The sequence below is a fragment of the Ktedonobacter sp. SOSP1-85 genome (assembly GCF_016587415.1).
Taxonomy (GTDB): domain Bacteria; phylum Chloroflexota; class Ktedonobacteria; order Ktedonobacterales; family Ktedonobacteraceae; genus Ktedonobacter.
Genome location: NZ_BNJI01000003.1, coordinates 1895691 through 1951999, shown reverse-complemented (window position 1 = coordinate 1951999; position 56309 = coordinate 1895691). Strand labels below are relative to the sequence as shown.

The window sequence follows — 56309 nt, the reverse complement described above, 5'->3', positions numbered from 1 at the left end:
TTTCCAGAGGCCAGACAGAGAATGAATTGTAGACCAAATCATAGCGCTTTTTCAGTGTTTCCAGATGAAGTATTTCTGCCGCAACACCTTGCGTATCTTGCGTTTTTGGGGACAAAGACAGCATGAGTGCCTGTTGATATTCAATGGCCAGCGGTTGTAACGCCTCATCGCGCGCTTTTACCATCATACGATGAGGAAAGATCAACCAGCCAATTAAGAGTGTAGGAATAAGCAAGATATAAATAGCACCGAGTAAAAATACTTCTGGGAACGTAAGCCCACCCACGTTACGCCCAAGTATCATTGCCGCTAACAGGATTGCCACCCAGAGCATTATGCTCACACACAACCAGAGAAGACGTTCAAGACTACGAAGCCTGCCAGAGCCGTCGGCAAGTGCTGGTTTTATTTGAAGTTTGAAGAGATAGAACAGACGATTCACAAAAATTAATGCTAATACAAGCCGTATCACACTCATGCCTGTCGCAAACATCAAGGGAACATAGATAATAACCACGACAGTTCGTACCATTAATGGTAGCAAGTCATGTCGATCTGGTAATTCGCGAAGAAATAACCTCAGGAGGGCGTAAAGAATGATCACGACTATAATTGTCGCTGTCCACCAGTTATTATCCATCCAGTAGACCACTTGTTGCTTGAAGCGTGCATATGCTTCTCTATCAGCAGGATCTTTACGATACTTCCCAATCACATCATCCGTATAGAGTGTATTAAAGGTTTTTGCAATAGCATTGGGAATACAATCGTAGATAAAAAAAAGGGAGGGGAAAAGGGCGAAAGTCTGAATCAGAATACTAGAAATAGTGCCAGGATTCCACCCTGATGAGAATTTGCTTCCCCATAACAACCACCACACCAGATAGACGATTCCCGGAAGAAGCATTGCGCCAACGCTCATCCAAAGATTTCTCAGATGTAACCTTTCCTTGAGTAGAAACAATAATGGGTCATGGCGATAGAGTTGCCGCGCAGACAAGGTTGTATTCACTATTGATTGCACGCTCTCTTTTTGTGGTTCTACTGCGTTTGCTTCCATGCTATCATTCCTAACACTATTTATTAGCTCTATGAGCTTTTTGTATTATAACGATTAAGAATGCTCGCTGTCTATGGCCCTTGATGGTAGTAAGCACGAAGATTGATCAGGTTTTAGGGTGACGAGTGATCAATCGGCGCGAAGAGTGAGCAGCTCAACTATTGGTATTGTCAAGTTATTGTATGAGGGAGAGCACAATTCTGAGGGAACGCTTGTTAGGAGAACAATGGCAGGTGAGAACTGGGAAAAGATGCCTCATCATGCAACCCTGTTTCCAGCAGTGATGTCATTCCAGGTCCCAAATCGCTCCTTCATGAGAGCACGATAGTCTGAAGCGCAGAGACGATGTCGTTGGGGACGGAAGTGATCCGAGATCGGTCCAAAGGCTGAGAGGAAGCGCTGCGCATGTCCAGGAGATGTGAACCGACGCATGCTTCGTTCTCGTTGCCGCGTCGGTTGATGGGAGTTTTCCGCTCGGTTGTTCAACCCTTTGTGTTTGCGGTGCTCAACGCTTGGTAGAATCTCTTTCTTAGCAGCCCCATAGCTAGCGAGCTTGTCGGTGATGATCACTCGCGGCGCGTATTCAAGCCCCTTGAGCAACTTGCGAAAGAACTTCTTCGCTGCCTGTTTGTCACGTCGACTTTGTACGAGGATATCGAGAACAGTGCCGTGCTGGTCGACGGCTCTCCACAGGTAGCTTCGCTTTCCATTGATGGTCAAAAATACTTCATCCAGATGCCACTTGTCTCCCGGTCTTGTGCGTCGACGTTTCAACTCATTGGCATACGTTTGGCCAAATGTGAGGCACCACTGGCGAATGGTTTCATAGGTAAGCACGATGCCACGCTCAGCCATCAGTTCTTCCACGTCACGCGCAACTGAGGGGGAAGCGAAAGTACAACCAGACAGCATAACCGATAATTTCCGGCGGGAAGCGGAAGCCTTTGTAGGGAGACGCGGAGACATTCTTTTTCATGGCGCCATTGTATCACACTGTTCAGTTTTCTATGAAGGAGTCTCTCCAAGTTGACAATACCTACGCAACGTACCTGTATTGAGCAAAGATAGTAGGAAACTCGTCCGTCTCTCGATCTATTGGATCTGCTTTTCATTGCTTCCGCTACTTACACACTTCCACTAAGTCCTATTAGTAGAAGCCCAACCTATGGTATACTTCTACTAAAGAGACCCATGAGTCACATTTTCCATGAAGTAATGCGTGGAGGCTTTATGATGCTGAAGAGAGCAGGCCAAGAATACGGGCCCGTATTGCTGCTTGTGTGCGATTGGTCACTCCGAGTTTGCTGAGAATATTACTCACATGGTGTCTGGCCGTATCATTTGAGATCGCCAGCGTTTCTGCAATCATCTGATTAGAGGCACCTTGCGCAACCAGTCTCAGCACTTCGTATTCCCGCGCGCTCAAAAGGTCGAGCAACGGCGAACTTACATCTGACTGCTCCTTCTTTGCTTGCCTCATCTGTGCTTCATGTGCATCGTCGAAGGCGGTCAGGAGCGTCTCCAGATAGGAGATCGAGTCTCCCTGGTGCCCTTGTTTTCTCAGTCGGCCTAACAGATCTGCCATCTGGACCCCCTCGTCCACAAAACAACGGATGTAGCCTTCGGGAGCTGCCAGATTGACTGCCTGGGCAAGCGTGGCAAGAGCCTCCTGGCTCTGTAGACGCATCTGGTAAGCCTGGGCTTGTAACAACCACATTTCCAAAACATGGGCCCACCGCCCCGTCGCCTTCGCCCGCACGATCAACGGGGCCAGCAAAGCCAGCGCCCTGTCAGGTTGGGACTCGGCAAGCGCTATTCTGGCAAGCGAAACGCCCTGCCGTTCTCGTGCCAACGGGGACACCAGAGGTTCTTCCCGTTCCAGATTCTTAGCCCATTGCCTGGCTCGTTCCAAATCTCTACACGCAAGCCAGAAACGAACCTGATCCACATTACTGTAGAGCGCATAGCAATACGGCGCCGGCATCCTTTTCCAGGAGTCTTCCAGCAATTGATTTGCCCTGGCGGCTTCTTCTAAATCTCCTCGTGAGAGTGCGAGCTTCAACAAAATAGTGTATCCCAGCGGCAACAGAGCGGTGATTTCAGCCTGTTCCCCAAATTGGATTGCTTGCTCAACGAGATGCTGAGCTTCCTTGAGCCTGTTCCATTCACGCAGGATATCTGCCTGACGGGCATATGTCCAACAGACAGTAACTGGCAAATGCCCATCTGGAGTTTGTGCCCGTTGAATGGTATGCTCGGTAAACTGCCAGGCGTCATGCAATCTTCCAGCCATAGTAATATCCCAGCTTGCCCTTGTCAGACAGATGTTTGCAAGAGCAGTATCTCCTTCAGCTGCCGCGGCTGTATTTCCTGCTTGCAGCGACTGAATAGCAAGTTCGAAGTGCCCCAGAGATAAAGCGGCCAGGGATTGAGCGAAAGTAACCTGGACATGAGCCGCTTGTTGCTGCTCAACAAGATGGGTGAGAGCCTCGTTACAATAAGCCCGCGTGGCTCCTGCATCACCATCATAGAAACCTACGACCACAGCCTGCAAGGTAGCAATCTCGCCCAGAAGGTGAGTCGAGGCCTCTGGCTTTTGTGCTGGCGTAATTCCCGTAGCATTTTCCTCCCTTGCATGGAGAACCGCCCACGCCATCCTGGCATCGCGCAGCCAATCTTTCGTGATACGAGAAGGAGTGTTCCAAAATAAAGCATTAGCATATGCCAAACACAAACGCGGTCGCGTACGAACAACATCAGGAGGCAGGTGTTCGATCCAGAATGGGGCATTTAGCCGACTCCAGATGCTCTGGCTCGGAATGCGCTCGATAAGCTCTGTTACCCTGGACCACTCTTGAATATAGATAGCATGCTGGATGGCCTCGTTCTCATAAAGATGGCTGTCGTACCACTGACTGGCCCGTAGGTTCAGTATGGAAACATTGTCTGGGGAGATTTGCTGTAGACGATGGCGTAACGCCTCGGCAAACAGGGGATGGTACGTATACCACTGATGCTCTTCATCGAGCGGGCTGAGAAACAGATTGGCGTGTTCCATTTCCTCCAGGATGGATTGACTGTCCTGTTGCTCTAACACCGCATTACACAGGGCAGGAAATAGGCGATCCAGAATTGAGGTTTGCAACAGGAAATTTTGCACTCTGCTTGACTGCTGTTGAACCACTTCATCCAACAGGTATTCAAGGATAGCACGCTGGCTTCCATGGAGCTCATGGAGCAGATCTCTTGGGTTCGATCGTCCCCGCAAGGCAAGTGCTGCCAACTGCAATCCCGCGCACCAGCCCTGTGTGCGGGATTGCACCTCTTGCATATCCTGCTCGGAAAAGCGAAAGTCCACTGCCTTGCGGAGAAAGATCGTTGTCTCCTCCTGCGTATACCGTAGCTGTTCGGTCCGTAATTCCTGGATCTGCACACGTGCCCGCAACCGGGCAAGCGAGAATGGGAGATTTGCGCGTGTGGAGAGAACCAGGCACAGGGTAGGCGGAAGGTGCTCAATGAGAAACGAGATGAGAGCATGGATGGTTGGTTCGGTAATCTTGTCATAGTTGTCTAGAACCAGCACCATACGTTCGCTACACTGGGCCAGGTTATTGATCAAGGCCGTGAGCATTGCTTGCCATGCTGGTTGGGACTCTTTTTGCAAGAACGTCAAAGGGAGGGCAGAGATCCCCGACTTACAACGTTCTAGAGCAGCCAGGACATATATCCAGAACTGGGATGGTACGTTGTCGCATGTATCGAGAGAGATCCAGGCCGCGTGCGGATCATTGGGTCTGAACATACGAACCCAGCCCGAAAGTAGGGTCGTCTTACCAAAACCAGCAGCAGCGGAGACAAGAATGGCCTGACTTTGAAGTCCAGCATCAAGCAAAGCAGTGAGACGGGGACGGGCAAAATAGGTGCTTGGGAGTGTAGGAACAAAAAATTTGGCTGTCAGCAATTGGTCGAGCGGTCCCTGGGTGGGAAACCTACTCGAGCTGTCTCCGTAGTTTGCACTATCCATGGTCGCCCCTCCTTCCTGACTTTGATTTTTTGCACTGCCCACTTTTACTGCTGGGAAAGAAACCACTCTTCAGAGTATTGTCCCTAAAGTTCGTTCAGGTGTCAAGATCTTGCTGACGTATTCACCCACATCCCTCCAGAAGCCAGGATAATCAAACGCATGGTAGGATGGTCGACACCACTTTTGTGTGGATTCCCTACTGGCATGCCTGCCGTTGGAAACACCCTTTTTGGCCCATGATTTTTTCGCCTCCTCGCGGTACACTGACCGAGGTCATAACAAAGCAAGCCAGGATAAAAACGGCCTTGCGGTCAATGTGCTTTTCTCACAACGTACAGAAAGCTTATTTCGGATGCATACAATTCTTCCCCATACAAAATGGCAGGCACCCACGCTCACGTATCCACCTACGCCTCGTGTTCGCCCGCTACATCGCCTGGCTCTCTTTCGATGATCGCAGAAAGGAGAGAAAACAGTGATAGACAAGGAACAACGCATGCAAGCGATCGCCATTACCGCTTTTGGCGGCCCTGATCAACTCAAGCTTGTGGATCTGCCTGTGCCACCCTGTGGCCCAGAGCAAGTCCTCATCAACGTCCAGGCAGCCGGCGTCGGGATGTGGGATGTGAAAACGCGGCAAGGAAGCATAGTATTAGAAGGGCAACAGTTTCCGCTCGTGCTTGGTTGGGAATCAGCAGGGATCATTGCAAAGGTGGGAGAGGCAGTCACGGGATGGGATGTGGGAACCCACGTGATCTGCGCGACCTACCAGGTCGGCATTGGTCATTATGCTTCTGCCGTGGCTGTCCCTGCGAATCTCATCGCTCCAATGCCTTCCTCGCTCGATGCCCTGCACGCATCTGCCCTTCCCGTCAACGGGCTGACCGCTTTCCAGGCAATTTTCGAACTGCTGAAGATCCAACCGGGAGAAACGCTCTTGATTACCGGTGCGGCGGGAGGAACCGGCACGCTTGCTGTCCAACTGGCTGCGCGCCTTGGAGCACACGTCATGGTCACAGCAAGGAACGAGCACCACCCGTACCTTCAGCAACTGGGAGCAAGCGAACTCATTGACTATACGCAAACGGACTTCGCGGAGGCTGTCCACGCGGCTCATCCTGAGGGCATCGATGCGGTCCTGGACTGTGTTGGGGGAGAGACAGCGGCAAGAAGTATGCAGGTGGTACGCGAGAGGGGACGGCTCGTCAGCATTGTCGACCTTGAGCAGGTGACACCCACCCGTCATATTGACACGCACGTACTCTACTTCCGCCCTGATAGACGACAATTGGCCGAACTGACGAAGCTGGTGGACCATGGTCAGTTGACGGTTCACCTTGATCAGGTGTTTCCCCTCGAAATGGCAAAGTTAGCTCATGAGCGACTGGAGACGCGGCACCATCAAGGAAAAATCGTGCTCGATGTATCAAGATGAAGACCCTCTCTGGTCAAATCCTAAAAAACCATGAGAAGGTAGTGTCCACACGACCGAAACCCTAACCGTATGTTTAGTAATGGAGGATTTTCCCATGAGAGTTTTTGTTACTGGCGCGACCGGTGTTATCGGCTCCGCCGTCGTCCCCGAACTGATCGAGGCGGGCCATCAGGTCCTCGGCCTGGCGCGCTCAGATGCAGCCGCGGCCTCGCTTGTTGCCGCCGGCGCACAGGTGCATCGTGGTTCCCTCGATGATCTTGACAGCCTGCGCAGCGCAGCGGCGGCGTCTGACGGCGTCATCCACCTCGCGTTTATCCACGACTTCGTCGCGGACTACGAGGGGATCTTCTCGGACTACGAGGGCGCTGTGCGCACGGATCTGCACGCCGTCCAGACAATCGGAGCAGCGCTCGAAGGCTCCGGCAAGCCGTTCGTGATCACCTCGGGAACAGTGATGCTCACATTCTTTCTCCCACAGGGGCGTCTCGGGACGGAAAAGGACGTGGCCGACGCCGGGTCGGTCGCGCCCCGGCTCGCATCGGAGAACGTGGCGCTCGCTCTCTCCCAGCGCGGCGTGCGCTCATCGATCGTGCGACTGTCTCCCTCGGTTCACGACACAAAAAGAGGCGGCTTCACGGAGATCCTGATCGCTATCGCCCGTGAGAAGGGCGTCTCCGGCTACGTCGGCGATGGTTCTAACCGCTGGCCCACTGTGCACCGGCTCGATGCCGCTCGCCTGTTCCGTCTGGCGCTGGAGAAGGCCCCAGCGGGATCGGTGCTGCACGGAGTCGCGGAAGAGGGCGTGCCGACCCGCACCATCGCCGAGGCGATCGGTCGGCATCTCGATCTCCCGGTGGTCTCCATCTCTCCAGAGGACGCGGGCAAGCACTTTCGCTGGCTCGGACCCTTCTCCTCAATAGACAACCCGACGTCGAGTGCGCTGACCCGCGAGCTGCTGGGGTGGCAGCCAGTACACCCCACGCTGATCCAGGATCTCGAAGATGGACACTTCTTCTAGAATAGGATCTATTGGACCGATAAGAAGATGACTCGCATGCCGATGTTGTTTGAGAGAAAATGTCCTTTGAAAGGAACGTTGAGCTTTCTCGCATATGCTCTCAAATCGAGATAGGGATAACCAAGGAGACGAAGAATGAACACAATCCACAATATAGGGGTGGCAGCGCAGATTGGTCGCGGCAATGATAGCTACAGTGATGGGGTGGAGGTCTCAGGTAATGTTCGCTGGTTGTATGTGTCCGGAACGCCCGGCATCAAGCCTGATGGGACCATACCAGAGACGATTGAGGAGCAGACCGACCAGGCCTGGAAGAATATTCTGGCAACCCTGGAATCCGCTGACATGGGGATAGCCGATATCGTGAAGGTCAACCAGTATCTGATTCACGCGGAGGATAAATCGGCCTATATTCAAGTTCGAGGCCGTTACCTGGGTGGGTTTCGTCCAGCAGGCATGTTTTCTGTGGTTACCGAATTGATTTACCCGGAAATTCTCGTTGAAGTTGAGGTCATTGCGGCAAAAGCGTAAGAAAGCCAGAGCCAACAGAGAGCCATAAAAAAATACAAGTGTGGAGATGAACGCTGAGGCTGCATATGTACGTTTTAAAGGAGACATGTAAGAGATGAAAGCTATTCGCCTATATAGTCAGAGCGGACCCGATCAATTTGTGTTCGAAGATGCACCGAAACCTCAGCCAGGAGTAGGAGAAGTCCTGATTCGTGTCCATGCGACAAGTGTGATGTGGCAGGAACCGATCTGGTCGGAAACCTGGCAAACACCGGCTGGTATCGAACGTCAGCATCCCATACCAGGTCATGATGTTTCTGGCGAGGTCGTTGAAGTGGGGCCCGGCGTCGCTGGTATAGCCGCAGGAGAGGCTATCTATGCGCTCACCGAATCCTGGAGGGATGGCGCGGCTGCTGAGTACACGATCGCACGCGCGACTGATGTGGCGCCCAAGCCACGAACCCTTGGGCACATCCAGGCAGCCGGAGTCCCCCTGGTTGGACTGACAGCATGGCAAGCGCTTTTTGAGCACGCAGGGCTTACCAGTGGGCAATCGCTTCTCATTCATGGTGCCGCTGGTGGCGTAGGAAGCATGGCGGTTCAAATGGCAAAGTGGGCTGGTGCCACGGTGATCGCGACAGCCTCTGCACGCAATCATGCATTCCTACGCACGTTGGGAGCCGATGAGATCATTGATTATACCACCACGCGTTTCGAGGATGTGGTGCGTGATGTTGATATAGTGCTTGATACCATAGGTGGTGAGACAGTAGATCGCTCCTGGCGCGTTCTAAGGAAGGGCGGACTGCTCCTGAGTGTGTTTAGCCCCCTATCCCAGGAGCAGGCTGCCGCCTTTGGTGTGCGTGAGCTCTTTTTTATCGTCAAGCCCAATCGAGAACAGCTCATACACATCGGGGACCTGATAGATACAGGCCAGCTCCGACCAATCATCGAGCGGGTCTTTCCTCTCTCAGAGGCATCCCAGGCGTTTGAGCAGGCCCTACAAGGGCACACGCGCGGAAAAATCATTTTGCGCGTAGAGGGCGAGGAAAAGAGCAGTTAAAACGTCTCTCGTCCTGCTCAAGCCACAGTGATACATGAGAATACCATTGAGGAACAAATCGAGCAGGTACAAGCAGCGAAGTAAAACGTGATGAAGGAGAAAATATTGAGAACCATTGACCATCAAGAGTTGAAACAGAAAATGGACCACGATGAATCCTTTCGTCTGGTAATGGCTCTGAATGAGTGGCAGTACCAGATGAAACATATTCCTGGTTCCCTGTACTTCTCCACCATCCAGGGCGCGCTGGCCGAGCTTCGCAAAGAAGACGAGATTGTCGTCTACTGTTCCGACCGAACCTGTATTGCCAGTGCCGCTCTCGGTAAAGTGCTTGAGAACCAGGGCTATACCCAGGTGCTGCACTTTGCCGGTGGGCTGGCCGAGTGGGAACAGGCAGGCTATCCATTAGAAGGCAGGGATGCCAAGGCCTGATTGTGTTAGCATCAGTAGGCCTGTCAGTGGGTTGTGTCGCAAGAAAGTAACTGATCTGTTAAAGTCGGGAGAAAAGTGGAAAAGGAACGCATCATGGCAGAGCAGCACCCGTTCAAATGGCGTCATTTTCAATCCGACATTATTCTCTTGTGCGTCAGGTGGTATTTGCGGTATTCGCTCAGCTACCGCGATCTCGAAGAAATGATGCTGGAGCGTGGTTCGCACGTCGATCACACCACAATTTACCACTGGGTCCAGCGGTATGCGCCTTCGCTTGAACGGCGTTGCCGTCCTCATGTGAAGCCCACAACCGACTCCTGGCGCGTTGACGAGACCTACATCAAGGTCAAAAAAGAGTGGGTGTACTTGTACTGGGCCGTTGATTCTCAGGGCCAAACCCTCGATTTCTTCTTCAGTCTGACAAGGGACGCACAAGCCGCCAGACAGTTCTTGCTCAAAACCCTTGCAGCGTCTCATACGAGCACGCCACGAGTCATCAATGTGGACAAAAACGCAGCGTATCCCAAAGCGTTTGCAGAACTCAAAGCGGAGGGATACCTCCCTGAAAACTGCGCATTACGGCAAGTCAAATACCTCAACAATCTTGTCGAGCAAGATCACCGCTTCCTCAAACGGTTGACGAAGCTAGGCATGGGCTTTTTCTCCTTCGAGACAGCCCGACGAACATTACAGGGGTACGAGGTGATGAACATGCTACGCAAAGGACAACTGCGAGGCGTGGCAAAAGGGGATGTGAGAGGGCAGGTGGCATTGGTTGCCAAGTTGTTCGGAGTGGTTGCTTAAACTGAACAAGGAGAGTTGCTCCATAACCTCACCTTGTCTTCTTGAAATTTCTTGCAACACAACCTGTCCAGGAGATGTGAACCGACGCATGCTTCGTTCTCGTTGCCGCGTCGGTTGATGGGAGTTTTCCGCTCGGTTGTTCAACCCTTTGTGTTTGCGGTGCTCAACGCTTGGTAGAATCTCTTTCTTAGCAGCCCCATAGCTAGCGAGCTTGTCGGTGATGATCACTCGCGGCGCGTATTCAAGCCCCTTGAGCAACTTGCGAAAGAACTTCTTCGCTGCCTGTTTGTCACGTCGACTTTGTACGAGGATATCGAGAACAGTGCCGTGCTGGTCGACGGCTCTCCACAGGTAGCTTCGCTTTCCATTGATGGTCAAAAATACTTCATCCAGATGCCACTTGTCTCCCGGTCTTGTGCGTCGACGTTTCAACTCATTGGCATACGTTTGGCCAAATGTGAGGCACCACTGGCGAATGGTTTCATAGGTAAGCACGATGCCACGCTCGGCCATCAGTTCTTCCACGTCACGCGCAACTGAGGGGGAAGCGAAAGTACAACCAGACAGCATAACCGATAATTTCCGGCGGGAAGCGGAAGCCTTTGTAGGGAGACGCGGAGACATTCTTTTTCATGGCGCCATTGTATCACACTGTTCAGTTTTCTATGAAGGAGTCTCTCCAAGTTGACAATACCTGCGCAGCGCTTCCTCTCAGCCTTTGGACCGATCTCGGATCACTTCCGTCCCCAACGACATCGTCTCTGCGCTTCAGACTATCGTGCTCTCATGAAGGAGCGATTTGGGACCTGGAATGACATCACTGCTGGAAACAGGGTTGCATGATGAGGCATCTTTTCCCAGTTCTCACCTGCCATTGTTCTCCTAACAAGCGTTCCCTCAGAATTGTGCTCTCCCTCATACAATAACTTGACAATACCGGATCAAGTGCCAGGAACTGTCGGCGGTCTCTTTTCCCCGTCCCGACAGCCTGGCAAGCACCAAAGCAATGATGAGCTACCTGGCTTCTTCTCCCGATCCTGCTGTGAAAGTCGGCAAGCGCGTGGGGGCATGGATCTATGAACTCTTCATCACAACACTGGATGCCGATGGCTTGCTGGTCGAGGATGTGGTGGACCTGTATCACGGGCGTGGTGCGTTTGAAACCATTTTTGCTGAGGAGGATCTGGAAGATGATCCCGACCGCTGGTGTTCGTACACGGAATGCGGACAGGAACTCTGGCAGATCGTGTGCCAATGGGCGTGGAATATCCGGCTGTCGCTCGGACACAGCATGCAGGGAGGGGAACTGCGCGAGATGGAGTGGTCTCCAGCAAAAGAACGTCCCCCACGGGTTTCCTCGTCTGATCAGCCTTCAGAGATCTACGGTCCCTGGCAATTAGCCAGAGACCGTGGTCGGAGCCAGATCCCGGCACGGGCTTTTACCCTGCATGATGAGGTCTCGCTTCGCTGTCCCACCGGAGCGCCCCTCTGGTTGAGTGAGATGCGTCAAGAGAATGCGTTCACCCAACGGGCTACATATGTGGCTCAGTTAGATGATTGTCGGCCTTGTCCCTTGCGTGAGCAGTGCCTGGCGCGAGGAGCCAAAGGAGACCGGGCGCGTCGCGTCAGTGCTGTTCGTCACTTGCTCCCAGCACCTTCCTCAGTGGAACCTCAAACAGGTATCCTGGCTGCAACCCGTTGGGTCGACGTCGCCGGTCGTGCACTTCGACGAACGTGGATGGGTCACTGGCGCAGTCAATACGTCGAGGTCCTTCCGCTCGTCGAAGTCCAGCAGCCCCTCTCTCCGCCACCTCGCCCACCTCGGGCGGTTCGCTCGTATGACCGGTGGAATTGGTCTGATCGGCTTGCACGCAACGCTTGGTTCGGTCCACCGCACGTGCGTGTCACCGTGGCTGGCGTTCCTGCTCTCCTTACCAGAGGCTATTGAGGAGGAACAAGCTTCAGCAGAACAACCAACCGCGCTCTCTTTTCCCTCTGAGTGACTCAGCAGGGCGAAGAAGTTCTGTGCCTTTTTCCTTTTCTCACCATACACTCTTTTCTCTCTGTACTGCTTGGTTGCTTACACCTCGTTGCGTATCTCGTGGGAGTTCCCACCGGATATCGTTGCCACCCCAGTTGTACTCAAGCACCTGGGGAGCGTCGGCTCGCGTCACTCTTGTTTCGGAAACCTGCGGCGTGGGCGCTCCCACCGTGGTGAGCTTCACCGTGGTTCCAACCGTACCCAGGCTCCCATCGGCTTCAAAAGGAGCCCATTCGCGCAGATGCGCCAGGTCGGTAAGCGCCTGCCAGACTTTTTCCGGCGAGTGGCGCAGATCTCTAACGAGAATGAGCGTCCACTTCTCTCCGTCCTTTCGTACCTGCGCCCCGCTGCCCGGACCCGGTGTGTACTGCTCGCGATCGGTCACCTTCTTCTCCTTATCTTCCTTTTCGTTGGTGTTGATTAATCCATGTGGTTGAGGTGGCGTTCGAGAGCATCTACGTGAGCGGACCAGAACCGGCGGAACGGAGCCAGCCAGGCATCCACCTCCTGAAGCGGTTCTGGCTTCAGCCGGTAGAGACGGCGCTGTGCGTCCACCGTGGATTCCACAAAACCAGCCTCGCGCAGCACTCGCAGGTGCTTTGACACGATCATTGCGGGAAATGAGCAATAAATTTCCTCGCTCGCACGGATCGCAGCCACTATACTTTGAAAAAGGCCTGTTGCATTTCTCACTTCTGAAAGAAAGGGTTTCATGAACAAGCTTGTAGCGCTTGCCCTGTGTGGGGCCATCCTTCCCGGTGGCTTGGGCTTCTGGGCCAGTGGCAATCATCCTGCGGCAGCCACCGCTTCCCTTTCGGCCGCTCATGCCACGCGCATCACATGTGTCCCAAGTGGAGTGGTCCCAACTGCTGCCCGACAGGCAGCCCAGCCACCTACCAGACTGAGCAGGTACATCCTTCCTCTCTATTGGCGCCCATGATGCCAACACGTCACTCCGTCACCGCCACACTCGCCGAGATGGAATCTGGGCTCCAACATCTTTGTCATGCTGCGTCTGGTCTGCCACTTCCCCTGTACCCTCAGCCTCGATTGGCTCAGCCCGACCGGACACCCAAAACGTGGCTTTGGCGAATCCCTGTCAAGAGCGCTGTGATTTTTTGCATGCGTGCACGTCTCTTGCAAGAGACGATGGTTTTTAGCAAAGGAAGCGTAAGGTGCGACATGGCAGATTCGGAACAACTTGCACGGCTCAAGCGCAGCGTGCTCGAATGGAATACCTGGTGGTCTCCTGACATCGCTATCGACTTGCGTGACGCTTGCCTTCTTGCAGACTCGCTGAGGGGAGTCATTCTCTATCAAGCCGATCTCAGGGGCGCGATTCTCAGGGGAGCCGATCTCAAAGGAGCCGATCTCGATGAAGCCAATCTCCACAATGCTGAACTTGTGCTAGCCCTTCTCAATGGAGCCGATCTCCAAGATGCCGATCTGACAAACGCTGATCTACGGGGCGCTGATCTACGGGGCGCCCGGTTGAGTCATGCCAATCTCACGAAAGCTGATCTGCGGGGCGCGAATCTGACGTTGGTTGATTTCAAGAGAGCTTGTCTCCGTGACGCCATTCTCACGGGGGCTGATCTCACGAACGCTCATCTTGAAGGCGTTGATCTCACGGGGGCCAATCTCGATGGCGCTGATCTCATTCACGCGTATCTGAGCAACGTGGATCTCACGGGGGCCATGGGGATTTCTTGTTCTCCTCCTCCATCTTCCTCCTCCCTGATCTCCTCACACACCCATTGGCGCAGCCTTGTCATGAAGGCTGAAGAGCATCTCTTGCTTGGGGTCGCGACTCTCTCGCAGGTGTGCGAGGGGTTGGCAGTCCTTGAGACGCAGTGGCGTCAATACCGCCCGTATCCATCAGCAAACAGCGCCCTCGCCTCCTCCCACTTCCATAACGGGGAACATCCAGTGGTGGGCAACCAGGCTGAAGCGACGGCTGTTTGCGCACACGTCCAGGCGTGCGCACTCTTCCACGCCAAAGCCAGAGATTGTCGCGATCACCCTTATCTTTAGCAATACCAGCCCTCAGGGGTCCACCTCCAGGCGCATCGGCGATCCTCTCACCCTCAAAAACATGCTCGTGCTCTTGAACTCTCCGAAGAACTGGGTGAACCTGGTGCGCGTCATGTTCGAAAAACGCAGCGGCCAGCACCTGCTCATCCACGTCGTTCAAAGCGAGCACCCTCCTGCCTCTTGCAATGTCATCCTGGGGTATGCAGGGCTCACTTCCCCAGGGATGATGACGCCTCACTAACGCCCCCCTCACAGAGGCACACCATCCCCCCAGACGCCTAGATGCTGACTGGCTTTCTTGGGGGAACTCGCTCCACTCCTGCCTGAAGTGGACTCTCAAGCCAACTCCCCTCACGCAGCTCCCCCAGGCATTCCTCTCTCGGCCACGCTTTCACCTTCACTCCCTCGCGCCAGGACTCCTCACCCACCCCAAGCCACCCTCGAGAATATGCACGACTATAGGAAGATGGAGGCACATCAATCCGCACGCCCCTACCATATTGCTGGTGAAACAACAGCGCTGCCAGCACCATCACCTGCACCCGGCCAGGCAACGGAAGCACCTACCGCTCCGGGCTCTCATATCAGGACTCGGTTGTTTATTTCATCGGCCCTTTGTCAATTCCAAGATGAACAAAAATCTTTATTAACTAATCAATTAATTATTCTTAAAAAAAACGCTGAATGGCAAAGAAGACTTGAAGGCAGGTGTAGCCTGGAAGGAGAAGACGGAAGACAAGCCCAACAGGAGAAGCATCATGGCCCGACGAACCTCGCGTCCCGAAGCGACGCAGAAGATCACCTTGACCCCGCTGAAGGTGCAGTGTGAGCACTGCGGCCAGCCGCTGTCGGTGGCCAATCACGGCCATCGCACCGTGACCACGCTCTCGGGGATGTGGAAATTGACCCTGGTGATCCGGCAGTGTGTCCAGCCGGGTTGTCCCCGCTTCCATCAGATCCACCGACCAGAAGAAGAAGGGCGCTGGGCGCTGCCCCATGGCGAATTTGGCTTGGATGTGATTGCCTTGATTGGCCAGTGGCGTTTTCGGGAGCATCGCAGTGTGCCGGAAATGCATCAGGCTCTGCTGGCCCGTGGGGTCAGCATTGCGCTGCGCAGCGTGACGCATCTGATGCATCGCTATGAAGAACTGGTGGCCTTGCGTGTCGCAGACCAGGAACGGATCAAGGTCCGGCTTCAGAAGCAGGGCCACGTCGTCCTGGCGATCGACGGTTTGCAGCCGGATGTGGGGCACGAGGCGCTGTGGGTGGTGCGCGACTGTCTTTCCGAAGAAATCCTGCTGGCCCGTCCGTTGCTCAGTAGTACGCAGGGGGATCTGACAGCCTTGCTCACCGAAGTCAAGCGCCTGCTCTCGCCATGGAAGGTGCCGGTCACAGGCATCATCTCCGATGGCGAGGAGACGATTGGCAGTGCGGTAGCCTTTGTCTTTCCCAACGTGCCTCACCAGTTGTGTCAGTTTCACTATCTGAAGGATGCGACGAAACCTCTCTACGAGGCCGATCGGAACGCCAAGACGGAGTTAAAAAAGCAGCTACGCGGCGTACGGCCCATTGAACACGCGTTGGAAGAGCATCCCACGCCAGAAAACGAGGCGATCCGGGGCTATTGTCTGGCGGTTCGTGCGTCGTTGACTGACGATGGACGCTCGCTTCTGGACGCGCTGGGTCTGCGCTTGTACGAGCGTATCACCCAGATCAGCGACTCGATTGGGCGGGTGCAAGGAAAAAAAGGTTACCCCCTGCTTTAAACCAATTACAGCGGCTCCTGACCAAAGGGCTTTCTGCAACGGCATCCCTATGGCCACCGTTGCAGAAAGCCTCTTCCCTGGTGCGCCAGGCGGCCCAGATCCTGGCCAACGAGCCGCAGCATACCGGGGCACAGATGCGCAAACGCTATCTGGCATTTGTGCAGCAGATGCAAAGGCAGCAAGCTAATCTGGGGCCGCTCGAGGGCGCCCTCGCACATTTCTGTCAGATTACCCACAATTTCTCCCCTGGCCTTTTATAATGCTACGACGTCAAAGGCTTGCCCTGTACCAACAATGACCTGGAGCAGTGCTTTGGGACAGCACGTGTCCATGAACGGCGCGCCACTGGCCGACGGGGAGCGATTCCGGGGGTGGTGGTCCGGGGGTCGGTACGCGTCGTGGCTGCCGTCACCAGCAAGCAGCACCTCTTTTCGGCTGAGGAACTCCGACCCTGGGATTATCTCAGGTGGCGCGAGCTGCGTGCGCAGTTACAGCAGCGGGAGGAATGCCGTCGGCTGCAGTTTCGCTTCCGTAAAGCTCCGGAGCGGTATCTCGCTGCTCTAGAAGCTCAACTTCTCATGTAAAGTTTGCCATTCAGCCGAAAAAAAGAAGCCTTCCTCCTCAACAAAACAGGTTGCAAAGAAAGATTGACAAAGCACTAGTGGGTCAGCTTGCAATTGAATACCCTCGAATCACTGCAGCGCTCGATCCGGCCAGACGGCGTGTCCGCGCGCGTTCGCGCCGTCGCCGCCGCTTGCCATTCCAGACAAAGGGCGTCGGCTTCACGTTCCAACCGGCCACGGTTTGCTCCAACCAGTCGATGACTTGTTGGGGGTTCTTGGGATGTTGCCCAGCCAAAGCGCGCGGCACAATGATGCGTTGTACCGACTCTGCCATATTGAGCCACGAGCCACCAACGGGAGTGTAGAGCGGCATCACCCCATGATGAAACAACCATACCACAAGGTCGGGAGTCAGGTGCCCAGCCAGATTGTCCCACACGAGCACGATGCGTAAGGGAGGAAGACCCTCATCGTTCTCGTGTGGCCACAACCACGTTTTCCACTGTGCATAGTGCGCCCGCTCTGCTTCCGGCGGCAAGGTCTCTGCTGGCTGCTTTTTCTCCAATTCGTCCAACACCTCCGAGAGTTGCTCTTTCAGCCAGGGATGCAAAACGGCATTGGGAGCGGAGAGCACCCCTTTCGCCCGGAGCTGGCCTGTGGCAGGGCGCGCAGAGGGTCAGCAGTTTAGCGGTGCCCCCACGCTCGTACTCGTGGGGATGCAAGAGGGGATGGCCCTCTGGTTGCCACGAGGAGCCCGGCTGTGGGATGGCCTGATACGGTCCAGCTTCATCTTCATTGAGTTGCACGATCCCGGCAGCTTCCGCGTGCTCGCATGCCAACTCGATCAGTCTTTTTTTTCCAGGGTTTGCTCGTCATAGGTCGTCACCGTGCCGCCTTTGCGTTTGCGCAGCGCGTAGCCGGTGCGGCACCAGGTGCGTGTTCGCTGATAGCTGTAGCCTGACCCATGCAGCACCTGACGAATGGTTTCGTTGGCGATGTGAGGCAGATCCGAGGCTTGCAGTGCCTTGCGCAGTAAGGAGAGTGACCAGGTAGCAGTCTGATCGGCCTGCCGATCAGGGGTCCTCTGTACTTCTTGCAGAATACGCGCCTGCTGCGCGCTCGTGTAGGTCGGCTTGCGCCCACGACCAGCAGCAATCGAAAGCGCTGCCAAACCGTGCTCATTGAAGCGCTCGACCAACTCGCGCACACTGCGTGCCTCTCTAAAGCCTGCCACCAATGCTGCCTGCGGAAAAGACTGCGAGGCCGCTACTGCCAGCAGCGCTTTGGCTCGCCGCGCCACGTCTATCCGTTCACTGCTGGCCTTGACGATGCGCTGCAACTCTCGCTCTTCTTGTTTGCTGAAAGCACGCAGGGGATGTTTTTGGAAGTGAGCCATTGACGTGTTCCTTCTTTCTCCCCCTATTCTACCACCTCCGCTTCCCTCCTGGTGCTCAATTGCAAGCTGACCCACTAGTGGGTCAGCTTCCTTTTTTGCAACACAACCCTTTTATGACGCGACGGTCGGCTCCTGCATACCTTCCTGCATAGAGGCCCTGGACATATTGGGGGTATTGTGGGCAAAGCCGATATTGCCACGGTGATCGACCATGATCAGGCCACCGGTTCCACTGGCCCTGGCGCCCAGCACTTTGATCGCAGCCTCGGCTGCCTCCTGAGCATTCATACCACCAGCTACAAAATCACTGGCACGTTTGGCGATGAGCAGACGGATGAAATCCTCACCATAGCCGGTACAGGAGACAGCGGCATCTTCGTCGGCGTAGTAGCCGCAACCGACCAGCGGTGAATCGCCGACGCGTCCGGGATATTTGTTGAAGATGCCACCAGTTGAGGTGGCGGCGGCTAAATGCCCCTGGCTGTCGATGGCGACCGCGCCGACCGTGCCATGCTTCTCCCCTTCCTGGAGCTTGCCCTCGTCGAGCGCCTTACGTGCCGCTTTCCAGCGTTCGTGCTGGTCTTCGGTGAGCAAGTCTTTTAGCTCACACAGAGAGATGCCCCTTTCCTGCGCAAATTGTTGTGCCCCTTTGCCGACCAGCAATACATGCGGGCTTTCCAGCACCTGGCGCGCCAGCGAAATGGGATTTTTGATCAGCTCGACGCCCGCGATTGACCCAACCTGCAAGGTGCGCCCTTCCATCATGCCGGCGTCCATTTCGATCTTGCCGTCCAGGGAGAGGTAGGAACCGGTGCCCGCGTCGTAGAGCGGGTTATCTTCCAGAGATCTCACAGCGGCTTCGACGGCTGCGAGCGCGGTCCCGCCGCTCTGTAGCACGTTCCAGCCAATGGTGGAGGCTTCTTTGCAGCCCTTGCACGCGCCCTCTATTCTTTCGGGAGCAATGGTTCCCGCTCCTCCGTGAACAATGATAGCGATAGGCATAAATAATGTATGTACTCCTGGTATTTGATATGGTTGGGTCCATTGTATCATGCAACCTGACGGTATTGCTAAACGAGACGCGCCGCCCGCATGAAGCCGGCCACCCCTTGCGGGTGGCCGGCTTCATGCGGAACATGAGTGAGATGTATCACCAGAATTTGCCAATGTTCATAGTTCGACTTTGTACAGTCTCCTCCGCAAAGTTGATGATTTAGGGATGAGTGGTCAGGAAGGGAATTCTTGACGGTTTTGACCATTTCTGATCGTGGTTTGAAACCTCTTCTCATACTATGTATCTTCATCACGTTGTCAACAAACGAGCTCTTTTCACCAAATTGTCGGGAGACTCAGCATCCCTTGAGTCGGTTTGTACATACTCTATGCTGATCTCCTCGGATACGCACTGCGTCAGGTCTTTTATTTATTCGTCTAGAGAACCAGTCAAGAAATCATGCAGCCTCCTGAAGCTCAGGAGAGAGATGCACTCACTTGAGCGGGAAAGCAGGCAGTGCTTGGGCTAAGCCACTCATCAGCACCCGTGTCACCTGGCTCGCCAACTCTTCTGGGGGCGAAACCACCTTCTGCTCGTCCCATTGGTGGAAACATTGGAAGCCGGTCCCAAAAATTGCCCAACTCGTGACCATAGCAACGGTTTCCAGATCGATCTGCTGATCCAATCCAGAACCGGCAACTGATTTGAATCCTTGCCAGAGCAGTTCAAAGAGGGCTTCTTGCAGGGTGGTCACCACCAGAGGGATCAGCGACCGCTCAGCTGATCTGGTCGACTGGTGTAACTGCGTGAACCATTCAACGACGCGCTGAATGAGCAAGCGGAAGGTGCTTAGGCTCCAGGGACCTGAGCTGAGCACTGGATTCGCGACGCACTGCTGAAATTGCTCACGCAGCCAGCCTTCCAGGATTGCAGACTTGTCCTCAAAATGGCTATAAAAGGTGCCTCGATTGACCCTCGCCCTGTCAGTAATATCCTGCACCGTCATCGCGTGAAAGCCCTTTTCTGAGTAGAGGTCAGAAAAGGCTTGCAGCAAGAGGTGCCGCGTGCGCAGCACGCGTGGGTCTTCTCTCTCGTTGATCTTCCTCTGCTCCATATGTTCCTTTCGCCGCTCAGTATGTTTTCAACAGTTTGCTTCATGTGTGGTCTAACCGACAGAAACGCCTCTTTGTCCAGTATCTGGATGGGATCATCCAGTAGCATTGTATCCAACAGGAGGTTGTTCAACAACTATTCCCAACTTTCTGTGTTGACAGACTTCAGGAAGCGCCATCTGGACCAGAGAGATGAGTACGTGATTAGGATGGTTTCAGGAAAAAACCCGATGGACAGAAACGCTTTCGCCTTATTAAGGGGTGTTTTCACCCAACGTTGAGATTGGAGAAGAAGTGATGTTTCAATTTAACGCTCCCCTGGTTCAACTAGAATTGGCCCGGGAAATTACCTCAGGGGTCATCGTGCTTCCTGACCCGCACATCAACCTGGTTCCTAATATTGGGATCGTGATTGGCACGGATGCTGTGCTGGTCGTTGATTGCGGCCTGGGGAGAGAAAATGGCAAACGAGTGTTCCAGAAAGCAGTAGAGGTGGCCAGAGGAAAGACTCTCTTGCTCACCACTACCCACTTTCACCCGGAGCATGCCTTCGGTGCTCAAGCCTTCAAAGGTCATGCCACCATCATTGCCAATACCACTCAGGGAGAGGAACTGCGAGAAAAAGGAGCTTTCTACCTGAACCTCTTTCGCGATATGGACCCCGTTGTCAAAGACCTGCTCGAAGATGTGGAGCTGGTTATGCCAGGTGAAACCTATCAGGGGGAAAAAGTCATCGACCTGGGTGGCAAGCGTGTGGTGCTGCGTGAACTGGCTGGCCATACTCGTGGCGATCAGATCGTCTTCCTCCCGCACGAGCGTGTGCTCTTCACAGGCGACCTCGTGGAAAACCGCCTGTTTCCGATTTTCCCCGATCAGGATGCTCATGGGACGCAATGGATAGCGGCGCTTGCGCGGATGATCGATCTATCTCCGGCAACGGTAGTTCCAGGGCACGGTGAGGTGGCAACGGTCGAACTGTTGCGAGAGTTTCAAGACCTCCTAATCTTTGTGCGCGAGGAGGTGAATCGGCGCGTCAAAGAGGAGCAGGCGCTTGAACTCATTGACCAGGAAGGTGCTCGGATCATCAAAGAGCGTTACCTGGAGTGGGAGAACGACATGTGGATTCCTTTTGCGATCCGAAACATCTACGCGGAACTAACAGGAACACCCCTGGCATTGCCTGCTCTCAGAAAGAGCAGAGAGCAGTGACTCAATGCCAGAGGAGTCGAGCAGCCAAAGATCCACACGTGATCTCGCTGGGAACCCCTCTGCGGGGCAGGATGCGCGAGCGTGTGGGGGAGAGAGAGGCGCAGGACTCCTCCAGCCTGCGCCTTTTTCTTTTAAGGAACTCATCACCACGATAGGAAACTGGTGCCACCAACCAGTTCTATCGCCGCCTGCGTCGCTCTACCACCTTCCTTTCGTACATCGCCAGCGAGATCCTCATCTTCGTGGGGACCTCGCTCTTTTTCGATCTGTTTAGCGCTGTTGGATAGCCATGCGAGAGACAGACGCGAAGTGTGCCTGTCAAGCTTGGAGAACACACATGCAACCATGTTTTGGCAACTACCAGTGGAACTTTCTGCACAAGAAGAGCAGATTGTCGCACGGATACGACGCGCGAAACTCTTTGTGCTCCTGCGCCCTCTGCTCACCCTAGCGGGCAAAAGGAATCGAGCCATCCAGTTTACGATTGGCAATCCGCTCCTCGCCACCCAAATGAGCGGCTCCAGCCAGAAGTTGCTTTGTACGCTCCACTGCGGTTTGTCGTGTACGAAGATGAAGCACATAACACATTCGTGGACCTATGACAACTTTGCCTCATTGCTCGCTCAGTACCAGCGGATTGTAAATGTTGCATCTGTTGCTTCTGTTTTAACTTTATCGACAGGAACTCCATACGGACCAAGTAAAGCAGGTGTCGTTCAATTAACACATCAGTTAGCAAATGAATGGGCAACACAAGAAGTTACGGTGAATGCTATTAGTCCCTGGTTTTTCAAAACATCTCTTAATGCCAAAATGCTAGAGAATGAAGAGTTCCGTACCCTTCTTGAGAGAAGGACACCGATTACGAATGAAAAAGAGCCCGAACGGCAAACCGTCCCGGAAAGTGAACATCGCGATCTGCCCCAAACGGTGGAAACGGCGAAAGAACAGGTGCAAACCAGCACATCACCCAAATGCACGTTTTCTCGAATGGTGGTTCCATCGATCTCAAACAATTTACGGACAGTGGCGTCACCGTGGTGGAATGTCCTGGCTGTTCGAGAACGCGTTCGCTCTCCCCAGTCAAGGGCATCCTCCGATTCCCACCGCACGAGCCCCGCAAAATCCGGACCGAGGTGAAGGGCAAGCGTTGGTCTACAACAGGAAAAACGAATTGGGACGTGGCTGGCAGGAAATGATGATTGATGCGGATGTTAAGCAAGTGGAGAAAGGGGGGTTCAATGCGCGAAGGCGGTGCGTGATCATTTGGGAAGACACGCGAAACGCGGCGTGTGGAATGATGAAAAGAGCCAAGGGTGACAGCGATGCATGCGTGCAGCGCACTCGCCAGTTGAGGCTTGCACGCATGCATGTTGAGATGGCTGGGGCCGGTTCCATCAGCCATTCCCTGCTGCTCGCTTGCTCAGTGCTAAAGAGCAGCCCAGACCCGACTAACCACCTTTTCCGGCTTGAGCACAATGACCACGCGAGAAGCCCGCTGGGTGGCCTGGGTCCAGGATGCCGCTGAGAATTGCTGACGTTGATCTGCTGGGATATATTTCTCCACAATCGCGTTCCAAAGCTCAGGATAACGCTCAAGTCCAACAATCTCAGCGCGTCCGTAGGTCACCACATAGGTATGTGTGACTGGATCATTGACAATCACCGAGATGTTGGGATCACGCACGATATTGGCATATTTGACGCTCGCTTTTTGGGTGCTAAAGAGGAACGATTCACCATCCCATACAAACCAGACGGGATTGAGTTGAGAGCCTTTCCCCACCCGGTTCGTTGAAATGATGGCATCATGAGGTTGTGCGAGAAATGCTTGTAATGCATCTCGATCCATGTTGAATGCGCCTCCTTTTTTGCTAGTTTGACCAGGAAGAGCTGCTGCACCCGAACCTCACCCGGCTCATGGAGAGGTTTGTCAGCGCACAACAGCGTTGTGTAAGCAACGTTTTCGTGTATACTACACAATTGGAAGGATAAGGCACGCCCACGCGTTCGCGCAATCAGCAAAGAGCGCGGATCGTTGCATAGACAACAGGAAGGGGAACGTGTTGGTTTTCTGGGGGCGTGCACGATTGAACGATTGCGAGGAAAAAGATGTCCAGAGTTGGAAATTCCAGCGACCCACGAGTGCAGCGGACCCGCCAGTTGCTGCTAAAGGCGTTCATGGCCCTGGTCCAGGAAAAGCGCAATATCCACTCCATTTCCATCCAGGAGATCGCCATGCGCGCCACCGTCAACCGGGCCACGTTTTATGCACACTTTGAAGACAAATATGCGCTTATGGCGGACTGGTCACGCGAGAAGTTTCAACGGGCCCTCACGAACAAACTCCCTCCCTCTTCCAGCTTGCAGAAGGAGACCTTGCACCTCCTGATCTTGGCCGTATTCGACTTTATGGCGCTCTCGCGTCGGTATTACAGGCCATCCAATAGGCAGTTTGAGCTACTTTATGAGATGACGATTCAGCAGGAACTCTATGATCTCCTTTTGCGCTGGCTCCAGCAGATTCCATCAGAGATTCCCTTGCCAGAGGAGACCATCGAAACCACGGCACAGGCTCTCAGTTGGGCGATCTTCGGTCCCGCAACGCGATGGAGCGGTGGAGACCAAAGCATCTCGAAAGAGGTCATGGCCCATCATGTGTTGGCCATCGTCGTTGCTGGCTTGTCTCCTGTCGTCACAGTGACATAACGGAATGCGTCGCACCAATGGCAGAGCCTATCCAGACGACAAGGATGCGGCAACTACCAACAGTATTCGGGGTATTTACAACTTTTTCTGATGATATCCCAGATGTGAAGCAGTTTGCTCAAGTAAATTGGTTGAAGTCGCTCACATTGGAGGGCAAGTGCTTATGTCGAAGGGCTAAACCTGCTCATATCGGAGGACATTTACCAGTAGGCCCCCTCCTGGGCCTACCTCATTCTTCCTTGTTCTGATTTGGCGTGCTAGAACGCTGGTTTCTCTCCTGATGGCTCGTTTGCTTGCGGTTCGTGGCTTTGACGCCATTGAGGTGAGTCCGCGCTGAAAGCCACATGCGATCTCTCGGAAAATTCACCGAGAGCGAGGTAGGGAGCCGTTCGCGGTGCTGGACGGAGTATCGAGATGATCAACCCCAGCATGAGCTTGAACTGTGTGGCGAAGCTGAGCCTGGCTCCCTCTGTGGTGGCAACATAGCGTCTCGCGATGGTCTCAAAATCCTCCGCCTCTCTCCCCGTGATGCGGCGAACCACATCCGTCGGCGCATTAACGGCAAACGCATTCTTCTGGTAATCGATCACGTATTGCGAATACGCGGCAAGGTTGTAAAGAGACAAGCGGTCTCTCATGATCTTCGACAGCATCCGCATCGGAGCATTGCGGTACGTGACCTCCCGCCCAAGTACCTTGCCGAGGATGGCCGCGATGTCTTGCGGAGACAACAGCTTTGGACCAGTAGGGCGATACATCTTTCCCGCGTGTCCTTCTGGCCTCGCGAGAATCTCAGCCACCACACGGGCCATATCTTCGTTGGAAGGAGGCGCGTTGAGGCCTGTGCCATAAGGCAAGGACAACAACCCAAATTGAGCGGCGAACGGTAAGACTTGCATCTCGTTGTCCGCGAAAAATCCGGGGTTGATGTAGGTCACGGCGGTTCCCGGTAACATTGCAAACAACCTGTCAGCTAGCCAGACCTCGCGTGTGTGGACGGAAGGGTGATTGGGATTGGACAGCCACTGGCTCATGGCGACGACGGTTTCCAATTGTTGCTCAGCCGCGACCACCGTAAAGATGGCTGCCGCTTTGAGATACCCTGCCTCATTGGGCACACAGAAGTAGGCCCGCCTAGCACCGGCCATCGCTGTTCTCATATCGTTGATGTCCGTGAGCGAGCCGACGATGATATCCGCGCCTTTCGCCTTGAGGCGTTCGCTTCGCTGATCGGCTCGATGCACAAAGGCGGTGACGGGAAAGCCTTCGTCCAGGAGTTGAAGCGCACCGGGCATGCCAGTTCTTCCGGCGGCTGTCAGAACAAGGATTCTTGGTTTACTCATGAGATGGAGTTCCTGTTTGATACGTGGAGAGATGCCACAGAACTCTGTGAGATGCGCCCAAAGGTGACTTGAATGACCAAATGTGCTTCTTACTCATTGCTCTCAGGTGACGCGAGGGGAGCCGGTGGCACGACGACCTCGACCAGCCCTGTCGTCACATCATAGACGAGTCCAGAAACAAGCCAGGTACCAGGCAGGGCAGGGTTCGCCTTGAGCGCAGCCACATCGACCGCCACCGCTGCGTGAGGATCAGTAATCGCTTTGGCCGTCACACCTTCTTTGCCAATGCCAAAGTAGCTCGCCAGCATGTCAGGGTCTCCTTCGAGGCGAGCAATCCCGCATTGGGTATGCTGAAGAACGATAAGGTGAAACTCGCCCGCAGGATTGCCTTTTTCACTCTGGGCTACCCTACCCAGCATCCCCATGGTCTGCAACGTCGCTGGAGTGATTCGCCCACCAACATTGCGTATCACGACCGCCTCTCCGAGACCCAGGCCCAGCAGAAGAGCCGGATCGACGCGCGGATCAACACAGCCAATAATCATGGCCCTCAAGGTCGGCATCAGGGGTAAATCCTTCAGGAAACGATGGGAAGCGAAGTCCTGGTTACGTTCTATCAATGCGTCAAAAGTTGTCATATCGTTTCTCCTTTACCAATACATTTCATGAATGGCAGTTATGTTGCGTAGTTATCTAGACATGCGCTTAACGAGATGTCAGTATACCTTGTAGGAGCGGCATGAAGCTTCATGCAATTGACAGAATGAGCATACCGTTTGACGTAACGGCAAAGTCAAGCCCCACGTTCCAATACATCGATCAGCGGCAGCAACTCAGGTGAGAAGGGCAGGATGATCGAACCTGGTCACTGGCAGTTGAATCTCGATCACTGCTTCGTCCTGTTCCTCCGACTGTGGCAGTTGGAGAAGGATATCTCGCCCCGCTCCGCTGATCTGCCACCCATGGTGTTCCATCCAAGTCGCCAGTGCTCCATAACTCCTGTGGCTGTCACTGACCCGCCCGACGTGTGCAAGTGTTGCCATTGTCTCAATTGCTGGCAATGTACGCATAGTGAGCAGACATTCCTCAGAGAGTTCAACCGACTGTGGACCTTTCTGGGTGAGCAGGTAGCCGACTTCGACATCGAGTGCTTCGGGATCATACATGGGGGAATGGATGATGATGGTGATATGACCAAGGCTGTTGCGTCCCACCATTGCCGGAACAGCGGTGGCGATTCTGCGAACGAGATGCTGTATCGCGTCCATGCCGGGCAGCACGCAGCGATACCCAAGAAAGGGCGAGGCTTCCACCGCTTTCAGGATCACGTCAGGCTCCTGCATCTGCCCATGGGTGTCGATCTGCTGCAACCTGCTCTCCACGACGCGCAATCGCTCCATCTCTTGCTGAACCGATTGCTCGATCTGGGCTTTGCGTAAGGTCAGCATCCCTCGAATTTCATCGACAGAGGTCTCCTGATCCAAGAGCCGAGCAATGTGTTCCAATGATAAGCCGAGTTCTTTCAGAACCAGAATGCGATTGAGCCGAGGCAGTTGCCGTGCGCTGTAGTAGCGATATCCCGTTTCCGGGTCGATAGACTGGGGACTCAGCAGACCAATCTCATCGTAGTACCGCAGCAGACGACCTGAGACCCGGGCGATTTGGGAGAATTCGCCGATACGAAACATATCAATTCCTCCTTGGAGAGTTCTCTACAGAGAGTGTACAGTTTGACGCTACGGCAATGTCAAGAGAGTTTGCCCTGCATCTCGCGCATCTCGCGCTTCACAGTATGAGAAAGATCGTTCTCCTTTGAGCAATTTCAGTTGCTCTTTGACATGGGCACGGCTGAGCCTTCCGTAGAACGCACCGTGGTTTGAAGAGCACTTCGCTTCCTTCCTTTCCTCTTTCTTTAGCTCAGATAAGGCTAAAGCGTCTGGCAAATCACATCATGTTTACCGTCAATGTGCTGTTACCAATCTGGAACGGTCTCCAAACCCAATGGCACTTTAACGACAACCACCTGAGCCACTACGACCAGTCGTGACATCACTTGGTCGGTGAAGTCTACCGGGGCTTTGTGACGGTGTACGACATTCCCGAGGGACACCCCAAGAAAGCCCAGACCTTTATGTTGCAATCCGCTACCGACAACGCCGTCGTGGTGTTTGAAACCCGCGATGTGAACAGCGACGGTATACCCGATGTGACCGTTGGCACCGAAGGCAGCCCCATCGGTGTCACCCTGTACGGCACGAAAGACGACCGTTTCAGCAAGCAACCGCCGGAGGTGATGAAATGACCACCTTGCAACTACCGTTCAATCTGGAGCCCCCTGACGTACGCGCCGGTTTTCAGGCTGGACAGAGCGCGATCTACCGCGACACGCGGCCAATCACGGATATGGAGTTAGTAACCTTTATACGCGATTTTATGGCTGACGAGTCACAACGCCTGGCGTATAACGTCGGCTTTCTGTTCGGACTCTATATCCAAAAATAGGCAACGACCAACGTTTTTCCGTACTGCCGTCAGCATGGCTCTATCGTCTCTAAGCCGCTGGATGATGCCATTTGGAGGGGCTTCACAAGCCAATCGCTATACATGTGTTTGTGAAACACTTAACAGGGGAGTTGGCCTCCTGTACTATTCCACAAAATCTGATTGTAAAATGTGGGTAAAAGACAGGCGTTCACGCCTGGGGGAGAAGCGCCGCCTCTCCCTACAAATAGGCATAGCCGTCTTTTTGGTGTAACGGCGTACAATAGCGGGCGTGAATGCCCTCGACCATGCCGAACGGACGACCCGTGAGCTTGAAGTACCCATCGCTTTTGATGGCAACCCGCCCTACATACACCCCGACTTTCTTCCCTCTCGTGACACGGGCGCGGACCGGGTCTCCGGTGCAAAAGCCCTGCACCCGGCTCGGCCCCTTGGCTCGTCCGACCTGGAACCCCTGCTCATCGACGTTCACCATGCCCTGGCCTGCCGACCCCTCGCCTCGATGTTCCAGGGGCGCACGTGCTGGATCCGCAGGCATTCGGGCGTGGAGCGTCCGCAGCAGGCCGCATCGATCCAGTGCCTCTTCGGGAGATTCCGGCTTGTCCTGTTCCACTTGGTGAGCCCGCCAGAGCCGGTTTCCAGCGGCATCCCCAGCCTCTTGAGACTCTCGTAGAGCGCCCACCTCGTACTGTTCACCGCGGCGGCGTCCCTCAGGGGCGCTTTGCGCTGTGCCTGCACCCGCGCAAGCACCTCCGGCCGATCGGCCAGGAACGCTTCGAGCGTTTGATCGGCTTTGCATTGGTTACATGGATGGCAGACGATCACCAGGTTGGCGATCCGGTCGTTTCCCCCTCGACTCTGGGGCACCACGTGATCGATCCCGAGCGCGACGCCAGTAGCCTGGCAGTAGGCGCACCGATATTCCCATTTGGCCAAGCCCGGTACAGGTTCACCTGTGGGGTCGCTGACATAAAACCTTTCGCCTGGGATGGGCGTGCTATGACTAACTGTAACACGTAATCATCTCCTGGAGGCATAGGATGAAGACCATTAGCGTAAGAACTCAGAAAAAAGACCAGGTAATTGATATTACTGACACTATTGAACGCTATCTGCGCCAGGAAGGCCCGGAGGATGGACTCTGCTCCATCTTTGTCGCCCATACGACCTGCGCGTTAACCACGGCCGACCTGGACCCGGGAACGGACCTGGACCTGCTCGATGCCCTACGCCATATGCTCCCCCATCTCTCGTATCGCCATCCACATGACCCACATCATACTCCCGATCACCTACTCTCGTCGATTCTTGGCCCCGGTCTCGTGGTCCCTTTCTCAGATCGTCGGCTGATGCTCGGTACCTGGCAGAGCGTAATCCTGGTGGAGCTAGATGGTCCCCGCGAACGAACCCTCCATCTGCATGCCTTTTGAAAATGGCCACACTTGGAGCAATGTGAATACTCTGTTAAAAGGCTGTTAAAAGTGTGTAATATACACTTAGTGTGTGACCTCGCCCCTGACGTGTTCGTTGAATAGAGTGAGTGGAGAAATATAGAGCCTCCACTGTGATTGAGGCTTGGTCCCTCGAACTCGCGTCCACGTACTGCCTCCTAAGATAAAAAAGAGAGCAAAGCCGGAAAGGGCCGGTTGGGAGCGGGGAAGGAAGTATCAAGTACAGGCTTAACAGTCAGGCCAGGAACATCAAGTAAGAGATCATTGTGGCTCAGCGATCAAGGACGTTCCTTGGTGTCACCTTCTCTTGTTTACAAGCGAAAGGAAACATCATGAGCCTACTTGCTCTCTTTCGACGTCAAATGACACAACCTCCGATGGAGGTCATCCAGGCGGCATGTGAGTTCTATGGGCACTCCCCTGAACGTGTGCCAGCGTTGCGTGCAGAGAAACTGCGTGCGCTCTCCGACGACGTATGGGTCGTTCGCCTCAGCGAGCGTGAAAGCGCAGTTGTCGCGTATACGCCCGGTGCGCGCGAAGGCGCGGCAATAGCTGCCCCATGGTATGAGTAAACCGCCTGGAGCAAATTGAGAGCATCGCAATGGGTCCCTCTCTGGCCATTGGGCCAGAGAGGGACCCATTTTCGTCCTTATCGCTATGAGAGCGTGCTATTCTGTCTGATGTTGTATACTATGCATGATTGAGAGCTCCCGGTGCTACAGCGGCGAGTGTTCCAGGTGTTCGTTCCACGCTTCCAGTCTTGCGTGCCGAAGCAGAAAGGCTGGCTCTTGTGTCGGTTCCCTTGGACTTTTGGGCAGACGCGCTCCGGCTCTGGGAATGCCACAGCTTCGGGGCAGCGCCTGCCCATCTTTCGCGCGTTGTACGAGACGCTCATGTGCTGCCCGCAGGCGCGCTTCCGCACCTTCCCAATACCCCTATCGGGTACATGAGGGAGTGGGATCTGCTGGATCAAGGTAGGCAACAAGAAACGCCGAGTACAGGTTGCGTTGCACCGGACCGATACCACATTCGCACTGATACCATCGCTGAGAGAGCGGTTTCATTGCCCGCTTCCCACATCCATGACACCATTGGCTCAGAGCTGTCGTGCGTGTAGGTACTTCTACCAGGGTGCCGCCCGTGCTTGCAACGGTGCGCGTCTCAACAATTCAACAAACATCCCTGGAGCTCGCAGTCCCACGCTATTAAGAAGTCATGCGCCAAAGGCCACTGAGATGAACTAAATTGAGAATCGAGTTGCCAGAAAGAGAAAAAAAGAGGATGATCTTTTCATCACATATTGCACAAGAAAGGATCATTCTCCTATGTCACCTCATGATACAGCTCTGGGAGAAGCCAACCAAGCATCTGCGGGGAAGTATTCAGCCATTATCTCTCAAACGAGCGACGTGTTGCTGCAGGCTTGTGGTTTAGGTACCGAGGCTTGTGGGGATCGATTGCATACCCCTCTCGTCCGTAGGCGGGGGCGCCCGCAGCAGGTGGGCTGGATCCACTTGTGGAGCAGTTTGTTGCTCTGCGCACTCCAAGGGATGCACTCATTCGCAGACTGGCACCGTTTGGTGGGGTTACAGCAGATCGGTCCTTTTGCTCCGGTCTGGCTCACACGCAATGGCCTGGTCAAACGGCTTTTGCAAGCCGGCTTGGATCCCTTGCAAGATGTGTGGGAGGTGGTCAATCTGCGTCTGGCCCACATCGGCTCCTGGGCAGTATCAGCAGATATCGCTGCATTTGCCAGTGGAATTTTCGCTCTCGACGAAACCCGTTTGGATATCATAGGGAGGTATCTTAAGCCTTTGCGTGGTTTGAGCACCCAGGACGAGAGCCTGTTTTGCTGGCAAGTTGGTGGGTCTCTTTGATCTGCGCCACCAGCGATGGTCACGACTGGAGTGGCGCAAAGATGTTCATGAAAACTGTCGAGTGGATATGCTCGATTTCCTTCAAGGGCTCTCGATTGGCAGCTTGCTCCTCTTCGATCTCGGCTATTTCAGCTTCCCTTTCTTTGATACCTTAACGCAACGGAAGATGTGGTGGGTCAGTCGCTATCGGGAGAATACCTCCTATTCCATCGCACATGTGTTCTATCGACATCACGAGAAACTCGATGCTCTCATCTGGTTAGGTACTGGTAAGAAGCAAGCACGCCATCTGATCCGCTTGGTGCGGTTAGGTGATGGGATAGGTGTTCGCATGTATCTTACGAATATCTGTGATCCGCAGATGCTCTCACTCGGAGAGGTAGCTCAACTGTATGCTCGGAGATGGGATATTGAAATGGCCTTCCGCTTACTCAAAGAGTATCTGGGAATGTCGCACTGGTGGAGTAGTAAGCAGGAATTGATTCTGGTACAGATCTGGGTGGTGCTTATTCTCTCGCACATCATTTATGCCCTGCGTGAACGGATTGCGCTGGCGGCAGATTGCGACCTCTTTGAGGTATCGGTACCCGTTTTGGTCGAGCTGCTGCCTCGGCTTTGCAGCCCTTCAACGCTCCAGCTCGAACAGCTCATTCAAGCGGGCCGTCATATGGGTCTGCTGCGTGCGAATCCACGTCTCGCACTGAGTCTGCCCCAGGTGGATTGTTCGTGCTATCAACCAGCCCCGCCTGATTTGCCCAGACAACGGCCGGGACGCGCGCCTTCGCCTCCGCGTGCGCGTCCCCCAAAACCAACCAAACGCGTATGTGGCTATGAAGTACAGCGGCAGAGGCGACAAGCATCCAAAGAAGCCAAGGCGATGAAAGCACCCCAGGCCAAATCTCCTCGGGCTATTCAGCCGACAACGAAAGTCACCTGATCTACTTTTAATTTAGTTCGTCTCAGTGGCCAAAGGCGCATCACCCAGAATGAAAACGGGGTAGAGTGAGGGGGTGAAGGTCCTGGCGAAAGGACGGGCTTAGGTTAAGGCCATCGAGCTTGGTGTTGTTAAGATGTCCCAAGGTGCCTGGGTGAACCACCCTTTGTCGCTCGCGATCCGAAGCACGCAGAAGAAAATACGCAGAAATGGCACCTCGCAAGGAACCTTCGAGAAGCGTTAAATGTGAGAAAGAAAGCAAAGGAGGAAACGCCATGGAAGTGCTTTATCCACGCTGCTGTGGGATTGACGTCCATGATGACTTCGTTGTGGCTTGTTTTAGCCGGGTAGAGCGGGGACAACGGAAGAAAGAATTGCAACGCTTTCGGGCAGTGACAAGGGATCTGATTGCCCTGCGAAACTGGCTCCTGGAAAGAGGCTGTACCCACGTGGCCATGGAGTCAACGGGTGTGTACACGCCTCCCCCAATGTTGCCAATTGGAGGAGGTACCGTCAGAAGAGGGTGCAGGAGACACCGGACTCACACGGAAAACGACGCGGATCTGCTGCTCATCGACCTCAACGCGTTTGACCAGGGCACGAATGATCTCCCGGCGCGTCTGAAAATCCGCGTTTTGTAGCCCATCTTTGACTTTTGCGGCAAACGTTTCCAGACGTCCCAAAATCAAACGCACCTCCTCTTCCACTTCAACTTCTTCTTTGAGGCATTGGAGTTGCTCTTCAAGGCGCTGTATTCTTTCACGTATGTGTATCACTCTCGGTTCAAATTCCTGTTTGTCAATCAACTCATCAGCATAGCTATCGATGAGACGGGCCATCCCCCGGCGAAGCTTGCCTATCTGAACTGCCAGACCTTCCTGCTCATTGGGCTTCTGTTGAGGCTGCAGACGCTGCCGATACTCCTGCTCCAGCCGCTCAGGGTTTTCAAGGAGTCGGCAGACCTCTTGCCAGACCAAAGCATCCGTCTGGTCCATACGCAGTTCCTTGTTCCAACATACACGCTCGAAGCCCTGTCGTGGGATATTCATTGCTCCTCCACAGCGGTAATACGCGTTACGCTCATCGTTGGTTCGCCCACAATACGCATACCCACACTTTGCACACACGAGCAAGCCCTGTAACAAGTAGCGAGAGCCTTTCTCAGGGATGCGTGCCCGTCGCCTGTTCTCTTCCAATTGCTCTTGCACGGCGTCAAACAAGGCAACATCAACCAGCGCAGGCACAGGAATGGTGATCCACTCTTCCTTTGGGGCGTCGTTTCCCGCGTACCCACGTCGTGATTGGGCCGGTCTGCCTCGTGGAGCTCGCAAACGTGGCCCGACAGGAAGCCAGCGGGTTTTGCCAAAAGCCGCTTCGCCTTTGTAGGCAGGATTTTTCAACATATCCCAAATGGTCTTGTGATCCCAATGCTCTTTGCCGGTCTGCGTGCGGATGCCAGCCTGGTGAAGGTGGCGACACACCTCATTGATCGTACAACGCTCCTGGCCTACCCAAGCATACACCTGTTGTACAATACGCGCTTCGTCAAACACAATCTCAAAGCGAGCTTCTCCCCCTCCCTCCTGCTTGTTCACATAGCGGTAACCGTAGGGAGCATGACAGAGGATCCCTACGCGTCCTTCTTGGGCCGCATGTCGCTTGCCCCGTCGGCTGCGCTCACAAAATTTCGCGCGCTCATATTCGGCAATCACTCCTTGCACTTGTAACAACAACTGATCTTCTGGTGTCTGCCCAAGCGGTCGATTGAGGAAGATCACCTCGACGCCACGCCCAGTGAGTTCCTCAACGAGTAACACCTGATAAGCGTAGTTGCGAGCGAAACGGTCTGGACAATGCACATACAATCGATCCATTCCTCCTGCTGCCGCCACATCACGTAAACGCTCCAGTGCTGGTCGGACCAGTGTCGAGCCACTGTAGCCATCATCCACAAATTCCAGAACCGTAGCCAGATCAAAGCCATCTGCCGTGATCTGCCTCTTGATCTCCTCCAGTTGACTCTCAATGGTTTTGGCCTCGGCTTGTTGCTCGGAAGACACCCGAGCGTAAAGGGCGACTTGCTTCTCATTCACAGTGCGCTCCTTTCGAGAGCAGCGAGAAGACCTCGGTTCCCGTTCCAGGGAATGGGAACTGGCTGCTGCACGATGGTGAGGCGTCTTCTGGACACAGGAACCAGAGACGCATAGGCTGCCTGGAGGAATGCATGTTGCAGTCGATGGGGCTCAAACATCACCATCACCTCCAGCGCTTGTTTGGGACAAGACAACACCTTGGACATGGGACGCTCCCCGATCCTGTGGATATGCGCCTTCGTAAGATGAGGTGAGACTGTGAGGCGGAGCTTGTGGCTGGTCTCCAGTGCGAGTGCGAAGGTGGCTACGCAGGATCTCTCTTGTATATTCCCAGTCTAGCACCGTTTTGGTAACATTAGGGGTGGCGTGTACTGGCGTCCGGTGTATGATCGGCTCTTTGGCTTCTTCGAGTTGACGGTGGCGAATGCCCAGCATATGAAAGCGGTTCCGGGACACAAAACGGATAAACAGGATGCGGAATGGATTGCTGACTTGTTGCAACACGGCCTGCTCAAGAACAGTTTTGTGCCGCATCGTGAGCAGCAAAACCTGCGTGGCTTGACGCGATTGCGCACGACGCTTGTCCAGGAACGGGCTCGGTTAGTCAATTGACTCCACAAGACCCTCCAAGAGGCCAATATTAAGTTGAGCGGCGTCTTGAGCGATATCGTGGGGGTTTCCGGCAAAGCGATCTTGCATGCCTTGGCGGCAGGAGAGACTGATGGTCATCGGTTAGCTCGCCTTGCTCATCCCAGCGTACGATGTCCCCACGATCAACTGGCAGATGCGCTGGAGAGTGAGATCGGAGAACATCATCAGTTCTTACTCCAAGAGCTGCTGACCTTGATTGAAGGGTTGGATCACTCAATCACCCATTTGGAGCACAAGATTGAAGAGCGGTTGCAGCCTTTTGAGAAGACGCTTGAACGTCTTGAGGGGATCACCGGAGTCAGTCGGCTGGTTTTGCAGGTCCTGTTTGCCGAGGTGGGAACAGATATGAGTCGCTTTCCCGACGATGCTCATCTGGCCTCTTGGGCCGGAATGTGTCCAGGTCAACACGAAAGTGCAGGCAAGCGGCTCAGCGGTCGGACACGCAAAGGCAATCGCTGGCTGCGAGCCGCGTTGATTCAGGCGGCGCATGCAGCAGGCCGCACCCAGACGTACTTGGGCGAACAATATCGACGGATCAGCAAACGGCGCGGCAAGAAGCGGGCAGCAGTAGCAGTCGGGCATAGTATTCTCGTCATTTACTCTCACATGATGCTCACCGGAGAGCATTACCAGGAAAAAGGAGTGGAATTCTTTCGGCAGAGAGACAAACAACAACATGAGCGTCGTCTGATCCAACGGCTAGAGCACATGGGCTATCAGGTCATCTTACAACCACGCCCGGCGGCTTAAGAACTGCAGGTAGCTGAACAAGAAAAGCTGGCGGAGGGGATGAAGGGGGAGTTTTGTGCCTTTTTGGCTGGGTTTTCAGAAGAAGAAGTCATGCGCCGAAGGCGCACCACCCAGGATGAAAACGGGGTAGAGTAGGGGAGAGGATTCCAGCGAAAGGACGGGCTTAGGGTTTTCAGAAGAACCTAAGCAGAGGAGTCACCTCCTTTACTCGGCTTCAGAACCGTGCTTGAAGTTTTCACCTCACACGGCTCCTCAGTTGTACAGTCATTGTCATTGATACTTGTCTTTTGCAACCTTGCGTGTCTTTCATCATGGCAATGTCGATGGATTGCCATGAGATTGTGCAGTACATTGTTTTTGTGATTGCAATCGATGTGGTCAATTTCTATCAGGTCGCCCTCTCGAAATATGAGCTCACACCACCTGCATTTCCCTTGTTGTTTTCGTAAGAGCTTTGCGAGTTTCCCTTTTATCATGGGATGGTTTGCTAATCGTTGGCTCCAGTAAAACAGGTTTCCATCATAGGGGCTTGCAGCTCCTTTGACTTTGACATGTCTTTTGATTGTTGTGTCACGATGGTTCTTCAGGTTGAGTTCTCCACTCCCAAAAACCCAATGACGTTCTCCAACTGTTTTCCAGTATTTCTCCGTTATCCATTGCATGTTTTTGTTTGGGTGCCTGAATTTCGCCCATGACCGCAGCTTTTGGTACACCAAGTGGTCGCATTTTTGGTAGGTCTCTTTCGAGCTCACCGCTTGGTAGTATCTTGACCATCCTGTAATCTTAGGGTTTAACTCCGCGATAATCTTCTCTTGTGGTGCTCCTTTCAGTAATCGTATCGCTTGTCGAATTTCTCGGAGGTGCCATTTGACTTTTTCTTTCTGTGGTTTAATGATGGTTTTAAACCCGAGAGATTTTCCGTGTCCATTCTTTCCCGTGTGTGTTTTTCCCACGGGAAATTGTCGAATGGTGAAGCCCAGAAAGTCAAAACCAGCCGGGCCTTCTATTGCTTTGAGTGTATGGGTAATCTTTGTTTTACTTGGTTTTAGCTCTAGCCCTATGGTTTGTAACCAGTGCGTGGCTATTGTCTGAGCTTTCTTTACTCCTTCCTCTGTCGCATGTAAAACCACAAAATCATCAGCATATCGGATGACCTGAGGAATGCCCTCTTTGGGCTTGTATGCGTTTGTTATGGTTGTTTCTAGTCCGTGTAATGCAATATTTGCCAGTAACGGGGAAATTACTCCTCCTTGCGGAATTCCTGTTTCTATTTTCACAAACATTTCATTCTCAATCGCACCCGCTTTTAACCATGTTTTGATCGCCTGAGTCAGTTGCGGGTAGGAGGTAAGCTTCTTTATCAGTTCTTCATGATTGATGTTATCAAAACAACCTGCAATATCAGCATCTAGCACATATTTTTCTTTGTGTTTGATGCTGATAAAGATTGCATCAATCGCATCAAAGCAGGAACGACCTGGACGAAAACCATAACTATTGATCTCGAACTTGGCTTCCCATTCTGGTTCGAGGGCAAGTTTGACGAGCATTTGTCGCGCTCGCTCCGAGAGAACGGGAATTCCTAATGGCCTTTTCTCTTGCTTTCCCGGTTTCGGAATGTAGATTCTTCGGACGGGGAGTGATTTTTCGGGCCATTGTTGAGGATGGATGTGTTTCACGAGATCAAGTCTTTGTGCCGGTTTGACTGATTTTACTCCATCGATCCCAGCCGTCTTTTTTCCCTGATTATCTTGCGTCACTCTTCGTACCGCCAGGGTTCGGGCTGCTTCCGACTTGATCAGCAGTTTCTGAAGTTTCTGCACTGCTCTTTGGTTGCCTTGTTGACTCGCTCGGAAAATGCGCTTTTGGATGCGGAAGCAGTGTTTCTCTAACTTGCGCCAGGGAATGCTGCTCCAAGCCTCACTCTCAGGGTCCTTGACCTTCTTTGAGGTTTTGATCCTGGGTGCTTTCCTATTTGCCATCGTACTTGTGCCTTTTCCTTCTGTACTACCGCGCTTACGTCAGCATATCCTGGACGTTACTCCAGGCATTCGCTTTTTAAGCGATCTCGCCAGGATAGGCATACGGTTGGCACCTGCTCATGGTATCGACCTCCCTTGAGAGCCTTGTCCTGGTTACTCCGTTCCTGTTACCCGTTTTGCGCTATTGTAGGTCTGCACTATCCACCGATGAACTCTTTGGGTGATGAGAAGAGCGGCAAAAATCCCTTTTCCAGTTCATGCTCCCTTTTTGGGCAAGCCTCTTATTCTGCGTAGGCTTGGTGCAATTAACGATGGTTCTTTCGTGCATTCGTTTCATTCGTCTTGTTAGGCGAACTGCTGACCGTAATAGCTTGCTAGAGGAGATCAACAGGGCAGACTCCTGTCTTATCCCCATTTAAACCCGCTTTGGAGATTGATGACCAGTCGCTACTCCAGGGTTTATGCTGTTTCCTCATCACCAGAGGAGAGAGGAATTACGCCTCTCATCAGGCAACAAGTTGTCTCGTGTTTGCGAGCTCGTCATCCCTCGATTTTCTCGATTGTTACCCTAAGCATGAGGATCACTCCTCATGCTCGGCTCCAGAACCGGACGTGACACGTTAGCGTCATCCGGCTCCTCGATCATATGGTCCTTGTCATGGACACTTGTCGCGGCGCGTCGAGCGTGCCGTTGGTCATGGCAATGCCGATGAAGAGCAAATTTGTTGCTCAACTCTTCCCCTCCACCTTCGCTTTTTGGCGTAATATGGTCGATTTCTATTTGATCTTCATCTTTGAAAAGAAGTCCACACCAGCGACATTTTCCCTGTTGCTTCTGAAGTAATTTCCCCATCGTTCCACTCAGCATTGGGTGTCGTTTGAGTCGAGTACTCCAATACAGGAAGTCGCCATCATATGGGCTTGCCGTTCCCCGCACCTTGGTATGACGTTGGATCGGCCGGGCGTTGTGCTTTGTGAGCACATGCTCCTGCTGGTCCCTGAAGACCCAGCTTGCGCCAGGTTCCATGTTCCAGTATTTTCTGATGATCCATTGCCTGCTCTTGGTCGGGTGGCGGCGGTAGGCCCATCTCCTCAATTGCTGATAGACCAGATGGTCACAGAAGGAGAATGTTTTTGCTGCGACTACTGTTCGATGATAGTTGGCCCATCCTCGAATGATCGGGTTGAGCGTCAGGATGAGGTCTTGCTGCGAAGCTGACCGTAATTTCCTGATCTTTTTGCCAATCTCCTGCATATGGGTTTTGATTGCTCCCTTGCTCGGCGAAATGATGGTTTTGAAACCAAGTGGTTTGCCCCAGGTGTTTTTCCCCGTGTGCGTTTTGCCCGTTGGAAATTGCCGGATGGCGAACCCCAAGAACTCGAACCCGACCGTCCCTTGATAGGGCTTCAAAGTGTGAGTTATTTTGGTTTTGCTTGGTTTCAATTCCAGTCCCATGTCGGCTAACCACGTTTCCAGGACTGTTTGCGCTCTTTTTACCCCTTCCTCCATTGCATGAAAAACCACCAGGTCATCCGCATATCGGATGAATTGCGGTTTTCCCTCTTTCGCGCGGAAGGCTTCCATGACGGTTGTCTCCATGCCGTGGAGCGCCACATTCATGAGGAGCGGCGAAATCGTACCCCCTTGAGGGGTACCGCTTTTCGTTGCCTCAAAGACTCCTGTGTCGATGGCTCCTGCTTCAAGCCATGCTTGAATAGCGCGTTTCATGGCCGGATAGGTGTTGAGCTTTTTCAGTAAGGCTTGATGGTTAATGTTGTCGAAGGCTCCTTTCAGATCGGCATCCAGAACATATTTGTCCTTTTGCTTGATCGCGCTAAAGATAGCCTCGATTGCATCATGGCAAGAGCGCCCAGGGCGGAACCCGTAGGAGTTGGGTTCGAAGTGGGCTTCCCATTCTGGCTCCAGGGCGAGTTTGGCGAGATGTTGCCGCGCCCTTTCTTCCATGACGGGAATGCCCAGAGGACGCTTCTCGGCCTTTCCAGGTTTCGGTATCCACACTCGGCGTACCGGTGGGGATGTCGCTTGCCAGTTTTTCGGGTGGATGTGGTTTGCCATGGCAAGGCGTCCAGCTGGTTTGACGGATTTTACTCCGTCGATGCCTGCGGTCTTCTTGCCCTGGTTGTCCTGTGTCACCCGACGAACGGCGAGCAGCCTGGCTGCTTGGGATTTCATCAGCAATTTTTGGAGTTTGTGGACTGCTCTGGTGTTGCCACGTTGACTTGCTCGGAAGATGCGCTTTTGGATGCGAAAACAATGCTGCTCTAGCTTACGCCAGGGGATCTTGTTCCAAGCCTCACTCTCAGGATCAAGCGGTGGCTTGACCTGGGGTGCTTTCCTTTTTGCCATCCGACTGGTACCTCTTCCTTCCATATCATCGTGCCGACGTCGGCCTATCCTGGGCATTACCCCAGGCATTTGCTTTTTCGGCAATCCTGCTCCCATCTCGCTTGCGGTCTGGACACCTGCTTACCGGATCGACCACCGATGAGAGCGAAGATGAGAGTTATCCCGTTCCAACGTCCTGTTTTGCGCTGCTTTAGACCTGTACTATCCACCGGGCTTGTCATGAGTGAGCATGAAAACAGCCGAAATGTTTCATGCACTGCGATGGGGTTCATCGCGGCCAGTACCGTTTTGGTCAAGCCTGTTATCCTCCGTAGGCTTGGTCCCGTTAACGATGGTTCAGGCGTACATTTGTCTCCTGGTCATAGCAACTAGCTAGAAGAGCCTCGGATGAGGCTTCCGCTTCTCTTCCGTATTCTCCCTCGCTTCGCTTGATTGATGTCCAGTCGCACCAGCGGAGGGATGCTGTCCGCGCTCACCTCGCGGGTAGGGAATTGTGCCCTACATCAGAGCGTCAGTTATCGGGTCACACTCGACGAAACGGATCGCACCTTACCAAACTGCTTTTGCCATGCCTTGTAGAAAATCTTTTCGATGATGATCGTGTTGCCCAGCGCGACAACTTCATGCACGTTGCGGCCATGCAGGCTCTTACGATGCGCTGCCAGCTTGCGCTCTTTGTTCGCTTTGCGTCGTCGCGTGGCCTGGTAGCGCTTGCTCTGTTTCCATCGCAGCTTCATTTTGCCCTGCTTCTTGATGCGCCCCTTCTCGTCGTAATGCTCAGGATTGGCCGCTCGCCTCTGCCGATCCATTTGCCGTTGCAAACGACGAATGGCTTTGGCATCGGAAGCCAGATCCCCACAGAACATCTCCAGACTCGCCTCCCCTTCCTGGGGAACAAGGGCCAGGGTGGAGGGCCACAGATCCCCTCCAACGATGCCTGTGCCAACCGTGTGCTTGGGTTTATGATGAGGCTTGCCTTCCAGGGCCAATTGGACCACATAGCGGTAGCCTTGTGCATCAGCTCCAGTGGCTCTGGCTCCTGGTCAATGGGTGGGATACTTTCAACGGTGTTGGCTGGCTCCTCTGGCTCCGGCTCCTCTCTGGGGTAAATGTGGATATCGATGTCATACAGACGGCGCTCGTGGTCGTACTCCTGATTGGCTTCTATGGGTGGGATATCGTCCGTCGTGCGCGTCTGTTGCTGCTCCAGGTCAAGCTCTCGTAGAAGCTTCTCCAGGTCGTTCTGCATCTGCTTTTCTTGCATGATTTCCCTTCCAACAGGAAGGGGAAGAGCCCAGGTTGATGAGACTCTTCCCTGAGACATTAGGCGTTCGTGATGGTATCCCACGGTGCTTTGCAGGTATCGAGGGGTCCGGCACTAAAGGCGGTGTAGAAGAGAACCTCTTTGTTGAGCTGGTCAAGCTGGTCAAAGAAGCGTTCTGGGATGGTTCCACGCCAACGGATGACAATATAGCCATCTCCTGATGTGTTAGTTTTGCCATAGGAGACTAATACCGCTTGTATGGAGCGTTCTTCTTGGAACATGGTTTGCAAGTTCAGGGCAAGGGCGGCACGCAAGGACCCGTTCGAAGGCGAATGGGAGCAGATCACGTCCTGGTTGCTCACCAATCCAGCACTCATGGGCATCGAGATCTTTCATCAGCTAGAAGAGGTCTCCCCAGGAAAGTATCGCCTCACCCAGGTCCGAACCTTGCAAAGGGGTCTAAGCAAGCTACGTGGGCATCTGCTTGTGACGTTTGAGAATCAGTGGGGAAGAGGTTGTCAACGGGCAGATACCAGTCTCAGAACTGCATGCAGAAGTCGTGGTAGGGGTCTGATTTTCGGAGAGAGAAAGGGAACCATGCATTGCGATGTGTTCCCTTCCTCTCCCCGAACCTCTCTCCATCCCTCCGCGCTAGGGCTGGCGGCGCGCTTCGCTGTGACCAGGGGCCTGCCCCTGGTCCCCCGCTGAGGAGCTATTCTTTTTCTCCCAGTATTTCTGAAAAAGCGTCGTGCACCCTCCCGCCAGGAAGAAAAGGCTCACCATCGACAGCCAGATCTTGAAAGAAGCCGAGACGATTGCCCCAAGGGTCTTCAAAATTGAACCACGCGGCTAATCCTGGAATGCGCTCGATTTGGCTACAAGTGATGCCCAGCTCCCTTTGGACCCGCACCCGCTCGCTAGCCAGATCTTGCACCCCCAGACGCAGCCTGCCTGCAGGTTCGGGAGTACCTTCCGCGAGTTGAAGCCAGCTCGTAGGGACGAGTTCCCACTCTTTGAAATCCTCGTGCGGCTCAACATCGGGGTTGCAACCAAACAAACGGGCATAAAAATCTCGTCCCGCCTCGATATCCGGCACCTTAACCTGTTGAGTTATACCTGTGAAACGACTCTGCGTTGGCATAAACACCTCTAGAAAATATTTTCCATTAAGTATTATCACAAAGAAGGGATTGCCGACGTACCCAGCTTCTCGGTAGTTTGAAAGCGTTTCCGTCACGAGAACTGCCCAGATAGGAAAGTCTCCTATGACAAACAGTTCTCATTCCTTCCAACTTCTTTTTTTACCCAAGAGCTTTGTTGAACCTGCACTAGGCAACCCCTCTGTTCGAGCAGCACGGGAAACAATTCTCCTGGCTTCTTCTCATACAACGCCGCCAGCCTGCGCCGATAGTAGGCCTTGGGCTCAACATGCCCATTCTCTCAGCGACTGATCGTCGTCACCGCAACACCTAATGCATCCGCAACCTGCTGCTGCGAATAGCCATTCAAATCACGGACCCGCTTGAGCACATTCTTCATCCTCATCCCCTCACCCTACAGCCACTCTATCCGGGTCACCTGGCCAGGATAGATCGTCACCTGCACCCGCTCCGTCGTTCTCAGCGAGGTCACGGTATAGTTCTAGGGCGCTAATGCTGGAAACACCCCAGCCCACAGATCCTCTCCCTCCCACGTCTGCGATGAGTTTGGGGTCAACTTGCCGTCTTATGAGTGCAAGGAGATCAATACCTCTTGCAAATCAAGGTGAATAGGATAGGAAAGGACACCATATCATGCGGAAAATTATCGAATATAGCCTGGTCTCGGTAGATGGCGTTTTCGCAGGAGCAGCCATCTCGGGATTTGCTGAGTACCGCGATGATGCGTATATGCGGGACGGATTGGGCCAGGCACTGGCGTGCGACGCAATGTTAATGGGCAGGACCACATACGAGGACTTTGCTGCGATTTGGCCGATACGTACCGACCCGTGGGCCGATAGGATCAATGCCATGCCAAAGTATGTGTTCTCGTCGACGCTGGAAAAAGCCGAATGGAACAACACAACCATTGTGCGAGGCGATGTGGTGGCTGAAGTGACCAAGCTCAAGCAGCAGGAAGGACGGGATCTTCTCATCTATGGTCATGGTCTTTTCACAGAGACGTTACTAAGGAACTGTAGAAGTTTTCTGGTGCCAGGATGCTGACTGCATCCATGGCGGACTCGCGTGGGCGCGCCCATTTAGCGTGACCACCAGCTAGCCAGGGTAGAAGCTCCACTCAAGGCCACTATTACCGTTGACTGTGCTTTAGAGAACGATGTAGTTCCGCAACACTTGAAATTAATAGGATCGAATATTAAAGAGGATGCGCCATTGCCAGCAAAGCTTGCCCTGAAAGCTCTCAATCTGAAACAGAGAGTGAGCCACATGATTTTCAGGATGTCTTCGTAGGATGATGCATCGGCAATGCTGACAAGATATGTGGCATCGATGGCGAGGGAACAAGCGGCGGGCGATCCCGACCGCTCGCTCATACTTTTCTTTTCCTCAACATCGGTGCGAAAGTACCCATTCCTTTGGAAGTGAAGCCGTTCACTCCGCTCCTCATCAACATTCACTGCCCCATTCTCTCTCACAATTTCATACACACGAAATGCGCACAGCAAACATCCCTGGGAAAGAGCGCAAGAAGAGTGACCCGCTTTTCCCTGGGGAAAAGCGCTCCGAGAAAAAAAGAGCAAGTCACAAGAACTCACTCTTTCGCCTAAAATATGGATCAAGCCCGACATAGGTATGGGGTTTGATCTGTAGTATAAAACACTTCAACACACTTGTATAGCGCACCAGGATCAATCAAGCACCTCCAGCACATCTCTCTCGAAACAACAGCACAACATTCCCGGCAGGTAGCTCCTCTGCTCCATCACATGGCAAGGCACCAGCTTCAATGGCTTGCATTTGTTCCTAACACACTGGCTATTTCCGAGGCCGTATAGCCCCGGAGATAACGCAGAGTAAGCACATTGCGTTCACGTTCTGGCAAAAGGCCAAGCAGGTGCTGTACACGTTGTTCAGCTTTCCTATGACCACGTTCGGCATCTTCCTCTAAAGCCTGCCAGTGGTCTCTATCACTATCGAGAGAGTAGACCTCGTACTGACTTTGTGCCTGCCAGTGATCCGCAATGGTTGTGCGAGCTGTGGCGTAAAGCCAAGCCTACACCTGCACTTTGCTCTGCTCCTGACGTAACCATTGTATAGCTTTGAGAAAAACGGTACTGGTTAAATCTTCGGCCAGGGCCACCTCACCTACTTTGCTTACGATATAGCGCTGGATCTCAAACGAGTAGTTCCGATAAATAGCGGCCAACCAGATCAGACGTTCCTGTTCAGCAGCAGAGCGTTTCGGATAGTCTTGCATCAGGATAAAAGCCATTCCTTTCTCAGGTCTTGCACATTCACTAGGTATACTGGCCCGCGTTACAGGAGTATGGATTCCATTCTGAACAGTAAGAGAAACCTTCTTTGGAAAATGGATCTGTTTCGAGAAAGGGTTAGGCAGGAGATTATTCGCCGCGCAATTTACTATAGACGACCATATCGTGCCAGTCACCCATGCGCCATTGGACCTGACGGAGGACACCTTCACGCGTAAAACCGGCTTTGACCAGCGCCCTCTGTTCAGGAATATTGGTGATATCAGTGGTGGCATCCACACGCCTGACGGGAAACACGGCAAAGAGGTATTCAGCCAGCAAACGTTGAGCCTCTGAACCATAACCCTTGCCACGATGCTCCGGCAAAAGGGCAATCCCAATATTAAAAGCGTAAGTCCCTTCAGTGGTGGGACCGCCGTGGACCTGACGATAGCTGATATCGCCAGCGATCTCCTCTTTGTGCGTCATTACCACCAAAGCACCATATTTTGGTCCGATCAGACCATTTTCCTGAAAGCGCTGCTCACGGCGACTGGTCTGACCAGACAGCCCAAAGAAATTATATTCCGTCAAAAATTCAGGATCGGCCTGCATCTTTTTGAAGATTGGCAGATCTTCCTGAGTAAAAGTACGCAGGTAACATTTTTTTCCATGGAGTAACATAGAAACGTCAAACCTTTCTGGCAATCACAATGTTCGATATATAAAAACTTTAGCACAACAGCAAACGAAGATCTACCAAACAATCATAAACTACAGGGCCTTCCTACGGGTATTGTCAACTTATCAAAGGAAATTAAGAGCTTTTCTGGGAATGACGAGGAAGAAAGGGAAAGGCAAAATATGGAGAGCGGATGATGAAGCGCTAAGCGATTGCTTTCATCCCTGCCAATTCATTTTGTCTCCCAGCTTTCCAGAGCGATACTTGAGTGTATTGGCATACTGCTGACCAAATTTGAGGCACCACTGGCGAATTGTTTCATAGGTCATGCTGATTCCACGTTCAGCCATGATCTCTTCGATATCACGGAAGCTGAGCGAGAACCGAAAATACAGCCACACGCAGCGACCAATAATCTCAGGTGGGAAGCGGAACCCTTTGTAAGGGGAAACAGATGATGGTTTCATGCCATCAGTATGTCAGAAATTTTTGTTTGTTAGCAAGTTGACAATATCTGTTGTATTGTCAAGAAACATCTTTCCTCTACACGAAAGAGGTCAATCATGCTATACTTTCTGTATGATTGACCTCTTCCTGGTCGTCACCACACGGCCTCGCTGGTTCCGTTGCATAGTCCCGGCGGAAGCTATGTGTATACAAGAACAAGCATTCGAAACGGTTACTCGGAAACATGAGTTGATGGCTTCAGGCCATGTGTGCAAAGAGAGGCAGGAAGGAAGGTTGCTGAGTCATCCATGACCGGGGCATTCTCGCCACGATCTCTGTAAAAAGGGCAACATATAACAGGCAAAGACGCATATGCTGGCTGGAGAAAATGCATCGCATTTTTACGCTTATTGACCCTTCTTAAGGTTTGCTAACCTTCCCTACATTTTAAAAGAGAAAGGTTATTTCTTATGTATACATCACTTCCCCAGACAAGCGAAGAATTTGAACAACGAAGTTGGGCAGAGATCGAGCCCTGGTATCAAGAATTATCCTCAACCACCCTCTCAGCGGAGACACTCTCTCCCTGGCTATTACAGTGGTCACACCTTGGCGCACTCGTTGACGAAACCATCACGCGCCATGAGATCGCCTGTACACAGAATACAGCCGACCAGGAGCGCCTTTTGCAGAAACAGCGCTTCCAGGATGAAGTCTATATCTATATCCAGACCTATGAGCAGCAATTGAAGCAGCAACTGTTAGCAAGCGGTCTGGAACCAGAGAATTTTGCGATACCACTGCGTAACCTCCGTGCCGAGGCTAGCATTTATACTGAGGCGAATGTAGCCTTACTCAATGACGAGCGCAATGTGGGCACTGTCTATCAAAATATCATTGGTGAACAGACAGTACAGTGGGAGGGTGAGGAGAAGAGCCTTGGTTCTCTCTATCCTGTCCTGCGTGATCCTGAGCGCGCACGTCGCGAGCAGGTCTGGCGCACAATGAGTGAGCGCAAACTGGTTGACCGGGAGGAGTTGGGGAAATTATGGGCTCAGGGTATCCAGGTTCGTCAACAAATTGCGCAAAACGCTGGCTACGACAGCTACCGCGAGTATCGCTGGCAACAATTGCACCGTTTTGACTATACTCCCAATGACTGTAAGCATTTCCATGAGGCGGTTGAGCAGGTATTTGTGCCCGCCGCCAGTAAGATCTGGGAGCAGCATCGCCAGCGCTTAGGGATTGAGACCCTGCGTCCCTGGGATCTCGCGGTCAACTCGCGCTCAAGCCAGGCACCACACACCGTCTCCGACGTACAGGGCTTCTTACAGCAATTTCAGGGACTCTTTGAGCATATCGACCCCCAGCTTGGTGCCTATTTCCAGACTATGCTTCAAGAGGATCTCTTTGACCTGGATGATCGCCCCTCCAAGGCGCCTGGCGGCTATAACCTGGCGTTAGAGGTCAGGCAGGTTCCATTCATCTTTGGGCGTGTGACGCTCTTAAGTGATGGCATAGGGCTGATCTCTCACGAGGCCGGGCACGCCTTCCACACCTTCGAGATGCGCTCGCTCTCGTACCTGCAACAGCGCAAAGAGTCTTTCGTGCCTATTGAGTTCGCGGAAGTCGCCTCGACAAGCATGGAGTTTATCGGCTCCATGCATCTGAATGAGGTAGGGTTGTGTACGCTTGAAGAGGCCGCCCAACTTCGCATTGAGCACCTGGAAGGGATGGTTACACACCAGTTCATCATGGTCGCGCGCGGCGATGCCTTCCAGCACTGGGCCTATGAGCATCCGGAACTCGCTACAGACCCCGCCCGCTGTGATGAGAAATGGGTCGAACTCTCGCAACGCTTCTACCCTGATGTGGACTGGAGCGGCCTGGATGCAGTCTACCGCTCTGGCTGGCAGAACACGCTCCACTTCTATGGCTACCCCTTCTACTACATCGAATATGCCTTCGCTGCCCTGGGCGCCATTCAGGTCTGGCGCAACTACCTGCACAATCCCCAGGACGGGTTACAAAAATATCGCTATGCACTCTCTCTTGGGGCGACCCGCACCCTTCCGGAACTGTTTGAGGCCGCCGGAGCAAAATTTGTCTTCGATAGGGAGATGCTCCAATCAACGCTTGCACTCTTGACTGATACACTTCATGAACTGGAAGTAGCACAAAACCACGTGTAAATTGACCTTTTAAGATCTAGATACCAGAGAGCGTGAGCGGGCCAATATGCGCAATTGCGCATATTGGCCCGCTCACGCTCTCTGGTAGGTTGCAATTTTGCTCAACTTCTGTTAATACTTAATCTCAGGCAATTACTAGTAAAGGATAGCGCACTCGTGACCACATCAACCCCACCACCAGTCATAGAGGATGCCATTGCATCTACCCTCCTCCCCCTCACACCCAGGCGAAAATATCTGTATATCACGCTCATGGTGCTGGCAACCATTGTTTGGGGCAGCACTTTCCTGGTCGTGCAGGAGACCATCAAGCTGACGGGTGTCTTCACCTTTCTGGCCCTGCGCTTCTCATTGGGAGCGCTAACCCTGATCCTGATCTTCCATAAGCGGCTGCGCCACATGAATCGCTATGAACTGGGCGCGGGAAGCTGTATTGGCCTCTTTCTCTTTGCGGGCTTTGCGTTGCAAACATGGGGGTTGCGCTATACAACATCCAGCGAGGCCGCTTTCATCACAGGGCTCTATGTCCCCTTTGTGACAATCCTCTCGCTCTTTATCCTCAAACAGAAGCCGACCCGTATGGCGATTACTGGGGTCGTAATCTCCTTTGTGGGCTTAACGTTGATCTCTTTCAATAAGAATCTCGTGTTGACCTTTGGTTTAGGTGAGCTACTTGTGCTGGGCTGTGCCGTTGCCAATGCGCTTCATATCGTAACGATAAGCAAATTTGCCCCGAAGGCCGATCCAATGAACCTCGCGATTGTGCAAATCGCGCTTACAGCTCTTCTGAGTGCTGTGGCGATTCCGCTAGCAGGAGAACCTCTGATCCTGCCTCCCGCTCCTGTCTGGCTCTCGGTTCTCTTTATGGGGATGATTGCGACCGCCTTCTGCTTCGCGGTGATGAACTGGGTGCAGCAGTCAGTCAGTAGCACTCAGGCCACGCTTGTCTATGCACTAGAACCAGTCTGGGCCGGCGTCTTTGGTTACGCTGTCGGTGAGATGCTCACGCCTCTTGGCTGGTTCGGTTGCGCCTGCATCCTTCTAGGCATGGTCATCGGTGAACTCCGCCTCTGGCCACGACGCAGTCGCTTATACAAGCGCGTTCCATGACCTTTATTGCCTAATGTGTTGTTGCATCCGTTCTGCGTCACCCCCTCGAGCAACGCGCGATCCAAGTCTGCCTCGCTCAGATCGGCCTGCTTCAGGTAAGTTCCTTGGAGATTAGCCTTGTTCAGATCGGCGCCTCGCAAATTGGCTTCGCGTAAGTCTGCCATTCTCAGGTCGACGAGAATCTCCCGGTTTTCACGTCGCCATTGATTCCAGGCTGGTATTCCCTGCCGCAGGAGATGGAGTTGTTCCTGATTCGCCATAGTGCTTCTCTTCGCCGTATCTTTCAACTTGATTTCTGAGAACATCTCATGCATTGTATCCTTTTAAACTCGATAAAGCAAGGACGAGGAGATTGAGAGAATGATGCGATGGGAAGCGTTGGCGAACAGGTTGAGGCATGGGTGAGATGTCCATCGTTGTGCGCGTGGCACAGGCGCACAACGATGGACATCTCACCTGATGGATGTGCTCCTACGAGATGTGCAAGACCACCTTCCCAGGAATGCGGCGCTTCTGGAATTGCTGGACAACCTCTGCAATTTCTGTCCAGGGAGCCTCTACGCCAATCAGTGGATGTAATCGCTCCTTAGCGACCAGCTGCGCCAGGCCGGTGAGTCCTTCTGCTCCAACTCTGCTTCTCAGTTCTACGGGCAAGACCAGGGTGGACAGATTGACGTTGCCTGTTCGCATAAACATCTCTCCCAGGTTCAGCGTCACATCAAGACCATCCATGATTCCCAGGCTGACACAGAGGCCATCAGGTTTGATCAGGCTACTCAATGCCATGGCTAACGCCTTTCCGCCTAGTACGTCGATAATGAGGTCGTAGGGGCCAAACTGTTGTGCGACAGAGAGATCGTCCCCCTTCACAATGTGGTGAACTCCTAGGACTTTTACACTCGCCACATTCGCCTCCTGCCGTACTGTTCCAACAACAGATGCTCCTGCAAGTTGGGCCAGTTGACACGCAAAATGACCAACACCACCGGAAGCACCAGTGACCAGAATGTGCCGGTTCAGCAGAAATCCGCCTCTCTCCAGCGCGTAAAGAGCAGTCAGCCCTGCGGTTGGGAGCGCGGCAGCTTGGGTAAAGGTAACCTCATTTGGGATCTCCGCAAGCTCTTTTGTCGGAACAGCGACAAGTTGTGCTCCAGCCCCAAAACGAGGAGCCACAAGGAGTCCGGCGACTCTGGTGCCAGGCTTTGGCCCTGATCCATCAGCGGCGGCCTGCTCGACAATGCCTGCCAAATCCCATCCCAGTTGCCCCCCGGATTCTGCTTGGGAGATTCTGTAGATGTCGCCCACATTGAGCGAGATCGTATGCACCCGAACCAATGCCTCTGATGGTGCGGGAGTTGGACGCTCAACTGTGCGTATCGCCAAGCGTCCTGCGACCTGAGGATCGACAACAATGGCTTGTATTGAACTCATCTGTTTCTCCTGAATACTCTCTGCTGGAGAGGAAACTTTTGTCTGTGGCTGGATCGCTGCTCTTTTCACCAAACAGTTCATATGTCTGGGACGGTGAGAGAGAGCTAGACCTTGCAGCCTGTCTGGTGCTATTATGGAGCAGCCTTCTTGTTGACAACAGGAGTGCGCTAAACATAGGTGTAGGAGTAACAGTTTCACACATCGAAAGATGACAAGAGAGCAAGAAAGAAGAGATGAGAGAAACAGGAAAGCGCCGCACACACCTTGCTGATTTTTTGAAAACCCGTCGTGCCCGTCTCCGCCCGGAGCAATTTGATCTCCCTGCCTATCCCAGGCGTCGAAAGCCCGGACTCAGACGAGAAGAACTTGCTCAACTGGTTGGAGTGGGCGTTTCCTGGTATACGTGGCTCGAACAAGGTCGGGATATTCATGTCTCCGATCAACTCCTTTCCCGCCTTGCAGATATCTTGCAATTGAATGAGCAGGAGCGCAGCCATCTGTTTCTCCTCGCACGAGATCCGCTTCCGCTTCCAGATGAGCAGGGCAGTGAGAACTGGGGGCATTCCGCAGCCTATCAAACCATTCTCGATGGATGGGGCATCTACCCAGCTCTGCTCGTTGATCGACATCTAGATGTGATCGCGTGGAATGAAAGTGCCAACCGCGTTTTTGGCGATTTCTCCAGTCGCTCTGAACGAGGTCGCAATGCTGTCTGGTCCACCTTTATGGAGCCTTCACAACGAGAACGTCTCGTACATTGGGAACAGGCGGCACGGCGAAGTATCGCACTCTTGCGCGCAAGGAGCGACCGCTACGCCAACGAGATATGGTTTCGGGAGTTGATCACTGAGTTACACCGGCTGAGTCCCGAATTTCGCGCCTGGTGGCCTGAGCATGACATTCTCTTCACATGTCACGATCAGAATGAAATCAATCATCCGCTGATTGGTCTCCTCGTATTCCAAGGAACGACTCTCGTCGTGCCGGAACGTCCTGACTTACAGATCGTGGTCCATACACCACTCTCGCAATTCGACACAACGACGAAACTCAGAGCATTCATGACCAATAAGAACATTTCACTTTGAGAAACTGAGTTTGCACTAGGATAGCTGTACAAGGGTTGCATGCAATAAAAAGGGCGTGCCAGTTTAACTAGCCCGCCCTCGTCTACTTATGGTTACTACCTACTCTTCAAGGTACTCTACAGAGATAGCCAGGCTTCAATCATCTGCCTATGCTCGGCGTAATGACGCCCCGTATTGTTGGCGAGATGCTCATATAGTTCATCGCTCGCTAGATCCTTTTCTTCAAGGTACTCTAGCATATTTACTATCTGGCTATATGAATTTGTGAACTCAGAGAGAATAGCTGCCAAAGGGGTGGAGCGCTTCGCTTCAACTGTAAGCGCATTAGCACGCTCGGTTGACCAGGTTTCGCCCTGGAGACCGGGATCCAACTCAATGCCATGGACAATTTCGCTAATCATGGCCTGCTCCCACCAGGTAAGATGAGCCAGGATATCCTTAATTGACCAGCTTCCCGCTACGCCGCTTTGTAGCATTTGCTGCTGGCTAAGCGGCTGGAGGAGAGCCTCTAGCCGGGTATGCTCGCTTTGTATCAGGCTCAAAAGGCGCGCTTTTCGTGTAGAGTCAAACATTCTCTATTCTCCAGTTATGGCAACAACAATTTGCTGAAGGCAAGATTTTCTCCTTCAGAAACAGCCTTTTTTCTATACCAACTCCCTTTCATGAAAAAGGAGAGCTGGCTCTATTTTGTTGATGCGTTGCTCACCACTGGAGTCACTGCCTGATAATGCATGCTGCTTCCCTCTTGACCATATGAATTCTTCCTGAGCATCGTGCTCTAAAGCAAATATACCATATTAATCCCATTGATGTAAGTTTTAGAGCACGATACTCTTCTGGTAAGAATGATAATAGAGTTAGTTGCTTAGGGTCAACTTTAATGTAGTTGTAGTGAGATGGCGCGGGCAGCCGTGATAATGTGCGGAAAGACAGTATCCTCATCTATGTCTCCCAGGACAATGATGCCAATGCTCGCCTCAGCAGGACGACCCGCGACGTGAATAGGGGCCGCGATCCCGCTCGCTCCCTGCTGGATCTCGCTGCGACTGACCGCGTAGCCTTTCTGGCGCGCCCGCGTCACTTGCGAACGCTCCCCACTTTGCGCCTCTCGCCCGGCAAGGATGGCGATGCCTGAGGCCGCCTGGTCAAGGGGATGGCGAAAGCCTGTGCGATATACGACATGCATATGGGTTCGACTGGGTTCTATAGTTGTAAGCACCACGGCTTCACTTCCGTCAGCGACGGTGAGGTGTGCGGTTGCTCCCAACTCTTCGGCGAGGCGGGTGAGTTCAGGTACGGCGACGCTCTGTAACTGTGGCTGTACGCTACGCGCCAGGGAGATCAAGCCCATTCCCAGGCGATAACGTCCGTCGTCCATCCTCTGAACCAGGCGATGCTCTAAGAGCGTGTTAAGCAAGCGATATGCTACTGTGCGATGCAGGGCAAGCCTGCCCGCCACCTCCTGGGAGAGGAGCCCTTCTGGCTCCTTCGCCAGTAATTCAAGCACATGTAATCCTCGATCAAGCGTCTGGACCGTCTCTCCACGTGCCATTGGTTGTTGTTCTAACATACTCCTGCCTTCTATCTTGACATTTTGACCTATATGGGGTACACCTAATGTAGGATCTATTATCGGAAAGTGAGTTCGATTATCGAACATTCTATAGTAGTATACAATGTTGTAGCCCTAAAAGGGAAGGAGCCACGCTCATGGTCGAGCAAGATTTCATGCCCATTCAGAACTTTGACTACATTGAAATGTATGTCGGCGATGCCCGACACACCTCGTATTATTTTAGTCAGGCCTGGGGCTTTGTGCCTGTGGCCTATGCCGGTCTGGAGACCGGCGTTCGCGACCACACAAGCTATGTCCTGGAGCAGGGCAATATTCGCCTGGTGATTACCGCGCCCCTGAGTCCTGAAGGCGAGATCGCCGAGCATGTACATCTACATGGCGATGGCGTGAAGGATGTGGCTTTCCGCGTTGAGAACGCCGAGCGAGCCTATCGCGAAGCTACCAGCCGGGGCGCACAGGGTGTTCTAGAGCCTACCGAGCGTCGCGACAGCTATGGTTCGGTCAAGCTAGCTGCAATCAAAACCTATGGCGATACCATTCATACCTTTGTCGAGCGCCAGGATTACAAAGGTGTCTTCCTGCCGGGCTTCAAGCCTCTGGAGAGCAATCAACCACGCCGCGCTCGCCCCGCGGGCCTGGCTGGAATCGATCACGTTGTAGGCAACGTTGAGCTAGGTAAGATGAATGAGTGGGTCTCTTTCTATGAGCGGATCATGGGCTTCACGCAGATGATCCACTTCGATGATCGCCAGATCAGTACCGAGTACTCCGCCCTGATGTCAAAGGTTATGCAGAATGGTAGCGGACGCATCAAGCTGCCCATCAATGAGCCTGCTCAGGGTCGCAAGAAATCCCAGATCGAGGAGTACCTGGACTTCTACCGCTCACCTGGCGTACAACATCTGGCCCTGATCACCGACGATATCGTCTCAACCGTACGCAACCTGACGGAGCGCGGCGTCGAGTTCTTGCGCACACCGCAAAGCTATTATGAAGATGTACTGGATCGTGTAGGTCATATCGATGAGGACCTCCAACAACTGGCAGAACTTGGCATTCTGATCGATCACGATGAGGAAGGCTACCTGCTCCAGATCTTCTCTAAGCCCGTCGTGACACGTCCAACCATCTTCTTTGAGATCATCCAGCGCAAGGGCGCACGTGGCTTTGGCGAGGGCAACTTCAAGGCGCTCTTCGAAGCCCTTGAGCGTGAGCAGGAGCTGCGAGGCAATCTGTGATATGAAGCTTGTGACCTTTCGCGACAAGCAAATACAGGCGGGGGTGATACGCGACGAGCGTGTCATTCCCCTGCCCTATCCCTCCCTGCTGGAGTTATTGCAGGATCCGCACGGGATGACGATGGCGCGAGAAGCGCTGGCAACCTCCACGCACGACCTGCCGATCGACGCGGTGAAGCTCCTGCCCCCAATTCCTGAGCCACCCACCCTGCGCGATTTCTACGCTTTCGAGCAGCATGTCAAGGCGGGTCGTGCCACACGCGGGCTGGAGATGATCCCCGAGTGGTATCAGGTGCCAACCTTCTACTTCTCCAATACCAGCGAGATCTATGGTCCCGACGAGCCGGTTCCCTATCCGACTGGAAGCCAGGAGCTGGACATCGAGCTGGAGATTGCCTGTGTGATTGGGCGCGAAGGCAAGAACATTTCCGTGGAAGAGGCCGAGAGTTATATCGCTGGCTACACAATCATGAATGACTGGAGCGCGCGTGATTTCCAGCGCCTGGATATGAAGCTCAACCTGGGGCCCGGCAAAGGCAAGGATTTCGCGACCTCGCTTGGTCCCTGGCTCGTGACGCCGGATGAACTGACAGGGCGCCGCTCCGGCAGTGGGGAGAGCGAGCGTTACGATATGACCATGCTGGCACGCGTCAATGGACAGGAGATCTCGCGCGGCAACTTTCAGCAGATCTACTATAGCTTCCCACAGATGGTCGCCTACGCCTCGCGCAACGCTCGTCTACGCCCAGGCGACGTCATCGGCTCTGGCACTGTTGGCACAGGTTGCTTACTAGAGATTGGTACCTCAGTGCATCCCTGGTTTCAGCCTGGAGAGACAATCGAACTTGAAATTGAGGGTATCGGGATTCTACGCAACACCATTGTCTAGCGCGTTTGCAATGTGGCCGATGTGAATGGTCACACCTGCCAGGAGGACAATAATGCCACCTTATCATCGCCTGGGTAAGATTCCGCCCAAACGGCATACGCAATTTCGTAAGCCAGATGGAACGCTGTACTCGGAAGAGCTGTTTGGAATCGAGGGCTTCTCCAATAACTACTCGAACATCTACCACTACTATCCACCCACGCGAGTAAAGAAGATCGAGCACTTCAGCGAGCGTCACCTGGAGGAGTGGAAGGTCGATGTCCAGCGCCATCATCACCTGAAGACCGCCCAGTTACAGCCAGGCGGCGACGCTGTACTGGGCAATCAGATTCTGATGTATAACCAGGACCTCACCATTGGTATTGCGCTACCAAACGAGCAGATGAACTACTTTTATCGCGATGGTGGCGCGGACACCATGTACTTTGTCCACGAGGGGCGCGGCGTCCTGGAAACAACCTTTGGCCTGCTCCCCTACCATGAGGGCGACTACATCATTATCCCACGCGGCACGACCTATCGCTTTAACATAGGCGAGAGCAGCCCACAGAGTCGCTTCCTCATTGTTGAAGCGTACGGAAGTATTCAGCCACCACGTCGCTATCTCAGCCCTAATGGTCAGTTGCTTGAGCACTCGCCCTACTGCGAGCGCGATATTCGCAGACCCGAGGAGCTGGTAACACACACCGAGCAGGGCGAGTTTGAAGTGCGCGTCAAAGTTGGAGATCTCATCTCCAGCTATTGGTACGATTTCCATCCCTTGAATGTTGTGGGCTGGGATGGCTACGAGTATCCCTGGATTTTCAACATTGACGACTTCGAGCCGATTACTGGGCGAGTCCATCAGCCTCCGCCA

General features: G+C 53.4%; 56 protein-coding genes and 9 pseudogenes (2 of these 65 cut by a window edge). 31 read left to right on the top strand and 34 right to left on the bottom strand.

All coding sequences use genetic code 11. The features are described from left to right. The 3 genes and pseudogenes from KTE_RS46530 to KTE_RS46520 all read right to left on the bottom strand — a co-directional run. Window positions 1-1060: the 5' portion of a hypothetical protein gene (locus KTE_RS46530; protein WP_201394303.1), read on the bottom strand. Its footprint begins 113 nt before the window's first position; 1060 of the gene's 1173 nt are visible here — the first part of the coding sequence; it begins with the start codon at window positions 1058-1060; its stop codon lies off the left edge, out of view. A gap of 258 nt (window positions 1061-1318) precedes the next feature. Beyond that, a pseudogene (locus KTE_RS46525) lies at window positions 1319-2036 on the bottom strand (IS6 family transposase). Window positions 2037-2288: 252 nt separating this feature from the next. After that, window positions 2289-5084, bottom strand: coding sequence for a LuxR C-terminal-related transcriptional regulator (locus tag KTE_RS46520; protein WP_201394301.1), 2796 nt, complete (start codon window positions 5082-5084; stop codon window positions 2289-2291). A 475-nt stretch (window positions 5085-5559) separates the two neighbouring features. Here KTE_RS46520 and KTE_RS46515 point away from each other — a divergent pair, with 475 nt between their 5' ends. The 6 genes from KTE_RS46515 to KTE_RS46490 all read left to right on the top strand — a co-directional run bounded on the left by KTE_RS46515 (window position 5560) and on the right by KTE_RS46490 (window position 10346). Beyond that, window positions 5560-6519: an NADP-dependent oxidoreductase gene (locus tag KTE_RS46515; protein WP_236601036.1), complete on the top strand. Its 960-nt coding sequence runs from the start codon at window positions 5560-5562 to the stop codon at window positions 6517-6519. A 94-nt stretch (window positions 6520-6613) separates the two neighbouring features. Continuing rightward, window positions 6614-7537, top strand: coding sequence for an SDR family oxidoreductase (locus KTE_RS46510; protein WP_201394299.1), 924 nt, complete (start codon window positions 6614-6616; stop codon window positions 7535-7537). A 135-nt stretch (window positions 7538-7672) separates the two neighbouring features. After that, window positions 7673-8068 carry a RidA family protein gene (locus KTE_RS46505; RefSeq protein ID WP_201394297.1) on the top strand — a complete coding sequence of 132 codons (396 nt, stop codon included), beginning with the start codon at window positions 7673-7675 and terminating at the stop codon, window positions 8066-8068. Between the two features lie 94 nt (window positions 8069-8162). Then, window positions 8163-9110: an NADP-dependent oxidoreductase gene (locus KTE_RS46500; RefSeq protein WP_201394295.1), complete on the top strand. Its 948-nt coding sequence runs from the start codon at window positions 8163-8165 to the stop codon at window positions 9108-9110. Between the two features lie 105 nt (window positions 9111-9215). Beyond that, on the top strand, window positions 9216-9542 hold the full coding sequence (locus KTE_RS46495) for a rhodanese-like domain-containing protein (RefSeq protein ID WP_201374645.1): 327 nt from the start codon (window positions 9216-9218) through the stop codon (window positions 9540-9542). 93 nt (window positions 9543-9635) lie between these two features. Further along, window positions 9636-10346, top strand: a complete 711-nt coding sequence (locus tag KTE_RS46490; RefSeq protein ID WP_201394293.1) for an IS6 family transposase — start codon at window positions 9636-9638, stop codon at window positions 10344-10346. A 66-nt stretch (window positions 10347-10412) separates the two neighbouring features. Here the strand turns inward: KTE_RS46490 and KTE_RS46485 are convergent. Next, window positions 10413-10980: pseudogene (locus KTE_RS46485) on the bottom strand (IS6 family transposase); the annotation flags it as partial. Between the two features lie 50 nt (window positions 10981-11030). Here KTE_RS46485 and KTE_RS46480 point away from each other — a divergent pair. Together KTE_RS46480 and KTE_RS46475 are read left to right on the top strand one after the other, a co-directional pair. Further along, complete coding sequence (locus tag KTE_RS46480) at window positions 11031-11189, top strand: hypothetical protein (RefSeq protein ID WP_374226880.1); 159 nt, start codon at window positions 11031-11033, stop codon at window positions 11187-11189. 163 nt (window positions 11190-11352) lie between these two features. Then, complete coding sequence (locus KTE_RS46475; RefSeq protein ID WP_201394291.1) at window positions 11353-12294, top strand: transposase; 942 nt, start codon at window positions 11353-11355, stop codon at window positions 12292-12294. 157 nt (window positions 12295-12451) lie between these two features. Here the strand turns inward: KTE_RS46475 and KTE_RS46470 are convergent. After that, window positions 12452-12772, bottom strand: a pseudogene (locus KTE_RS46470) (SRPBCC family protein); the annotation flags it as partial. A 35-nt stretch (window positions 12773-12807) separates the two neighbouring features. Continuing rightward, window positions 12808-13101, bottom strand: a complete 294-nt coding sequence (locus KTE_RS46465) for an ArsR/SmtB family transcription factor (protein WP_374226879.1) — start codon at window positions 13099-13101, stop codon at window positions 12808-12810. On the opposite strand from KTE_RS46465, the gene KTE_RS46460 reads away from it, so the two are divergent. From KTE_RS46460 to KTE_RS46450, 3 genes and pseudogenes are all read left to right on the top strand, one after another. Beyond that, the gene (locus KTE_RS46460) at window positions 13100-13327 is read left to right on the top strand and encodes a hypothetical protein (protein ID WP_201394281.1); all 228 of its coding nucleotides are present in this window, start codon (window positions 13100-13102) and stop codon (window positions 13325-13327) included. The genes KTE_RS46465 and KTE_RS46460 overlap by 2 nt on opposite strands. 242 nt (window positions 13328-13569) lie before the next feature. Continuing rightward, the gene (locus tag KTE_RS46455; protein ID WP_201394280.1) at window positions 13570-14421 is read left to right on the top strand and encodes a pentapeptide repeat-containing protein; all 852 of its coding nucleotides are present in this window, start codon (window positions 13570-13572) and stop codon (window positions 14419-14421) included. Between the two features lie 845 nt (window positions 14422-15266). Then, window positions 15267-16771, top strand: a pseudogene (locus tag KTE_RS46450) (ISNCY family transposase). An 82-nt stretch (window positions 16772-16853) separates the two neighbouring features. Here the strand turns inward: KTE_RS46450 and KTE_RS46445 are convergent. The 4 genes from KTE_RS46445 to KTE_RS46430 all read right to left on the bottom strand — a co-directional run bounded on the left by KTE_RS46445 (window position 16854) and on the right by KTE_RS46430 (window position 20254). Next, window positions 16854-17384 carry a hypothetical protein gene (locus tag KTE_RS46445; protein WP_201394279.1) on the bottom strand — a complete coding sequence of 177 codons (531 nt, stop codon included), beginning with the start codon at window positions 17382-17384 and terminating at the stop codon, window positions 16854-16856. 210 nt (window positions 17385-17594) lie between these two features. After that, complete coding sequence (locus KTE_RS46440; protein WP_201394278.1) at window positions 17595-18146, bottom strand: helix-turn-helix domain-containing protein; 552 nt, start codon at window positions 18144-18146, stop codon at window positions 17595-17597. Between the two features lie 111 nt (window positions 18147-18257). Continuing rightward, entirely contained in the window at window positions 18258-19148 is an 891-nt protein-coding gene (locus tag KTE_RS46435; protein ID WP_201394277.1) for an isoaspartyl peptidase/L-asparaginase family protein, read from the bottom strand. 485 nt (window positions 19149-19633) lie between these two features. Further along, window positions 19634-20254, bottom strand: coding sequence for a TetR/AcrR family transcriptional regulator (locus KTE_RS46430; protein ID WP_201394275.1), 621 nt, complete (start codon window positions 20252-20254; stop codon window positions 19634-19636). A gap of 295 nt (window positions 20255-20549) precedes the next feature. On the opposite strand from KTE_RS46430, the gene KTE_RS46425 reads away from it, so the two are divergent. Continuing rightward, window positions 20550-21461: an MBL fold metallo-hydrolase gene (locus KTE_RS46425; protein WP_201394273.1), complete on the top strand. Its 912-nt coding sequence runs from the start codon at window positions 20550-20552 to the stop codon at window positions 21459-21461. 324 nt (window positions 21462-21785) lie between these two features. Then, window positions 21786-22601, top strand: a complete 816-nt coding sequence (locus KTE_RS48660; protein ID WP_236601035.1) for an SDR family oxidoreductase — start codon at window positions 21786-21788, stop codon at window positions 22599-22601. 289 nt (window positions 22602-22890) lie between these two features. Here the strand turns inward: KTE_RS48660 and KTE_RS46410 are convergent, their stop codons facing one another. After that, window positions 22891-23313: a TIGR03618 family F420-dependent PPOX class oxidoreductase gene (locus tag KTE_RS46410; protein WP_201394271.1), complete on the bottom strand. Its 423-nt coding sequence runs from the start codon at window positions 23311-23313 to the stop codon at window positions 22891-22893. Window positions 23314-23573: 260 nt separating this feature from the next. On the opposite strand from KTE_RS46410, the gene KTE_RS46405 reads away from it, so the two are divergent. Beyond that, the gene (locus KTE_RS46405) at window positions 23574-24170 is read left to right on the top strand and encodes a TetR/AcrR family transcriptional regulator (RefSeq protein ID WP_201394269.1); all 597 of its coding nucleotides are present in this window, start codon (window positions 23574-23576) and stop codon (window positions 24168-24170) included. Window positions 24171-24427: 257 nt separating this feature from the next. Here KTE_RS46405 and KTE_RS46400 read toward each other — a convergent pair whose 3' ends face one another. The 3 genes from KTE_RS46400 to KTE_RS46390 form a co-directional block, all read right to left on the bottom strand. Then, window positions 24428-25513, bottom strand: coding sequence for an NmrA family NAD(P)-binding protein (locus KTE_RS46400; protein WP_201394267.1), 1086 nt, complete (start codon window positions 25511-25513; stop codon window positions 24428-24430). 89 nt (window positions 25514-25602) lie between these two features. After that, the gene (locus KTE_RS46395) at window positions 25603-26151 is read right to left on the bottom strand and encodes a carbonic anhydrase (protein ID WP_201394265.1); all 549 of its coding nucleotides are present in this window, start codon (window positions 26149-26151) and stop codon (window positions 25603-25605) included. A gap of 195 nt (window positions 26152-26346) precedes the next feature. Further along, window positions 26347-27201 (bottom strand): MerR family transcriptional regulator, encoded by an 855-nt coding sequence (locus KTE_RS46390; protein WP_201394263.1) that lies wholly within the window; start codon window positions 27199-27201, stop codon window positions 26347-26349. Window positions 27202-27593: 392 nt separating this feature from the next. Here KTE_RS46390 and KTE_RS46385 point away from each other — a divergent pair, with 392 nt between their 5' ends. Continuing rightward, the gene (locus KTE_RS46385; protein ID WP_236601034.1) at window positions 27594-27815 is read left to right on the top strand and encodes a hypothetical protein; all 222 of its coding nucleotides are present in this window, start codon (window positions 27594-27596) and stop codon (window positions 27813-27815) included. Next, entirely contained in the window at window positions 27812-28015 is a 204-nt protein-coding gene (locus KTE_RS46380) for a hypothetical protein (protein ID WP_201394261.1), read from the top strand. The genes KTE_RS46385 and KTE_RS46380 overlap by 4 nt, the downstream gene beginning before the upstream one ends. A 220-nt stretch (window positions 28016-28235) precedes the next feature. On the opposite strand, the gene KTE_RS48655 is transcribed toward KTE_RS46380, so the two are convergent. Both KTE_RS48655 and KTE_RS48650 read right to left on the bottom strand, forming a co-directional pair. Further along, complete coding sequence (locus KTE_RS48655; RefSeq protein WP_236601075.1) at window positions 28236-28553, bottom strand: hypothetical protein; 318 nt, start codon at window positions 28551-28553, stop codon at window positions 28236-28238. Continuing rightward, window positions 28484-28882: an HNH endonuclease domain-containing protein gene (locus KTE_RS48650; protein WP_236601069.1), complete on the bottom strand. Its 399-nt coding sequence runs from the start codon at window positions 28880-28882 to the stop codon at window positions 28484-28486. The genes KTE_RS48655 and KTE_RS48650 overlap by 70 nt, the downstream gene beginning before the upstream one ends. A 173-nt stretch (window positions 28883-29055) precedes the next feature. Between KTE_RS48650 and KTE_RS46370 the strand changes: the two genes are divergently transcribed. Continuing rightward, window positions 29056-29445: a secondary thiamine-phosphate synthase enzyme YjbQ gene (locus KTE_RS46370; RefSeq protein ID WP_201374815.1), complete on the top strand. Its 390-nt coding sequence runs from the start codon at window positions 29056-29058 to the stop codon at window positions 29443-29445. Between the two features lie 353 nt (window positions 29446-29798). Next, window positions 29799-30038, top strand: coding sequence for a hypothetical protein (locus KTE_RS46365; RefSeq protein WP_201393354.1), 240 nt, complete (start codon window positions 29799-29801; stop codon window positions 30036-30038). A gap of 144 nt (window positions 30039-30182) precedes the next feature. On the opposite strand, the pseudogene KTE_RS48645 reads toward KTE_RS46365, so the two are convergent. Continuing rightward, a pseudogene (locus KTE_RS48645) lies at window positions 30183-30670 on the bottom strand (AAA family ATPase); the annotation flags it as partial. A gap of 121 nt (window positions 30671-30791) precedes the next feature. Between KTE_RS48645 and KTE_RS46360 the strand changes: the two are divergent. Both KTE_RS46360 and KTE_RS46355 read left to right on the top strand, forming a co-directional pair. Then, the gene (locus tag KTE_RS46360) at window positions 30792-31343 is read left to right on the top strand and encodes a hypothetical protein (protein WP_201394260.1); all 552 of its coding nucleotides are present in this window, start codon (window positions 30792-30794) and stop codon (window positions 31341-31343) included. A 67-nt stretch (window positions 31344-31410) separates the two neighbouring features. Then, window positions 31411-32280: a transposase gene (locus tag KTE_RS46355; protein WP_201394259.1), complete on the top strand. Its 870-nt coding sequence runs from the start codon at window positions 31411-31413 to the stop codon at window positions 32278-32280. A gap of 458 nt (window positions 32281-32738) precedes the next feature. Here KTE_RS46355 and KTE_RS46350 read toward each other — a convergent pair whose 3' ends face one another. Together KTE_RS46350 and KTE_RS46345 are read right to left on the bottom strand one after the other, a co-directional pair. Continuing rightward, complete coding sequence (locus tag KTE_RS46350) at window positions 32739-34370, bottom strand: recombinase family protein (RefSeq protein WP_201394258.1); 1632 nt, start codon at window positions 34368-34370, stop codon at window positions 32739-32741. Next, a complete protein-coding gene (locus tag KTE_RS46345) occupies window positions 34367-34576 on the bottom strand; it encodes a hypothetical protein (RefSeq protein WP_201394256.1) in 210 nt (69 codons plus the stop codon). The genes KTE_RS46350 and KTE_RS46345 overlap by 4 nt, the downstream gene beginning before the upstream one ends. Window positions 34577-34736: 160 nt before the next feature. Here KTE_RS46345 and KTE_RS46340 point away from each other — a divergent pair, with 160 nt between their 5' ends. Together KTE_RS46340 and KTE_RS46335 are read left to right on the top strand one after the other, a co-directional pair. Then, window positions 34737-34982, top strand: a complete 246-nt coding sequence (locus KTE_RS46340) for a transposase (RefSeq protein ID WP_201394254.1) — start codon at window positions 34737-34739, stop codon at window positions 34980-34982. A 33-nt stretch (window positions 34983-35015) separates the two neighbouring features. After that, entirely contained in the window at window positions 35016-35771 is a 756-nt protein-coding gene (locus KTE_RS46335; protein ID WP_201394252.1) for a transposase, read from the top strand. Window positions 35772-35953: 182 nt separating this feature from the next. Here the strand turns inward: KTE_RS46335 and ltrA (KTE_RS46330) are convergent, their stop codons facing one another. Both ltrA (KTE_RS46330) and ltrA (KTE_RS46325) read right to left on the bottom strand, forming a co-directional pair. Continuing rightward, window positions 35954-37753, bottom strand: coding sequence for a group II intron reverse transcriptase/maturase (gene ltrA / locus KTE_RS46330; RefSeq protein ID WP_201394250.1), 1800 nt, complete (start codon window positions 37751-37753; stop codon window positions 35954-35956). Window positions 37754-38321: 568 nt separating this feature from the next. Next, entirely contained in the window at window positions 38322-40121 is a 1800-nt protein-coding gene (ltrA, locus tag KTE_RS46325) for a group II intron reverse transcriptase/maturase (RefSeq protein ID WP_201394248.1), read from the bottom strand. Between ltrA (KTE_RS46325) and KTE_RS46320 the strand changes: the two genes are divergently transcribed. Continuing rightward, a complete protein-coding gene (locus KTE_RS46320; RefSeq protein WP_201389308.1) occupies window positions 40115-40315 on the top strand; it encodes a hypothetical protein in 201 nt (66 codons plus the stop codon). The genes ltrA (KTE_RS46325) and KTE_RS46320 overlap by 7 nt on opposite strands. 354 nt (window positions 40316-40669) lie before the next feature. Here the strand turns inward: KTE_RS46320 and KTE_RS46315 are convergent. Continuing rightward, window positions 40670-41155: pseudogene (locus KTE_RS46315) on the bottom strand (AAA family ATPase); the annotation flags it as partial. Between KTE_RS46315 and KTE_RS46310 the strand changes: the two are divergent. Further along, window positions 41134-41346, top strand: a complete 213-nt coding sequence (locus KTE_RS46310; RefSeq protein WP_201394246.1) for a hypothetical protein — start codon at window positions 41134-41136, stop codon at window positions 41344-41346. The pseudogene KTE_RS46315 and the gene KTE_RS46310 sit on opposite strands and share 22 nt — an antisense overlap. 98 nt (window positions 41347-41444) lie before the next feature. Here KTE_RS46310 and KTE_RS46305 read toward each other — a convergent pair whose 3' ends face one another. From KTE_RS46305 to KTE_RS46295, 3 genes are all read right to left on the bottom strand, one after another. Beyond that, window positions 41445-41762, bottom strand: coding sequence for a hypothetical protein (locus KTE_RS46305; RefSeq protein ID WP_236601033.1), 318 nt, complete (start codon window positions 41760-41762; stop codon window positions 41445-41447). A 335-nt stretch (window positions 41763-42097) separates the two neighbouring features. Beyond that, window positions 42098-42622, bottom strand: a complete 525-nt coding sequence (locus KTE_RS46300) for a VOC family protein (RefSeq protein ID WP_201394245.1) — start codon at window positions 42620-42622, stop codon at window positions 42098-42100. Between the two features lie 203 nt (window positions 42623-42825). After that, window positions 42826-42930, bottom strand: coding sequence for a helix-turn-helix transcriptional regulator (locus tag KTE_RS46295; protein WP_201394243.1), 105 nt, complete (start codon window positions 42928-42930; stop codon window positions 42826-42828). A 248-nt stretch (window positions 42931-43178) separates the two neighbouring features. Here KTE_RS46295 and KTE_RS46290 point away from each other — a divergent pair, with 248 nt between their 5' ends. Then, entirely contained in the window at window positions 43179-43592 is a 414-nt protein-coding gene (locus KTE_RS46290; RefSeq protein WP_201394241.1) for a dihydrofolate reductase family protein, read from the top strand. A gap of 739 nt (window positions 43593-44331) precedes the next feature. Here KTE_RS46290 and KTE_RS50400 read toward each other — a convergent pair. The 4 genes and pseudogenes from KTE_RS50400 to KTE_RS46270 form a co-directional block, all read right to left on the bottom strand. Further along, complete coding sequence (locus KTE_RS50400; protein WP_374226894.1) at window positions 44332-44571, bottom strand: sigma factor-like helix-turn-helix DNA-binding protein; 240 nt, start codon at window positions 44569-44571, stop codon at window positions 44332-44334. 30 nt (window positions 44572-44601) lie between these two features. Then, on the bottom strand, window positions 44602-44805 hold the full coding sequence (locus KTE_RS46280) for a hypothetical protein (protein WP_201394237.1): 204 nt from the start codon (window positions 44803-44805) through the stop codon (window positions 44602-44604). A 145-nt stretch (window positions 44806-44950) separates the two neighbouring features. Beyond that, the gene (locus KTE_RS46275; protein ID WP_201394235.1) at window positions 44951-45484 is read right to left on the bottom strand and encodes a GNAT family N-acetyltransferase; all 534 of its coding nucleotides are present in this window, start codon (window positions 45482-45484) and stop codon (window positions 44951-44953) included. Between the two features lie 234 nt (window positions 45485-45718). Beyond that, window positions 45719-45949 (bottom strand): annotated as a pseudogene (locus KTE_RS46270) (IS6 family transposase); the annotation flags it as partial. A 450-nt stretch (window positions 45950-46399) separates the two neighbouring features. Between KTE_RS46270 and KTE_RS46265 the strand changes: the two are divergent. Together KTE_RS46265 and KTE_RS46260 are read left to right on the top strand one after the other, a co-directional pair. Continuing rightward, the gene (locus KTE_RS46265) at window positions 46400-48121 is read left to right on the top strand and encodes a M3 family oligoendopeptidase (RefSeq protein ID WP_201394233.1); all 1722 of its coding nucleotides are present in this window, start codon (window positions 46400-46402) and stop codon (window positions 48119-48121) included. Window positions 48122-48277: 156 nt separating this feature from the next. Next, window positions 48278-49231, top strand: a complete 954-nt coding sequence (locus KTE_RS46260; RefSeq protein ID WP_201394231.1) for a DMT family transporter — start codon at window positions 48278-48280, stop codon at window positions 49229-49231. Window positions 49232-49284: 53 nt separating this feature from the next. Here the strand turns inward: KTE_RS46260 and KTE_RS50395 are convergent. The 3 genes and pseudogenes from KTE_RS50395 to KTE_RS50385 all read right to left on the bottom strand — a co-directional run. Beyond that, window positions 49285-49395: pseudogene (locus KTE_RS50395) on the bottom strand (pentapeptide repeat-containing protein); the annotation flags it as partial. A gap of 307 nt (window positions 49396-49702) precedes the next feature. Then, window positions 49703-50290: a zinc-binding dehydrogenase gene (locus KTE_RS50390; protein ID WP_374226893.1), complete on the bottom strand. Its 588-nt coding sequence runs from the start codon at window positions 50288-50290 to the stop codon at window positions 49703-49705. 57 nt (window positions 50291-50347) lie between these two features. Further along, window positions 50348-50662, bottom strand: a pseudogene (locus KTE_RS50385) (alcohol dehydrogenase catalytic domain-containing protein); the annotation flags it as partial. A 233-nt stretch (window positions 50663-50895) separates the two neighbouring features. Between KTE_RS50385 and KTE_RS46250 the strand changes: the two are divergent. Then, window positions 50896-51750, top strand: a complete 855-nt coding sequence (locus tag KTE_RS46250) for a helix-turn-helix transcriptional regulator (RefSeq protein ID WP_201394227.1) — start codon at window positions 50896-50898, stop codon at window positions 51748-51750. Between the two features lie 116 nt (window positions 51751-51866). Here the strand turns inward: KTE_RS46250 and KTE_RS46245 are convergent, their stop codons facing one another. Then, a complete protein-coding gene (locus KTE_RS46245) occupies window positions 51867-52322 on the bottom strand; it encodes a ClbS/DfsB family four-helix bundle protein (RefSeq protein WP_201394225.1) in 456 nt (151 codons plus the stop codon). A gap of 305 nt (window positions 52323-52627) precedes the next feature. Continuing rightward, window positions 52628-53320 carry an IclR family transcriptional regulator gene (locus KTE_RS46240; RefSeq protein ID WP_201394223.1) on the bottom strand — a complete coding sequence of 231 codons (693 nt, stop codon included), beginning with the start codon at window positions 53318-53320 and terminating at the stop codon, window positions 52628-52630. 140 nt (window positions 53321-53460) lie between these two features. Between KTE_RS46240 and hppD the strand changes: the two genes are divergently transcribed. The 3 genes in view from hppD to KTE_RS46225 are tightly spaced (at most 52 nt apart) and all read left to right on the top strand, a layout consistent with a single transcriptional unit that may run on beyond the window. Beyond that, the gene (hppD, locus tag KTE_RS46235; protein WP_201394222.1) at window positions 53461-54564 is read left to right on the top strand and encodes a 4-hydroxyphenylpyruvate dioxygenase; all 1104 of its coding nucleotides are present in this window, start codon (window positions 53461-53463) and stop codon (window positions 54562-54564) included. A 1-nt stretch (window position 54565) separates the two neighbouring features. After that, window positions 54566-55453, top strand: a complete 888-nt coding sequence (locus KTE_RS46230) for a fumarylacetoacetate hydrolase family protein (RefSeq protein ID WP_201394221.1) — start codon at window positions 54566-54568, stop codon at window positions 55451-55453. 52 nt (window positions 55454-55505) lie between these two features. Next, window positions 55506-56309 carry the 5' portion of a homogentisate 1,2-dioxygenase gene (locus tag KTE_RS46225; RefSeq protein ID WP_201394220.1) on the top strand. It continues 354 nt past the right edge of the window, so only the first 804 of its 1158 coding nucleotides appear in the window; the start codon lies at window positions 55506-55508; its stop codon lies off the right edge, out of view.

Coding starts and splice junctions, on each gene's coding strand:
- KTE_RS46245 (WP_201394225.1), bottom strand. CDS start 52,322: ATGTTTGACTCTACACGAAAAGCGCGCCTTTTGAGCCTGATACAAAGC.
- KTE_RS46250 (WP_201394227.1), top strand. CDS start 50,896: ATGAGAGAAACAGGAAAGCGCCGCACACACCTTGCTGATTTTTTGAAA.
- KTE_RS46475 (WP_201394291.1), top strand. CDS start 11,353: ATGATGAGCTACCTGGCTTCTTCTCCCGATCCTGCTGTGAAAGTCGGC.
- KTE_RS46510 (WP_201394299.1), top strand. CDS start 6,614: ATGAGAGTTTTTGTTACTGGCGCGACCGGTGTTATCGGCTCCGCCGTC.
- KTE_RS46230 (WP_201394221.1), top strand. CDS start 54,566: ATGAAGCTTGTGACCTTTCGCGACAAGCAAATACAGGCGGGGGTGATA.
- KTE_RS46295 (WP_201394243.1), bottom strand. CDS start 42,930: ATGAGGATGAAGAATGTGCTCAAGCGGGTCCGTGATTTGAATGGCTAT.
- KTE_RS46275 (WP_201394235.1), bottom strand. CDS start 45,484: ATGTTACTCCATGGAAAAAAATGTTACCTGCGTACTTTTACTCAGGAA.
- KTE_RS46240 (WP_201394223.1), bottom strand. CDS start 53,320: ATGTTAGAACAACAACCAATGGCACGTGGAGAGACGGTCCAGACGCTT.
- KTE_RS46500 (WP_201394295.1), top strand. CDS start 8,163: ATGAAAGCTATTCGCCTATATAGTCAGAGCGGACCCGATCAATTTGTG.
- KTE_RS46505 (WP_201394297.1), top strand. CDS start 7,673: ATGAACACAATCCACAATATAGGGGTGGCAGCGCAGATTGGTCGCGGC.
- KTE_RS46370 (WP_201374815.1), top strand. CDS start 29,056: ATGAAGACCATTAGCGTAAGAACTCAGAAAAAAGACCAGGTAATTGAT.
- KTE_RS46440 (WP_201394278.1), bottom strand. CDS start 18,146: ATGGCTCACTTCCAAAAACATCCCCTGCGTGCTTTCAGCAAACAAGAA.
- KTE_RS46390 (WP_201394263.1), bottom strand. CDS start 27,201: ATGTTTCGTATCGGCGAATTCTCCCAAATCGCCCGGGTCTCAGGTCGT.
- KTE_RS46405 (WP_201394269.1), top strand. CDS start 23,574: ATGTCCAGAGTTGGAAATTCCAGCGACCCACGAGTGCAGCGGACCCGC.
- KTE_RS46430 (WP_201394275.1), bottom strand. CDS start 20,254: ATGGAGCAGAGGAAGATCAACGAGAGAGAAGACCCACGCGTGCTGCGC.
- ltrA (WP_201394250.1), bottom strand. CDS start 37,753: ATGGCAAATAGGAAAGCACCCAGGATCAAAACCTCAAAGAAGGTCAAG.
- KTE_RS46360 (WP_201394260.1), top strand. CDS start 30,792: ATGTCACCTCATGATACAGCTCTGGGAGAAGCCAACCAAGCATCTGCG.
- KTE_RS46460 (WP_201394281.1), top strand. CDS start 13,100: ATGAACAAGCTTGTAGCGCTTGCCCTGTGTGGGGCCATCCTTCCCGGT.
- KTE_RS46395 (WP_201394265.1), bottom strand. CDS start 26,151: ATGACAACTTTTGACGCATTGATAGAACGTAACCAGGACTTCGCTTCC.
- KTE_RS46410 (WP_201394271.1), bottom strand. CDS start 23,313: ATGGATCGAGATGCATTACAAGCATTTCTCGCACAACCTCATGATGCC.
- KTE_RS46365 (WP_201393354.1), top strand. CDS start 29,799: ATGAGCCTACTTGCTCTCTTTCGACGTCAAATGACACAACCTCCGATG.
- hppD (WP_201394222.1), top strand. CDS start 53,461: ATGGTCGAGCAAGATTTCATGCCCATTCAGAACTTTGACTACATTGAA.
- KTE_RS46290 (WP_201394241.1), top strand. CDS start 43,179: ATGCGGAAAATTATCGAATATAGCCTGGTCTCGGTAGATGGCGTTTTC.
- KTE_RS46490 (WP_201394293.1), top strand. CDS start 9,636: ATGGCAGAGCAGCACCCGTTCAAATGGCGTCATTTTCAATCCGACATT.
- KTE_RS46455 (WP_201394280.1), top strand. CDS start 13,570: ATGGCAGATTCGGAACAACTTGCACGGCTCAAGCGCAGCGTGCTCGAA.
- KTE_RS46265 (WP_201394233.1), top strand. CDS start 46,400: ATGTATACATCACTTCCCCAGACAAGCGAAGAATTTGAACAACGAAGT.
- KTE_RS46435 (WP_201394277.1), bottom strand. CDS start 19,148: ATGCCTATCGCTATCATTGTTCACGGAGGAGCGGGAACCATTGCTCCC.
- ltrA (WP_201394248.1), bottom strand. CDS start 40,121: ATGGCAAAAAGGAAAGCACCCCAGGTCAAGCCACCGCTTGATCCTGAG.
- KTE_RS46380 (WP_201394261.1), top strand. CDS start 27,812: ATGACCACCTTGCAACTACCGTTCAATCTGGAGCCCCCTGACGTACGC.
- KTE_RS46425 (WP_201394273.1), top strand. CDS start 20,550: ATGTTTCAATTTAACGCTCCCCTGGTTCAACTAGAATTGGCCCGGGAA.
- KTE_RS46400 (WP_201394267.1), bottom strand. CDS start 25,513: ATGAGTAAACCAAGAATCCTTGTTCTGACAGCCGCCGGAAGAACTGGC.
- KTE_RS46305 (WP_236601033.1), bottom strand. CDS start 41,762: ATGAGTGCTGGATTGGTGAGCAACCAGGACGTGATCTGCTCCCATTCG.
- KTE_RS46465 (WP_374226879.1), bottom strand. CDS start 13,101: ATGAAACCCTTTCTTTCAGAAGTGAGAAATGCAACAGGCCTTTTTCAA.
- KTE_RS46345 (WP_201394256.1), bottom strand. CDS start 34,576: ATGTCCAAGGTGTTGTCTTGTCCCAAACAAGCGCTGGAGGTGATGGTG.
- KTE_RS48655 (WP_236601075.1), bottom strand. CDS start 28,553: ATGCCTGCGGATCCAGCACGTGCGCCCCTGGAACATCGAGGCGAGGGG.
- KTE_RS46280 (WP_201394237.1), bottom strand. CDS start 44,805: ATGCAAGACTATCCGAAACGCTCTGCTGCTGAACAGGAACGTCTGATC.
- KTE_RS46355 (WP_201394259.1), top strand. CDS start 31,411: ATGCTCGATTTCCTTCAAGGGCTCTCGATTGGCAGCTTGCTCCTCTTC.
- KTE_RS46520 (WP_201394301.1), bottom strand. CDS start 5,084: ATGGATAGTGCAAACTACGGAGACAGCTCGAGTAGGTTTCCCACCCAG.